At 60.5% G+C, this 46991-nt stretch carries 37 protein-coding genes, 1 tRNA gene and 2 pseudogenes (1 of these 40 running past the window's edge); 12 read left to right on the plus strand and 28 right to left on the minus strand.

What is annotated here, in order from left to right; all coding sequences use genetic code 11:
- Positions 1-752, plus strand: partial view of a phosphoenolpyruvate carboxykinase gene (locus tag AC07OT_RS23335; protein WP_495109144.1) — the 3' portion only. 790 nt of this gene lie to the left of the window's left edge; only the last 752 of its 1542 coding nucleotides appear in the window; its start codon lies off the left edge, out of view; the stop codon is at positions 750-752.
- A 127-nt stretch (positions 753-879) separates the two neighbouring features.
- Here the strand turns inward: AC07OT_RS23335 and AC07OT_RS23340 are convergent, their stop codons facing one another.
- From AC07OT_RS23340 to AC07OT_RS23355, 4 genes are all read right to left on the minus strand, one after another.
- A complete protein-coding gene (locus tag AC07OT_RS23340) occupies positions 880-1236 on the minus strand; it encodes a DUF1493 family protein (protein WP_027605145.1) in 357 nt (118 codons plus the stop codon).
- A 277-nt stretch (positions 1237-1513) separates the two neighbouring features.
- On the minus strand, positions 1514-1984 hold the full coding sequence (locus AC07OT_RS23345) for a hypothetical protein (RefSeq protein WP_495109145.1): 471 nt from the start codon (positions 1982-1984) through the stop codon (positions 1514-1516).
- A gap of 264 nt (positions 1985-2248) precedes the next feature.
- Complete coding sequence (locus AC07OT_RS23350) at positions 2249-2848, minus strand: putative adenosine monophosphate-protein transferase Fic (RefSeq protein ID WP_495109146.1); 600 nt, start codon at positions 2846-2848, stop codon at positions 2249-2251.
- Complete coding sequence (locus AC07OT_RS23355; protein ID WP_003236014.1) at positions 2848-3018, minus strand: YhfG family protein; 171 nt, start codon at positions 3016-3018, stop codon at positions 2848-2850. Before AC07OT_RS23355 ends, AC07OT_RS23350 begins: the two co-directional genes overlap by 1 nt.
- Before the next feature lie 176 nt (positions 3019-3194).
- Between AC07OT_RS23355 and AC07OT_RS23360 the strand changes: the two genes are divergently transcribed.
- The 3 genes from AC07OT_RS23360 to AC07OT_RS23370 all read left to right on the plus strand — a co-directional run bounded on the left by AC07OT_RS23360 (position 3195) and on the right by AC07OT_RS23370 (position 7049).
- Positions 3195-4370, plus strand: coding sequence for a tetratricopeptide repeat protein (locus AC07OT_RS23360; RefSeq protein ID WP_065925808.1), 1176 nt, complete (start codon positions 3195-3197; stop codon positions 4368-4370).
- Positions 4371-4656: 286 nt separating this feature from the next.
- The gene (locus AC07OT_RS23365; protein WP_495109147.1) at positions 4657-6594 is read left to right on the plus strand and encodes a RecQ family ATP-dependent DNA helicase; all 1938 of its coding nucleotides are present in this window, start codon (positions 4657-4659) and stop codon (positions 6592-6594) included.
- 23 nt (positions 6595-6617) lie between these two features.
- Positions 6618-7049 carry an acyl-CoA thioesterase gene (locus tag AC07OT_RS23370; RefSeq protein ID WP_495109148.1) on the plus strand — a complete coding sequence of 144 codons (432 nt, stop codon included), beginning with the start codon at positions 6618-6620 and terminating at the stop codon, positions 7047-7049.
- Positions 7050-7200: 151 nt separating this feature from the next.
- On the opposite strand, the gene AC07OT_RS23375 is transcribed toward AC07OT_RS23370, so the two are convergent.
- The 4 genes from AC07OT_RS23375 to AC07OT_RS23390 form a co-directional block, all read right to left on the minus strand.
- Positions 7201-7674, minus strand: a complete 474-nt coding sequence (locus tag AC07OT_RS23375; RefSeq protein ID WP_053140314.1) for a glycine zipper domain-containing protein — start codon at positions 7672-7674, stop codon at positions 7201-7203.
- Positions 7675-7879: 205 nt separating this feature from the next.
- A complete protein-coding gene (locus tag AC07OT_RS23380) occupies positions 7880-10228 on the minus strand; it encodes an FdhF/YdeP family oxidoreductase (protein ID WP_027605139.1) in 2349 nt (782 codons plus the stop codon).
- Positions 10225-11064, minus strand: coding sequence for a formate dehydrogenase accessory sulfurtransferase FdhD (fdhD, locus tag AC07OT_RS23385; protein WP_495109149.1), 840 nt, complete (start codon positions 11062-11064; stop codon positions 10225-10227). Before fdhD ends, AC07OT_RS23380 begins: the two co-directional genes overlap by 4 nt.
- 97 nt (positions 11065-11161) lie before the next feature.
- Positions 11162-12049, minus strand: a complete 888-nt coding sequence (locus AC07OT_RS23390) for a LysR family transcriptional regulator (RefSeq protein WP_048725293.1) — start codon at positions 12047-12049, stop codon at positions 11162-11164.
- 132 nt (positions 12050-12181) lie between these two features.
- On the opposite strand from AC07OT_RS23390, the gene lysM reads away from it, so the two are divergent.
- The gene (lysM, locus tag AC07OT_RS23395) at positions 12182-12622 is read left to right on the plus strand and encodes a peptidoglycan-binding protein LysM (RefSeq protein WP_027605136.1); all 441 of its coding nucleotides are present in this window, start codon (positions 12182-12184) and stop codon (positions 12620-12622) included.
- Positions 12623-12668: 46 nt separating this feature from the next.
- On the opposite strand, the gene yrfG is transcribed toward lysM, so the two are convergent.
- A complete protein-coding gene (gene yrfG, locus AC07OT_RS23400; protein ID WP_495109150.1) occupies positions 12669-13331 on the minus strand; it encodes a GMP/IMP nucleotidase in 663 nt (220 codons plus the stop codon).
- Between the two features lie 87 nt (positions 13332-13418).
- On the opposite strand from yrfG, the gene nudE reads away from it, so the two are divergent.
- On the plus strand, positions 13419-13985 hold the full coding sequence (gene nudE, locus AC07OT_RS23405; RefSeq protein ID WP_065941117.1) for an ADP compounds hydrolase NudE: 567 nt from the start codon (positions 13419-13421) through the stop codon (positions 13983-13985).
- On the plus strand, positions 13982-14818 hold the full coding sequence (cysQ, locus tag AC07OT_RS23410; RefSeq protein ID WP_141156485.1) for a 3'(2'),5'-bisphosphate nucleotidase CysQ: 837 nt from the start codon (positions 13982-13984) through the stop codon (positions 14816-14818). The genes nudE and cysQ overlap by 4 nt, the downstream gene beginning before the upstream one ends.
- Positions 14819-14883: 65 nt before the next feature.
- On the opposite strand, the gene AC07OT_RS23415 is transcribed toward cysQ, so the two are convergent.
- From AC07OT_RS23415 to rfbB, 7 genes are read right to left on the minus strand one after another with little or no spacing between them, the layout of a single operon-like run.
- On the minus strand, positions 14884-15339 hold the full coding sequence (locus AC07OT_RS23415) for a YiiD C-terminal domain-containing protein (protein WP_115487870.1): 456 nt from the start codon (positions 15337-15339) through the stop codon (positions 14884-14886).
- Positions 15340-15365: 26 nt separating this feature from the next.
- Positions 15366-16742, minus strand: coding sequence for a sigma-54-dependent transcriptional regulator (locus AC07OT_RS23420; protein ID WP_495109151.1), 1377 nt, complete (start codon positions 16740-16742; stop codon positions 15366-15368).
- Complete coding sequence (locus AC07OT_RS23425; protein WP_065941119.1) at positions 16739-18547, minus strand: sensor histidine kinase; 1809 nt, start codon at positions 18545-18547, stop codon at positions 16739-16741. Before AC07OT_RS23425 ends, AC07OT_RS23420 begins: the two co-directional genes overlap by 4 nt.
- 36 nt (positions 18548-18583) lie before the next feature.
- Positions 18584-19453: a dTDP-4-dehydrorhamnose reductase gene (gene rfbD / locus AC07OT_RS23430; protein WP_495109152.1), complete on the minus strand. Its 870-nt coding sequence runs from the start codon at positions 19451-19453 to the stop codon at positions 18584-18586.
- Positions 19450-19995, minus strand: a complete 546-nt coding sequence (rfbC, locus tag AC07OT_RS23435) for a dTDP-4-dehydrorhamnose 3,5-epimerase (RefSeq protein WP_495109153.1) — start codon at positions 19993-19995, stop codon at positions 19450-19452. The genes rfbD and rfbC overlap by 4 nt, the downstream gene beginning before the upstream one ends.
- Positions 19992-20867 carry a glucose-1-phosphate thymidylyltransferase RfbA gene (gene rfbA / locus AC07OT_RS23440; protein ID WP_141156489.1) on the minus strand — a complete coding sequence of 292 codons (876 nt, stop codon included), beginning with the start codon at positions 20865-20867 and terminating at the stop codon, positions 19992-19994. Before rfbA ends, rfbC begins: the two co-directional genes overlap by 4 nt.
- Positions 20864-21946 carry a dTDP-glucose 4,6-dehydratase gene (gene rfbB / locus AC07OT_RS23445; protein ID WP_495109154.1) on the minus strand — a complete coding sequence of 361 codons (1083 nt, stop codon included), beginning with the start codon at positions 21944-21946 and terminating at the stop codon, positions 20864-20866. Before rfbB ends, rfbA begins: the two co-directional genes overlap by 4 nt.
- A gap of 146 nt (positions 21947-22092) precedes the next feature.
- Here rfbB and AC07OT_RS23450 point away from each other — a divergent pair, with 146 nt between their 5' ends.
- The 3 genes from AC07OT_RS23450 to AC07OT_RS23460 all read left to right on the plus strand — a co-directional run bounded on the left by AC07OT_RS23450 (position 22093) and on the right by AC07OT_RS23460 (position 26671).
- Positions 22093-24993: an aminotransferase gene (locus AC07OT_RS23450; RefSeq protein ID WP_495109155.1), complete on the plus strand. Its 2901-nt coding sequence runs from the start codon at positions 22093-22095 to the stop codon at positions 24991-24993.
- 121 nt (positions 24994-25114) lie between these two features.
- The gene (gene aguA, locus AC07OT_RS23455) at positions 25115-26221 is read left to right on the plus strand and encodes an agmatine deiminase (protein ID WP_495102917.1); all 1107 of its coding nucleotides are present in this window, start codon (positions 25115-25117) and stop codon (positions 26219-26221) included.
- Positions 26222-26455: 234 nt separating this feature from the next.
- Entirely contained in the window at positions 26456-26671 is a 216-nt protein-coding gene (locus AC07OT_RS23460) for a hypothetical protein (protein WP_115487877.1), read from the plus strand.
- 71 nt (positions 26672-26742) lie between these two features.
- Here the strand turns inward: AC07OT_RS23460 and AC07OT_RS23465 are convergent.
- Positions 26743-28814: pseudogene (locus tag AC07OT_RS23465) on the minus strand (TonB-dependent receptor).
- Positions 28815-29224: 410 nt separating this feature from the next.
- Here AC07OT_RS23465 and AC07OT_RS23470 point away from each other — a divergent pair.
- The gene (locus AC07OT_RS23470) at positions 29225-30517 is read left to right on the plus strand and encodes an OprD family porin (protein ID WP_495109156.1); all 1293 of its coding nucleotides are present in this window, start codon (positions 29225-29227) and stop codon (positions 30515-30517) included.
- 73 nt (positions 30518-30590) lie between these two features.
- On the opposite strand, the gene AC07OT_RS23475 is transcribed toward AC07OT_RS23470, so the two are convergent.
- The 11 genes and pseudogenes from AC07OT_RS23475 to AC07OT_RS23525 all read right to left on the minus strand — a co-directional run bounded on the left by AC07OT_RS23475 (position 30591) and on the right by AC07OT_RS23525 (position 44476).
- Positions 30591-32720 (minus strand): M48 family metallopeptidase, encoded by a 2130-nt coding sequence (locus AC07OT_RS23475; protein WP_495109157.1) that lies wholly within the window; start codon positions 32718-32720, stop codon positions 30591-30593.
- Between the two features lie 204 nt (positions 32721-32924).
- Positions 32925-33092, minus strand: a pseudogene (locus tag AC07OT_RS23480) (DUF3077 domain-containing protein); the annotation flags it as partial.
- A gap of 55 nt (positions 33093-33147) precedes the next feature.
- On the minus strand, positions 33148-34305 hold the full coding sequence (locus AC07OT_RS23485; protein ID WP_495109158.1) for an AAA family ATPase: 1158 nt from the start codon (positions 34303-34305) through the stop codon (positions 33148-33150).
- Positions 34306-34635: 330 nt separating this feature from the next.
- The gene (locus tag AC07OT_RS23490) at positions 34636-37059 is read right to left on the minus strand and encodes a TonB-dependent siderophore receptor (protein WP_495109159.1); all 2424 of its coding nucleotides are present in this window, start codon (positions 37057-37059) and stop codon (positions 34636-34638) included.
- A 98-nt stretch (positions 37060-37157) separates the two neighbouring features.
- Positions 37158-38120, minus strand: a complete 963-nt coding sequence (locus AC07OT_RS23495) for a FecR domain-containing protein (protein ID WP_495109160.1) — start codon at positions 38118-38120, stop codon at positions 37158-37160.
- The gene (locus AC07OT_RS23500; protein WP_065941133.1) at positions 38117-38623 is read right to left on the minus strand and encodes a sigma-70 family RNA polymerase sigma factor; all 507 of its coding nucleotides are present in this window, start codon (positions 38621-38623) and stop codon (positions 38117-38119) included. The genes AC07OT_RS23495 and AC07OT_RS23500 overlap by 4 nt, the downstream gene beginning before the upstream one ends.
- Before the next feature lie 286 nt (positions 38624-38909).
- Positions 38910-39182, minus strand: coding sequence for a CopG family ribbon-helix-helix protein (locus AC07OT_RS23505; RefSeq protein WP_495109161.1), 273 nt, complete (start codon positions 39180-39182; stop codon positions 38910-38912).
- A gap of 179 nt (positions 39183-39361) precedes the next feature.
- A tRNA-Thr gene (locus tag AC07OT_RS23510) sits at positions 39362-39437 on the minus strand.
- Positions 39438-39558: 121 nt separating this feature from the next.
- Positions 39559-40935 (minus strand): HlyD family type I secretion periplasmic adaptor subunit, encoded by a 1377-nt coding sequence (locus AC07OT_RS23515; protein ID WP_495102929.1) that lies wholly within the window; start codon positions 40933-40935, stop codon positions 39559-39561.
- A complete protein-coding gene (locus AC07OT_RS23520) occupies positions 40925-43078 on the minus strand; it encodes a type I secretion system permease/ATPase (protein WP_065941139.1) in 2154 nt (717 codons plus the stop codon). The genes AC07OT_RS23515 and AC07OT_RS23520 overlap by 11 nt, the downstream gene beginning before the upstream one ends.
- A gap of 45 nt (positions 43079-43123) precedes the next feature.
- Positions 43124-44476, minus strand: a complete 1353-nt coding sequence (locus AC07OT_RS23525; protein ID WP_495109162.1) for a TolC family outer membrane protein — start codon at positions 44474-44476, stop codon at positions 43124-43126.
- Positions 44477-44823: 347 nt separating this feature from the next.
- Here AC07OT_RS23525 and AC07OT_RS23530 point away from each other — a divergent pair.
- On the plus strand, positions 44824-46991 hold a 2168-nt coding region (locus tag AC07OT_RS23530; protein WP_495109163.1), incomplete at its 3' end, for a retention module-containing protein.

Genomic DNA, 46991 nt, shown 5'->3' on the forward strand with positions numbered 1-46991 from the left:
TGTCCGAGAAGAACGAACCGGTTATCTGGAAAGCCATCAAGCACGGCGCTGTGTTGGAAAACGTCGTGATCGACGAGGCCAAGCACGCCGACTATGCCGACGTCAGCCTGACCCAGAACAGCCGCGCCGCCTACCCGCTGGAGCACGTTGCCAAGCGTTCCGAGAAGAACCTGGGCGGCGAGCCAAACGCGGTGATCTTCCTGACCTGCGACCTGACCGGCGTACTGCCGCCCGTGTCCATCCTCAGCGAAGAACAAGCGGCCTACCACTTCCTGTCCGGCTACACCGCACTGGTGGGCTCGACCGAAATGGGTTCCGGCAGCGGCATCAAGTCGACCTTCTCCACCTGCTTCGGCGCACCCTTCTTCCCACGCCCGGCCGGCGAATACGCAGAGCTGCTGATCAAGCGCATCCGCGGCTTCGGCTCCAAGGTCTACCTGGTCAACACCGGCTGGACCGGCGGCGGCTACGGCGTTGGCAAGCGCTTCAACATCCCGACCACGCGCGGCGTGATCGCGGCGATCCAGAGCGGCGCGTTGATCGGTGCTGAAACCGAACACCTCGACACCATCAACCTCGACGTGCCATTGGCTGTACCGGGCGTTGAGACCGGCCTGTTGAACCCACGTAACACCTGGGCTGATAAGGCTGCTTACGATGAAGCGGCGAGGGCCCTGGCTGGTCTGTTCATCGAGAACTTCAAGAAGTTTGAAGTGAGCGATGCGATCAAGGCTGCGGGTCCGAAGTTGTAAGACTCGGTCGCTGTTAAAAAGCCGCCCCTAGTGGGCGGCTTTTTTGTGCGCGAAGGGTTAGTCGACAATACGCAGAATCATTGCCCCTCCACCTTTGAGTTGCGGTGTGCCTGGAACTGATCTTCGTTCAGCTCAGGTTTTCCAGCGTCTGGGTGTCCCAGCTGTGAGTCTTGATGGCCAGGTAGAGCATGCCGATGGTCAACGGGACCTTGTCGCCATGCCCCTTGCCCCGACGCTTGAGGAACACGTCAAAGACCGGTGGGTTGAAGTAACGATAAGTGTCGTAGTCGCCGAGGTCGAGGGCGAACTCCTGCTCCAGCGCTTCCATGAGCTGCTTGGCTTCACTGCCGTCACAGCCCAGGTCGAAATTGAGTGAGGTTTGCAGGCGGATGGTCTTGTGTTTCGGCAGGCCGATTTCTTCGTGCAGCAGTTGCAGGAGTTGCTGCATCACGGGGTCTTCGGGGAAGTTGGGGGCGAGGTTCATGGTGGGGGCACGCAGGAGTGGATGAAGGGGCTGGTTGCGTTGGAGGCGGTATTTGTTTCGAGTGATGAAGAGCGCCAAGCCTATCAAAAATACAAAGACAGGTAGGAGGGGCATTCTGAGGATCACCGCTACGTAGGGTAGTAGGAACGTCAAAATAAGGCCTGTTGTAAGAAATGTGACTGCGAAGTGCTTTCTGAGCATTGGGTCTGTGATTTGGTAGTGCAGCATCAAATAGATAAGGAGAAAGGAAGCGGACTGAAGGTAAAGGGCCATGTCACTAAGACCCGTCCGAGTAGACATGCATTGAGCGTGTTGACCGCTGAGGCCCTATGCCTCCTCTCACACTGGCATCCAGACCGATGATGATGTCTCCAGCGTGATATCTACGAAGCTTGCCGGAAATCGTATCTCCAGCGAAGCCGGCGGTTACGGTTGAAATGGCAATCCCCGGTGCTTTAACCGCTCCGGAGATTATTTGTTTGATGAGCACGTTTTGGTCGTTTAACCGATCAGCCTGATTCCGTCCCAAAGGATGGGAAATCGCGACCGCCATTTCCCATGGCAAGTCTCTGGCCAGCATTTTTTCGTACAGCTTACGTATCTGATCGCGCACTTGTCGCGCTGCCGTTTTTGTTTCAAGCAGGCATAGATTGGCCAAAGCATGCCGATTGTCAGGCACAACAGTGAAGCGATTCACTGTGAAGATGACGCCATAGTGGCCGATGTGTTGAGCCCTTTCGATGTTCACAGGTTTCTGCCGAGAAAGTTGAGACCGCGCTATTTTCATTCAGCTACGGGTAACTTCTGTAGAGGGTCAAGCGGGTGTTTGGAGCAGTTTGGGAAGGGGATGTCGCGGTGTTTGGAGGTTTCCTACAATGGTTTCCGGCATTTGTGGCTTGGCAGTGCTTGTAGGGGCGAGATTGCTCGCGAAAAACTCAAGGGCGCTCTGTTTCTTCTGGTCCATCGCCTCGCCGTTGATCAAGATCATTTCCACGCAGAGCGCGGGGAACAATCACTGCCCTGCAGGCCTGCTGACACACCGCTCAAAAATCGCCTCCAACCCCCGATAGTCACACGCCACCGCATCAATATTCGCCGGTATCCATGCCGCGTGTTTGACCAGCCACCAGTTCACTGAAAACCCCGCATTGACGATGATCTGTTCGAACAAAATCCGCTGCGCCCGGCCGTTGCCCTCGCGGAAGGGGTGGATGACGTTGAGGTCGCCATAGGCTTGGGCAATCCTGCTTATCAACTCGGTTTGGCTGGCACCGACAAACCAGTTTGCCTCTTCCATCTGCCGGATGATCTTCGCGGCTTCCGGGGGGATGCGCTCCGGGGTGCAGAACAGGGTGTCGCCTTTCTGGATATTCACGCTGCGCAACTCACCGGCCCAGTCGTAGATGTCACCGAACAGCGTGCGGTGGATGTGTTGCAGGCGGTCGAGGTCGTAGGGCGGGGGGAAGAGGGGGAGGCTGCCTACGGCGATTTCGGATAATTCCCGCTCGGCCTGGTGCAGGCGGGCTTCGTCGAGCAAATCGAGGCGGTTGCGCAGGACGCTGCTACCGGGATAGCAGTACGGATCCTGGCCCACCCCGTATTTGTCGAGCATCAGCGCGGGGTGTTGCGGTACTTGGCAAGGACGGCTTCGCGGGTCGGCAAGGGTTTGTCGACGTCGGCCGGCTGGGTGTCGAACCCTTCCAGGCGCAGGCTGGCCAGGTAATTGGAACGGCGGATCTTGTGGTAATGATCCTGTTTTTGCTCAAACGTCAGTTCGCTCATCGCAGCGTACTCCTGGGTAGCAAGGTTTGATTGTAGCGCAATGCTTCAATGGGCAGGCGGGATAAAAACCACGTCACATTTTGTATAAAAAGTCCGCCGACACCCGGAATTCAGCGTATGTTTCACCGCAAAATCTTGCAGGGCGATTTCCGCCCGAGACTTAAAGGGAGTTAGGCATGGGTTTGCTTCGTGTTGCTTCGGCGATGTCATTGTGTGCGGTGGCTTTTTCGGTCCAGGCCGGGCAGTTGCCGATCGAAGTGCTCAGTGCGGTGGTCAAGGACCAGAAAATCGCCGATGCCGAAGTGCTGCTGCAACGTAACGGCGCACAGAACGTGGTGGGCCGCACCAACGCCCAGGGCCAAGTGACGCTGACCAGTGAGGCTGCCGATGATGCGAGCAACCTGCTGATCATCAAGAAGCCTGGTTACTCCAACCTGGTGGTGAAGTGCCCCTGCGCGGGCATGACCTACGCCATCAGCCCGGTGATGGAAAACCTCGATGGCCTGCGCGTGGTGCTGACCTGGGGCAAGACGCCGAGTGACCTCGATTCCCACATGATTTTCCCCGGCAATAACATCTACTTCGAAAACCAGAAGGGTACCGATGCCGAGTTGGATGTGGATGACACCGACAGCTACGGCCCGGAAACCATCACCCTGCAGAAAAAACACTACGGCGAAAGCTACGTTTATGCCGTGCATGACTACAGCAATGGCGGCAACCCAGGCTCGCGCCAGTTATCCGACAGCGAAGCCAAGGTGTTCGTGTACATGGGCCAATCGCTGGTGCGTACCTACTACGTGCCCAAGAACCGCAGCGGCAACCTGTGGACGGTGTTCCGCATGACCGGCAGCGGCGACTTCCAGGACATCAACACTTTCAGTGGCGTGACCGTGAATGCGGCGAATGTGCTGAATGAAGTCAAGCCGCTGCTGGATGACAGCGTGGCGGTCACCGCCGTCACCGTCAGTTCTTCCGTACAAACCGATGCGAAGCGTCTGAACCTGCAGGGTGAAGCGGCCTACCAGGCCGGTAAGCTGGACCAGGCCATCGACCTGTTCCGTCAGGCTATCGAGCTGGACAATGGGTTCGGCAAGGCCTACGGCAACCTCGGCCTGGCGTATCAGAAAGCCGGTAACACTGCCGAGTCGATCTGGGCCAATCGCAAGGCTATTGCCCTCGCCACTGGTGCCAATGCTGCCACCGTACGTGCCGGTGCCTATTACAACATTGCGCGGATCTACGAAGCGGCGGGGCAGTTCCCGGATGCATTGCGTCACTACCAGTTGGCCAAGGAGCAGAAGGCCAACCCGGTGTATGACACGGCGATTGAGCGGGTGCAGAACCGCTGATTCAGCTGTAGCGCAGGTCTGAAAATGCGGGAGGGGGTTTGCTCCCGATAGCAGTGGGTCAGTCAGTTATTGGTAACTGATCCATTGCCATCGGGGGCAAGCCCCCTCCCACATTTGGATCTGTGTCTTTCTTGCAATCTCCTCAGTTTATTCCCGATTCGGCCCTAGGCCGTCCCCCACCCTGTGTATCATCCTGTCTCTTTTTTCCATGCGACCTTTCTCGATTCGCTGAACGTGCTGGGCTACGTTTTTAAGCCACCTTCAGCGGTCAATGGAGTGACAGCCTATGCACGACACCCTCCAGCAGGTCTTTGGTTATCCACAGTTTCGTTTGGGCCAGGAAGAAACGGTCAGCGCCGTACTGGCAGGTCGTTCGGCTGCGGCCATTTTTCCTACGGGGTCGGGCAAGTCCCTGTGTTATCAGCTGTCGGCGGTGTTGCTGCCGCACCTGACGCTGGTGGTGTCGCCATTGTTGGCATTGATGCAGGACCAGTTGGGCTTCCTGCAACGCCACGGTATTTCGGCGGGCAGTATCGATTCGGCGCAAAGCCGCGAGGACGCCAATGACGTGATGGCGCGCGCGCGGTCGGGCGAGCTGAAAATCCTGATGATTTCCGTGGAGCGCTTGAAGAACGAGCGTTTTCGCCACTTCCTGCAAAGTGTGCAGATCTCGCTGCTGGTGGTGGATGAGGCGCACTGTATTTCCGAGTGGGGCCACAACTTCCGCCCGGATTATTTGAAGCTGCCGGACTACCAGCGCCAGTTCAAGATCCCACAAGCGCTGCTGCTGACGGCTACGGCCACGCCCAAGGTGATTGCCGACATGCAGGCCAAGTTCGCCATTGCGCCGGACGACGTGGTCACCACGGGCTTCTACCGGCCCAACCTCAACCTGTTGGTGGAGCCGGTCGCCGGCGCGGACAAGCGTCGTCGCCTGGTGCAGTGGATGAGCGAGCGGGCCAACCAGCCCAGCATCGTCTACGTCACCTTGCAGAAAACCGCCGAGCAGATTGCCGAGCACCTGAACCGCAACGGTATCCAGGCCGAGGCGTATCACGCCGGCTTGCCCCACGACAGGCGTGAAGGCATCCAGCAGCGCTTCATGGGCGGGCGCTCCAATTGCATCGTCGCCACCATCGCGTTTGGCATGGGCATCGACAAGAGCGATATCCGCAATGTCGTGCATTTTGACCTGCCCAAATCCATCGAGAACTACAGCCAGGAAATCGGCCGCGCGGGGCGTGATGGGCTGCCCTCGGACTGCCTGGTGCTGGCCAACCGTGACAGCCTCAATGTGCTGGAAAACTTCGTGTACGGCGATACGCCGGAGCAGGACGGTATTCGGCGGGTGCTGGAAGAGTTGCAGGCAGCGCGCAGTGAAGGGCAGTGGGAGTTCCTGCTGAGGTCGCTGTCGGACCACAGCAACATCCGCGAACTGCCACTGAAGACACTGCTGGTGCAATTGGAGCTCAAGGGCGTGATCGCGCCGCGCTACGCGTTTTATGCCGAATACCGCTTCAAGTACCTGGTCGAGCCCGAGGCTCTGCTGGCGCGTTTTTCCGGCGAGCGCCAGCAGTTTGTCGCGGCGATCATCCAGGTGTGCAAGCGCGCGAAAACCTGGGCGACCGTGGATTTCGACGCGCTTTACCAGCAACACAATGCCGAACGCGGCCGGGTGGTGAAGGCCCTGGATTACTTCCAGGAGCAAGGCCTGATCGAGTTGGAAAGCAAGCAGATGACGGAGGTCTACAGCCTGCTGGATACCGAGTTTGATCTACAGGTGTTGAGCGCCGAGTTATACACAGGCTTCAAGCAGCACGAGGTGACGGAGGTGGCACGGATCCACGCCATGCTCGATCTGTTCGCCACCGAACATTGCCTGGGGCAGCGCCTGGCGCGTTACTTTGGTGATGAAAATGCACCGCAACGCTGCGGGCACTGCTCTGTGTGCCACGGCCATGTCGCGCATTTGCCGGCGCCGCCGAGCCTGCCGCCGCTTGTGGATAAAAACTTCATGGGACTGTGCGGTGATTTTATCCACAGGCATCATGAGCACACCGGACAGTTGCCGGGCGCTGAGCGGCTGACACGGTTCCTGGGGGGGATCAGCGTGCCGTTGTTTACCAAGTTGAAGGCGCGGGGCATTCCCGGTTTTGCTGCGCTGGAAGACTACCCTTACGCCGACGTGCGTGAGTGGGCCCAAGCCCATTTGAAGGACCTGTAACCCTACTTTCATGAGACGTGCCCATGCCTGACTCAATGCCGCAACGCGCTAATTACCGTCACTTCCAGCCGATCATCACGCGCTGGCACGACAACGATGTGTACGGCCATGTGAACAATGTCACCTACTACAGCTTCTTCGACACGGCGGTGAATACCTACCTGATCGAACAGGGTGGGTTGGATATTCATGACGGTGAGGTGGTGGGGTTTGTGGTGAGTTCGGCGTGCGATTACTTCGCGTCGATTGCCTTTCCCGACCGCCTGGACATCGGCCTGCGGGTGGGCAAGCTGGGCAACAGCTCCGTGCAGTACGAATTGGCGGTATTCAAGGCAGGCGAAGAGGAGGCCTGTGCGGCGGGGCGCTTTGTGCATGTGTTCGTGGATCGGGGGACGAACCAGCCGGTGACGATTCCGGGGATGTTGCGCGAGGCGTTGCAGCGGTTGGTTGTCTGACTTCGGCGTTGCAGGCACCACGGAACCCAATGTGGGAGGGGGCTTGCTCCCGATAGCGATGGGTCAGCCAGTACACGGGTGGCTGACACTCTGCTATCGGGAGCAAGCCCCCTCCCACATTGATTTTGCAGTGTTCTTTAGCGCTTAGCGCTTAGCGGTGACGGTAGTGATGCTTGTTCTTGCGATGCCCGTAGGCATGGCCGCGGCCGCGGTGGTCGTCGCGGTCATAACGGCGGTTATCACGACTACGACGATCATCGTCATCGCTCTTGTTGCCCATGTAGTTGCCCAGCGCACCGCCCGCGCCACCGCCGGCCGCTGAACCGATCAGTGCCCCGGTGCTGCCGCCGACACTGCGGCCCACCACGTTGCCGCCGGCTGCGCCCAGTGCGCCGCCAATGGCTGCTTCGCCGCGGCTGCGCTTGTCTGCGCCGACCGCGCTACCGCCTGCGCCGCCCAGGGCCGCGCCGATGGTCGAACCGGTGTTGCCGCCCAACTGCTGGCCGACAACCGAGCCTAGAACCCCGCCCAATGCGCCGCCCACACCGGCTTCGGTGGTGCCACCGGCCATGGCTGCGCCACTGACCAGGCCAAGGGACAACAAGAGAATCGAGGAGAACTTCATAGAGAGACCTCAAGAGGATGACGGCGCGATCCTGAGGCTGTATTGACATGGTTACAATAGAAATCCGACCAGTAACACGAGTTGTACACAATTCTCTAAGTTACTGTTTTAGCTAGGGAACTTAAGTGGTTTTTGCGAGTCTTTAGCTACTTCGGAACGGCCGCTTTTATGCAAAAGCGGCCTTTTTTGTGCCCGAAATGATCAGTCAGGCGGAACGCGCCATGATCAGCCCATTGTCACTGGCAGCTTCCAAACGTATCGCCACGAACTTCGACGTCGGTGTATGGCTGCCATCCCCGGTGCTTTCCAGCGGCACCAACGGGTTCACTTCCGGGTAGTAAGCCGCAGCCTGCCCTGCCGGAATATCAAACGCCAGCAAGGTGAAGCCCTTCACCCGACGCTCGCGGCCGTCTTCCCACAACGACACGATGTCGGCTTTCTGCCCCGGCTTGAAGCCCAGGCGGATGATGTCGGCTTCGTTGACGAACAGCACGTCACGCTGGCCTTTGACCCCGCGATAGCGGTCGTCCAGGCCATAAATGGTGGTGTTGTACTGATCGTGGGAGCGCATCGATTGCATGATCAGATCCGGCACGTGGCCCGTGGCGTGGGTGCGCTCGTGGATCAGGTCCTTGGGCAGGATGTTCGGGCGGAAGTTGGCACGGCCCGAAGGCGTGTTCCAGCGCCGAGCACCTGCGGAGTTGCCCAGGTAGAAACCACCGGGGTGTTTCAGGCGTTCGTTGAAGTCCTTGAAGCCTGGGATGGTATCGGCGATCAGGTCGCGGATGCGGCTGTAGTCGGCCACCAACCAGTTCCAGTCCACCGGTTTGCTGCCCAGGGTTGCGGCGGCGATGCCGGCGAGGATGGCCGGTTCCGATTTCATCAACTTCGACAGCGGCTGCAGTTGGCCGTTGGAGTCGTGGACCATGCTGAACGAGTCTTCCACCGTCACCGCTTGCGGGCCTTCGGCCTGGATGTCGATGTCGGTGCGGCCCAGGCACGGCAGGATCAGCGCGTCCTTGCCGTGCATCAGGTGGCTGCGGTTGAGCTTGGTGCTGATCTGCACGGTCAGGTCGCAATTGCGCAGTGCTTCAAAGGTGCGCGGGCTGTCCGGCGTGGCTTGGGCGAAGTTGCCACCCAGGCCGATAAACACCTTGGAGCGACCTTCAAGCATGGCGTGGATCGCTTCCACCACGTTGTGCCCGTTGGTGCGCGGCACCTGGAACTGGAAGCGTCGCTCCAGGGCGTCGAGGAACGCCACCGGAGGGCGTTCGTTGATGCCCATGGTGCGGTCGCCCTGCACGTTGCTGTGGCCACGCACCGGGCACAGACCGGCGCCGGGGCGGCCGATGTTGCCGCGCAGCAGCATCAGGTTGGCGATTTCCTGGATGGTCGGCACCGAGTGGCGGTGCTGGGTAATACCCATTGCCCAGCACATGATCACGTTCTTGCCCTTGGCGTACATGCGCGCCGCTTGCTCGATCTCGACCAGGGTCAGGCCGGACTGTTCGACGATTTCATCCCACGAGGTATCGTCGATCTGGCCCAGGTAATCCAGCACGTTGGCCGTATGTTCATTGAGGAAGTCGTGATCGAACACGGCTTCCTTGCCTTCGGCCTGAGCCTGGCGCTCCCACAGCAGCAGGAACTTGGCCATGCCGCGCAGGATCGCCATGTCGCCACCGAGCGCCGGGCGGAAGTATGCGGTGTTGGTCGGCTTGTCGCCGTTGGTGAGCATTTCCAGCGGATGCTGCGGATGCTGGAAGCGTTCCAGGCCGCGCTCCTTGAGGGGGTTGATGCACACCACCTGGGCACCGCGTTTGACCGCTTCACGCAGCGGTTCGAGCATGCGTGGGTGGTTGGTGCCGGGGTTCTGGCCCCAGACGAAAATCGCATCGGCATGTTCGAAGTCATCAAAGGTCACGGTGCCTTTGCCGACCCCCACGCTCTGAGCCAGGGCCACGCCGCTGGCCTCGTGGCACATGTTCGAGCAATCCGGGAAGTTGTTGGTGCCGTAGGCGCGCACAAACAGCTGGTACAGGTACGCCGCTTCGTTGCTGGCGCGGCCCGACGTGTAGAACTCAGCCATGTCCGGGCTGGGCAGGGCGTTGAGGTGCTTACCGACCAGGTCGAAGGCCGCTTCCCAACTGATGGGGGTATAGCGGTCGGTCTCGGCGTCGTAGCGCATGGGCTCGGTGAGGCGGCCCTGGTACTCGAGCCAATAGTCGCTTTGCTCCAGCAGCGCGGTGACGCTGTGCTTGGCGAAAAACGCTGCGTCAACGCGGCGCTTGGTGGCTTCCCAGTTGACCGCCTTGGCACCGTTCTCGCAGAACTTGACCATGCCGCTTTCCGGCGAGTCGCCCCAGGCGCAGCCCGGGCAGTCGAAGCCGCCGTTCTGGTTGGTCTTGAGCATCATGCGCAGGTTTTTCAGCGCGTTGTCGCTGGTCAACCAGGCCTGTGCCACGCTGATCAGCGCGCCCCAGCCGCCAGCCGGGCCCTTGTAAGGCTTGTAGCGCGGGGTTGGGGTTTGGTCGGCTTGATGATGATTGCTCACGGCTGGTTCTCCATCGCAGGGCTGTAGACCCGCGGCGCACTTTTCTGCGGCAGGTGGATGAGATTGAGGTGATGCCGGCGAGCCCATTGCAGGGCCAGGCCGGTGGGCGACGACAGGCTGACCAGGGTCTGGATGCCCGCGCGCAGGACTTTCTGGATCAATTCGAGGCTGCAACGGCTGGTGACAATCGCCAGCCCTCCGTCGGTGGGGACCCGTTGGCGGATCAGCGCACCGATCAACTTGTCGAGGGCGTTGTGCCGGCCGATGTCTTCACGGCCCATCAGCAATTCGCCCTGGTTATTCATGAACACGGCCGCATGCACCGCGCCGCTGTACTGGCCCAGGGGCTGGAACGCACTGATGCGCTGGCGCAGGCCGTCAAGCCATTCGGCAGGCGGCAAGGGCGCGCCGGGCAGCACTTGGAGGTCCGGCAGCGCCTGCTCCAGCGCTTCCACTCCGCACAGGCCGCAGCCGCTGGTACCTGCCAGCTGGCGGCGCTGCTGCTTGAGGTTCCAGAACGCACGGCTGGAGATCTGCACCTGAGCGTATTGGGCCGAACCCGAACCGCTGAGTTTGAGATCATAAATATCGCTGACGTCGGCGATAATGCCGCTGCCGATGCTGAACCCGACAATAAAGTCTTCAAGGTCCGTCGGGGTGACCAGCATGACGGCCTGGCTGATGTCGTTATAGGCAATCGCCAACGCTACTTCTTCGGCCAAGGCGGTGCTGGCGACTTCAGTGTGCTCAAGGTTGCAAAACTGGTAGCTCTGGCTGGCGACGGGCGCGGACGTTTCCGGAGCAGGCGCCGCGCAGACTGGGCGCTTGGCGTTCATGGGGCAGTACCACCGGCGGATTGATCAGTGTTTAGACTAGGCGCGACAAAGCGTCGCGTCTAATTGCCAGTACTGATCTACCGATAGATGACGTCGATCAAGACTCTGTTTGCGATTTCTGAAACAGCGCGAAACACGCCTCTGCCAATGCCGAACGCGGCGCGCTGCGCCGCATGATCAGGCCCAGGCGCGCCAGGGTGTGGGCGTCTTCGATGGGTTGCAGGCGCAAATGTTCGGTAAGGGCATCCAGACCGCCGTCCAGCGGCATGACGGCGCAGCAGAGTCCGCCATGCACAGCTTGTAACAACTGATGGACGGCGTCGGTTTGTAACAGCGGCTGCGGGTGCAGGCCCCGGCTGTGGAAGTTGTGGTCGATGGACTGACGGAAGTGCATGCCACTGGTGAGCATGCCCAGGGGCAGTTCGATCAAGGCCTCCCAGCTCAGCGGCTTGTCGCCAAAACTGAAATAGCGCTGGTCGTAGAGCAGGCCCATGCGGGTTTCGCCGAGGGCGAGGGAATCGAAGCGCTCGTTGTCCAGGCGGTCGAGGTAGGACACGCCCAGGTCCAGGCGATTGCTCGCCAACTGTTCGAGGATCTGCTCGGAGCTGAGGGCCGACAGCTCAAAGCGCAGGCTCGGATGCTCCTTGTGCAGTTGTTGCATCAACGCCAGCGGATCAAAGCTCGACAACGGCACCACGCCCAGGCGCAACGTACCTACCAGGTTGCCACGACAGGCGGCGGCTTCGGCCTGCAAGCCGTCATAGGCCGCCAGCACCGTGCGTGCCCAGGCCAGCACGCGCTCGCCGGGGGCGGTGAACCCTTCGAAACGCTGGCCGCGATTGACCAGCGGCAAGTCCAGCTCTTCTTCAAGGCTGCGCAGGCGCATCGACAGGGTTGGTTGGGTGATGTGGCAACGCGCCGCGGCCTGGCCGAAGTGACGGGTCTCGTCGAGGGCGATGAGGAATTTCAGCTGCTTGATGTCCATCTTCGCTCCAGGGCTTATTCCAATGGCGGGGGGATTCTAGCGCGTTTGCGTCTTTGGTCGGGCTGGAACCCAAGTCTGCCGGACTGGTCTAGTCTTGGGCATCTGGAAATCAACTACCAAGGAGAGCGCACTATGAGCATTTTCAGCTTTATCAAAGAAGCCGGCGAAAAGATTGTCGACCTGTTGACGCCGGGTAACGCCAACGCGAGTGAGCAGTTGAAGGAACACGTAGCGAAGGTGGGTCTGGGGAATCCGAATGTACAGACCACGGTGGATGGCGACAAAGTGACCGTGACCGGTGAAGTCGCCACCCAGGAAGAGAAAGAGAAGATTCTGCTGGCGCTGGGTAACATTCAAGGCGTGGCCAGTGTGGATGACCAGATCACCGTAACCGGCCCGGCAGTGGCCGCCGCCCGTTTCGTCGTGGTGAAAAAGGGTGACACCCTCAGCGCGATTTCCCTGACGGTGTACGGCAACGCCAACCTGTACAACAAGATCTTCGAGGCCAACAAGCCGCTGTTGTCCCATCCAGACAAGATTTACCCAGGGCAGACGCTGCGTATTCCTGAGTAATACACGGGCGAAAAGGTGGGAGGGGGCTTGCTCCCTCCCACAGGGTTCAGAGCCCGACAATGAGATCGCGGTAGTCACCGACTGCTGCAAATTCAGCCGTGTCCTTTGGCCCCTTTTTGCTGTCCGGCTCTTTCACCGCCAGCAAATTCCCCACGCCAAACACCTGGGCACTGCGCAGGATCGGCAGGGTGTCGTCGATAAACAGGCTGCGAGCCGGATCGAACTGGATGTCAGCCTGCAAGGCATCCCAGAACTGCGGGTTTTCCTTGGCGAAGCCGTAGTCGTGGGAGCTGATCAATCGCTCGAAGTACGGCGCCAGTTCAATGCGCTCCAATTTCAACGACAGCGAATCACGATGGGCGTTGGTGATCAGGATCACGCGCTTGCCTGCCCGTTTGATCGCCGCCAGGAAGGTGTCGGCATCCGGGCGCAGGGCGATCAGGTGGGCGGTTTCCAGCTTGAGTTCGCGCACCGGGATGTTCAGTTCCGCACTCCAGAAATCCAGGCAATACCATTGCAACTGTCCGGCGTTACGCTCGAACAGAGGCTGCAACTCCATCTCGGCCATGGCTCGGCTCACCCCGTGCAGCTCGGCGTAACGCTGGGGCAGGTGTTCCATCCAGAAATGGTTGTCGTAATGCAGGTCGAGCAGGGTGCCGTCCATGTCCAGCAGGACGGTGTCGATGGCGTGCCAGGGCAAAGAGGGCATGGTGCGGTCTCATGTAAGTAAAGATATCCGACACAGACAATCGGAAAAGCCACGGTATAGTAACCCGATCACGCCAAGGAGCCGCTTATGCGCCAGAAACCCACCGTCCTCGCCCGCGAAATAGTCGCCAGTAGCCGTTTGTTCCGCGTGGAGGAAGTGCAATTGCGCTTTTCCAATGGCGTTGAACGGACCTACGAGCGCCTGGTGGGCCGCGGTGCCGGCTACGGCGCAGTGATGATCGTGGCGATGATCGACGAAGATCATGCGTTGTTGGTTGAGGAGTACTGCGGCGGCACCGATGAGTATGAGCTGTCATTGCCCAAGGGCCTGATCGAACCCGGCGAAGACGTGCTGGCGGCGGCAGACCGTGAACTCAAGGAAGAAGCCGGCTACGGCGCACGGCAGTTGGAACACATTACCGAGCTGTCGTTGTCTCCTGGCTACATGAGCCAGAAAATCCAGGTGGTGCTCGCCACCCAACTCTATGAAGAACGCCTGGAAGGCGATGAGCCCGAGCCGATGCGTGTGGACCGGGTCAACCTGCGCGAGCTGTCGCAGCTTGCGCAAAACGAGCAATTCAGCGAAGGCCGCGCCCTGGCGGCGTTATACCTGGTACGAGATTTGTTGATTCAGCGTGGAGCGTTTACCCCATGAGCGAACTGTTTTTAGGCCACCCGTTTATCGCCCCTGTGATCGAACTGGCCCGCCAGGCGGGTGAAGTGATCCTGCCGTACTGGCGCGCCGATGTGGCGGTGACCTCCAAGGCCGATGATTCGCCGGTCACGGCGGCCGACCTGGCCGCCCACCATCTGATTCTCGCGGGCCTTACCGCACTGGACCCGAGCATCCCGGTGCTGTCCGAAGAAGACGCCGACATCGACCAGAACGTACGTGCCGGCTGGCAGCGCTGGTGGTTGGTGGACCCGCTGGATGGCACCAAGGAATTTATCGCCGGCAGCGAAGAATTCACCGTCAATATTGCCCTGGTCGAACAGGGCCGCGTGGTGTTCGGCGTGGTGTCCATGCCCACCAGTGGCCGTTGCTACTTCGGTGGTGCCGGCCTGGGGGCGTGGCGTTCCGACGTGAACGAAGCGCCCAGGCAGATCCAGGTGCGCGAGGCGCCGGCAGTGGGTGAGGCGTTCACCGTGGTCGCCAGCCGCCGGCATACCAGCCCCGAGCAAGAGCGCCTGCTGGACGGTTTGAGCGAAGGGTTGGGTGAGTTGAAGCTGGCGAATATCGGCAGTTCGTTGAAGTTCTGCCTGTTGGCCGAGGGCAGTGCCGATTGCTACCCGCGCCTGGCGCCGACTTCGCAGTGGGATACGGCGGCGGCCCAGGGTGTATTGGAAGGGGCGGGCGGCGAGGTGCTGGAGTTGAGTGGCGAGCCGTTCAGCTATCCGGCGCGGGCGTCGTTGCTGAATCCGTTTTTCCTGGCGTTGCCGGCGAAGGCGGCGTGGCGTGAGCGGTTGCTGACCTTGGCCCGCTCTTAATACCTCAGCCGATCTGAATGTGGGAGGGAGCAAGCCCCCTCCCATATTTTTTTGTGTATTGGCTTCTAGCGGTGCAAGACGTATTGGCCGGTGAACGTAACGGCCCGCTCTTCACTGCCCTCATTCACGATCCAGGTGTCCAACGCCAGCCGCGCCCGGCCATAGCGCCTGTAGGTCGCCAAAAAGCGCTTCCACACCTTCTCCTCCGGCGCCGCGCAAATGGCGGTCGCGTCTTGCGTCACCGGCAGCGGATAACTGATCTGCCCTTCCTGAATCACGATATGCCCGTCTTCAATCCCTTCCTCGCGCAGTTGCAGGTGCATCCAGCCCCAACCCGCCAGCACCGCACCGCAATAGAGGCTGCCGCCGAACATGGTGCTCTTGTGGTTGATATTGGCGTGCAAGGGCAGGTGCAGCCGCAGTTGCCCGTCTTGCCAGTCGAGTACCTTGAGGCCCATTTCGCGGGTCAGGGGGATGTCGTGGTGGAGGATGGATTCCAGGTAACGGCTGTCGCGGCTCATGGCGGCCTCTTGGTGGGTGGGGAGGGTCATTCGTCGTCAGTGCTTGGGTTGGCGAAGTTCAGGCCGTGCTTGCGCAGTTTGTCGTGCAGGGTCTTGCGCGGTACGCCGAGGGCTTCTGCGAGGCTGCGCATGGAGCTGTGGGGGCGGGTCAGTTCGGCGGCGATCAGGCTTTTTTCGAACTGCTCGACCTGTTCGCTCAAGCCGCCCGGCGTGGAAGTCAGCACGCCGCTGGCGGGGTTGTCCGGGGTGCTGTCCAGCGCCAGCTCCAGGCCCAACGCAAAGCGCTCGGCAGCGTTCTGCAATTCGCGCACATTACCCGGCCAGCTATGACGCAACAGCAGGGCACGCTGGCCCGGTTGCAGCTCATGCAACGGCAGGCCATGGCGGCTGCTGGCTTCGTCGGCGAAGTGCTGGAACAGCATCAGCGCATCTTCACCGCGCTCGCGCAGTGGCGGAATACGCAACGGCGCGACGTTGAGGCGATAGTACAAGTCGGCGCGGAAGCGGCCCTGGTCGGCGGCCTGGCGCAGGTCTTCCTTGGTGGCGGCGATGATGCGGATATCCAGCGGGATCAGCTGGTTGCCGCCGAGGCGCTCCACCACACGCTCCTGTAACAGACGCAGCAGCTTGACCTGTACGTCCAGGCTCATGCTTTCGATTTCATCGAGGAACAAGGTGCCGCCGTTGGCGAATTCGAATTTGCCGATGCGCCGCTTCTGCGCGCCGGTAAAGGCGCCGGGCTCATGGCCGAACAGCTCGCTCTCCACCACCGACTCGGCCAACGCCCCGGCATTGATCGCCACAAACGGCCCGCTGCGCCGGCTCGACAGGTCGTGCAGCGCGCGGGCCACCACTTCCTTGCCGGCGCCGGTTTCGCCGAGGATCAGCACATCTGCGCGGGTTGCGGCCAGGGCGCCGATCTGCTCGCGCAGGCGCAGCATCTGTGGCGAGTGCCCCACCAGGCGGGTGCTCAGTTGTTGGCGGTCGCTCAGGGCCAGGCGCAGGCTGCGGTTGTCGAGCACCAGCCGGCGCAGGGCCAGGGCGCGGCGCACGCTGTCGAGCAGGGCGTCGCTGGCGAAGGGTTTCTCGAGGAAGTCATAGGCACCCGCGCGCATGGCCTGCACCGCCAGCGGCACGTCGCCGTGGCCGGTGATCAGCAGCACCGGCAGGTCCGGATCCTGGCCGTGCAGCTCGGCCAGCAGCTCCAGGCCGTCCATGCCGGGCATGCGGATGTCGCTGACCACCACGCCCGGCCAATCCCGCGACAGGCGCACGGTGAGGCCGGTGGCTTCGCCCAGGGTCAGGACGTTCAGCCCGGCCAGGTCCAGGGTCTGGCACAGGGCCTGACGCAAGTGCGGATCATCGTCGATCAGCACCACCTGAATCTGGTTATCGATACTCATACACTGCGGTCCTCGGACGGTTGCAGACTGACGCCCGGCGAGCCGGCACGCAATTTCAAGGTTAACAGCGCGCCACCTTCCTTGTGGTTGGCAAACAGCAGTTCGCCGCCAAAGGCACGCATCAGGGTGTCACAGATCGCCAGGCCCAGGCCCAAGCCCTGAGTGCGGGTCTTGGTGGTGTAGAACGGTTCGCTGGCGCGGCCCAGGGCTTCCATGCAAAAGCCCGGGCCGTTGTCGCGAATGTACAGGTTGACGCCCTGGGCGGTGGTTTCGGCACTCAGCCACAGTTTGCGCGGCGGGCCTTTTTCGGTCAGGGCGTCGAGGGCGTTGGCCAGCAGGTTGCCCAGCACCTGGCGCAGGCGGGTTTCGCCGGCCTGCACCCACAGCGTCGCTTCCGGCAAATCGCGGATCAGTTCCACTTCCATCGAGCGCCGCCGCTTGGCCAGGAGTGCCAGGGCGTCGTCGAGGGCAGGTTGCAGGGCCACGCTCTCCGGCGCGTGCCGGTCGCGCCGGGCGAAGGCGCGCAGGTGGGCGATGATCGAGGCCATGCGCCCGGTCAGTTCGCTGATCAGCTTGAGATTGCCCCGGGCATCGCTGGTGCGCTCGTGGTCGAGCAGGATCTCGGCGTTTTCCGCATAGCTGCGAATCGCCGCCAGGGGTTGGTTGAGTTCGTGGCTGATACTCGCCGACATGGTGCCCAGCGCTGACAGCTTGCCGGCCTGCACCAGGTCATCCTGGGCGCGCACCAGTTCCTGCTGGGCGTGTTCGCGCTCCAGCACTTCCTGTTTGAGGCGCCGGTTGAGGCCTTCCAGATCGCTGGTACGTTCGACCACGCGCATCTCCAGCTCGCGGCGGGCCTTGGCTTCGAAGGCGATGCGTTCCAGGTAGTGGCGGCGGCGTTGCATCAACAGGCCCAGCAGCAGCATCAACACCAGCAACGTGGCGCCGCCCACGGCGACCACCGTGCGCACCGGGCGGCTGATCAAGGATTGCGGTGCCAGGATCTCCACATTCCAGCCGGTCTCGGCAATGGCGGTGGATTGGCGCAGCCATGCGCTGCTGCTCAGGCTCAAGGGTTGCGGGTCGCGCGTGGGGTAGGGCTGGATGGCGATGATGGCCTGGCGTTCCTCGGCGGTCAGCGGCCGGGTGGCACGGAAGCGCCATTGCGGGCGCGACGTGAGGATCACCACGCCGTTGTGGTCGGTGACCAGCAGTTGTTCCGGGGTATTGCCCCACAGGCTTTCGGTGTGGTCCAAGTCGACCTTGACCACCAGTACGCCGATGATCGTGTCGCCATCGCGCACGGCGGCGGCGAAGAAATAGCCGCGCTTGGCCGAGGTGGTGCCCAGCCCGAAAAACCGCCCCAGGCGCCCGGCCATGGCTTCGCTGAAATAGGGCCGGAACGAGAAGTTGCGCCCGACAAAACTGTCCTGCTTGTCCCAATTGGACGCGGCGAGGGTCTTGCCGGTGGTGTCCATCAAATACATCACTTCCACCCCGGCCTGGGCGGCGACGTCCTTGAGCAGCAGGTTGGCGTTGACCAGGTTGGTGCTGACCTGCGGCGCGCCCAGTGCCGTGCGCAAGGCCGGCAAGTCGCCGAGGATCTGCGGCAGCACTTCATAGCGATGCAGGGTGCCCAGCAGGTTGGCGACGTACAGGTCGAGGGTCTGGCGGTTTTGCCCGGCCAGCTCGCTGCGATAGTAACGCTCGGCCAAGTGCTCCAGCGGCCACAGCAGCGGCGCCAGGCACAGGGCCAACAGGGCGAGGCTGCGCCAGCGGGGTCTTCGCGGAAGGGGTGGAGTCATGGGAGTCGTGCGCCTGTGGGTACAGGCGCATTATGCCTAGTGCTGCCCGGCAAGACACTCGCGCAATGCGTCTTGCCACAAGGGCTGACTGACGTGCCATTGCTGGCGCAGGTGGCTGCAATCGAGGCGTGAGTTCAGCGGGCGCCGGGCAGGCGTCGGGTAGGCGCTGGACGGGATCGCCTCCAGTTCGGCACACGCGCGGCCACTGGCGCGCAGGTGATCGCCGATCGCCTGGGCAAAGCCGAACCACGAGGTTTCACCTTCGGCGGTCAGGTGGTAGATGCCCCATTCCCCGGCCTTGCCCGCCTGCCAGCGTTCGATCAGGGCGCGCGTACTGGCGGCAATGGTCCCGGCCCACGTCGGCGCGCCGATCTGGTCGGCGACGATGCGCAGGTGGGGTTTTTCTTGCAGCAGGCGCTGCATGGTCAGCAGGAAGTTCTTGCCGTGGTTGGAGTAGACCCAGCTGGTACGCAGGATCAGGTGCTGGCCTCCCACTGTGGCAATCGCCTGTTCACCCGCCAGTTTGCTCTGGCCGTAGACGCCCAAGGGGTTGGGCGTGTCTGCTTCGGTGTAGGGCCCAGGCTTGCTGCCGTCGAACACGTAGTCGGTGGAGTAGTGGATCAACGGGATGCCCAGGGTCTTGGCTTCCTCGGCGAGAATCCCGGGGGCGGTGGCGTTGATGGCGAAGGCGAGGTCCGGTTCGCTTTCGGCCTGATCCACAGCCGTGTGGGCGGCGGCGTTGATGATCAGGTCGGGGCGGTGTGCGCGTACCTGCTGGCGGATGCGCTTGGCGTCGGCCAGATCGAGGTGCTCGCGGCCGAGTACAATCAGTTCGCCCAGGCCCTGAAGCTGCGTTTGCAGCGCCTGGGAGACTTGGCCATGTTGGCCGGTGATCAGGATTTTCATGGGAATAGATCGGCGTCCATCAGCAGCTTTCCAGCCTGGTCCTTGGCGGACAGTTGCGGCGGTTCGCTCAGTTGCCAGTCGATGGCCAACGTCGGGTCGTTCCACAGGATGCTGCGTTCCGCACTGGGCTGGTAGTAGTCGGTGGTCTTGTACAAGAACTCGGCGGAGTCGCTCAACACCACAAAGCCATGGGCGAACCCTTCCGGCACCCACAACTGGCGATGGTTCTGTGCCGACAGACGCACGCCCACCCATCGCCCGAAATTCGGCGAACTGCGGCGGATGTCCACGGCCACGTCCAACACTTCACCGGCGGTAACCCGTACCAGTTTGCCCTGGGTGTGTTCCAGTTGGTAATGCAGGCCCCGCAGCACGCCTTTTTGCGAGCGCGAGTGGTTGTCCTGGACAAACTCGCGCTTGAGCCCGGTGGCCGCTGCAAAGGCGCGAGCATTGAAGCTTTCGTAGAAAAAACCACGCTCGTCACCGAACACCTTGGGTTCGATGATCAGTACGCCGGGGAGTGAGGTGTCAACGAGGTTCATCGGTTGTCTCCCGCCAACGTGTACAGGTATTGACCGTAGCCGGTCTTGCCGAAGTATTTGGCGCGTTCGAGCAGATGGTCGCGGTCGATCCAGCCGTTGCCGTAGGCGATTTCTTCGAGGCACGCCACTTTGAGGCCCTGACGATGTTCGATGGTCTGCACGTACTGTGAGGCTTCCAGCAGGCTGTCGTGGGTGCCGGTGTCGAGCCAGGCAAAGCCACGGCCGAAGCGCTCGACGTGAAGGTCTCCACGCTTTAGATAGGCGTTATTGATGTCGGTGATTTCCAGCTCGCCGCGGGCTGAGGGTTTGACGGCTTTAGCGATGTTGATCACGTCGTTGTCGTAGAAATACAGTCCGGTGACGGCATAGCTTGATTTGGGCGTGGTCGGTTTTTCTTCGATGGACAGGGCGCGGCCTTCGCTGTCGAAGTCGATCACGCCGAAGCGCTGCGGATCCTTGACCCAATAGCCAAATACCGTGGCGCCTTTGCCGCGCTTGACCGCTGCATGCAACTGCTCGCTGAAACGCTGGCCGTGGAAAATGTTGTCGCCCAGGATCAGGCAAACGGGGTTGTTGCCGATGAACTGTTCGCCAATCAGAAAAGCTTGTGCCAAGCCGTCCGGCTGCGGTTGTTCGGCGTAGCTGAAGCTGACGCCAAACTGGCTGCCATCGCCCAGCAGGTTGCGGTATTGCGGTAAGTCCGCCGGGGTGGAAATCACCAGGATCTCTTTGATGCCTGCCAGCATCAGCACCGAGATCGGGTAGTAGATCATCGGCTTGTCATACACCGGTAACAGCTGTTTGGACACTCCCAGGGTGATGGGGTGCAGGCGAGTGCCGGAGCCACCGGCCAATACGATTCCTTTCATCATGCGATCAGATCCCTCGTGTCGGTATTGCCCAATCGTTCACCCTGATAACTGCCGTCCTGGACCCTGCGGCACCATTCCAGGTTATCGAGGTACCACTGCACGGTTTTGCGCAGCCCGGTTTCAAAGGTTTCTTCGGGTACCCAGCCCAGTTCGCGTTCGATCTTGCCTGCATCGATTGCGTAGCGTTGGTCGTGGCCTGGGCGATCCTTAACGAACGTGATCAGGTCGGTGTATTGCTCCACTCCGTGGGGATGTTGCGGTGCCAATTCCTCCAGCAGGGTGCAGATGCTGCGTACTACGTCAATATTCTTCTGTTCGTTGTGGCCGCCGATGTTGTAGGTCTCGCCGACCACGCCGTGTGTCACGACGTTGAGCAGTGCCCGGGCATGGTCTTCGACAAACAACCAGTCGCGCACTTGCAAGCCATCACCATAGACCGGCAATGGTTTGCCCGCGAGGGCATTGAGGATAACCAGCGGGATCAACTTCTCGGGGAAGTGGAAGGGCCCGTAGTTGTTGGAGCAGTTGGTCAGCAGCACGGGCAGGCCGTACGTGCGGTGCCAGGCGCGGACCAGGTGGTCGGACGCGGCTTTGCTGGCCGAGTAGGGCGAGCTGGGCGCGTAGGGCGTGGTTTCGGTGAACAAGTCGTCCACGCCGTGGAGGTCGCCGTAGACTTCGTCGGTGGAAATATGGTGGAAGCGAAATCCACGCTTTTCTGGCTCGGCGAGTGTTTGCCAATAGCCGCGGGCGGCCTCCAGCAGGCTGTAGGTGCCGACGATATTGGTCTGGATAAAATCCGACGGGCCGTCAATCGAACGGTCTACGTGGGACTCGGCGGCCAGGTGCATGATCGCGTGGGGTTCAAAGCGTGCGAGCACGGCGCTGACGGTGGCCTGATCGATAATATCGGCCTGAACGAATTCATAACGGCTATTGGACGCGATGCTGGTCAGCGATTCCAGGTTGCCGGCGTAGGTGAGCTTGTCGAGGTTGAGCACTTCGTGCTCAGTATGCTGAATCAAGTGACGTATCAAAGCAGAACCGATAAAACCGGCGCCACCGGTAATGAGAATGCGCATGTCGGGGGCCCTTTCCTTAGACGAACGTTTAGCGAGTGCAGCATAGCCTGTGTTGGCGTGACGGGCAGGACGGCATGTGTACGGGGGTTGCGTAATCCCCCTGAAAAGTGGCGATATACACCTCTAAAAATTCGAGGTCATCCCCCATGCTGCTCGCCACGTTGATCCATCGCGCCAGTCTACCCTGCCCGCAAGTAGGCCCCGACCAGGCAGCGCAATTGCTCGAGCAGCACTACGGCCTAACGGGCACCCTGCAATCACTGGGCAGCCAGCAAGACCTCAATTACAAAATCGACAGTGCCCGCGGTCGGTTTGTTCTGAAAATCTGCCGGGGCGACTATGCGGCGATTGAGCTGCAGGCCCAGCACGCGGCCCTCGACACCCTGCAGGGCGTGCGGGTGCCCAAGGTCATCAAGGCCCTGAGCGGTGAAGAGCTGCTGAGCGTGACGGTCGATGGCCAGCCCCTGCACGTGCGGCTATTGGACTATATCGACGGCCAGCCGTTGACCCATCTGCCGCATTTGGGACGCGACGTGATCGCAGGCTTCGGCGACCTGTGCGGGCGCATGAGCCGCGCGCTTGCTGATTTCTCGCACCCAGGGCTGGACCGCACCCTGCAATGGGACCCGCGCCATGCCCGGGAACTGATCACTCATCTGTTGGCCACCCTGGAAAACCTGCCCCACCGCGCCGCGCTGGAACAGGTGGCCGAGCAGGTTGAGCAGCGTATTCGCCCCCTGGCCGACCGCCTGCCCTGGCAAGCGGTGCACATGGACATCACCGATGACAACGTGGTGTGGCAGCGCGATGCGCAACGGCACTGGCAACTGCAAGGCGTCATCGATTTCGGCGACCTGGTGCACACCTGGCGGGTTGCCGACCTGTCGGTGACCTGCGCGGCCCTGTTGCACCATGCCGAGGGCGACCCGTTTGCCATCCTGCCTGCGGTCAGGGCCTGCCATGCCGTGACCCCGTTGCAACGCGAGGAATTGCAGGCGTTGTGGCCACTGATCGTCGCCCGTGCGGCAGTGTTGGTACTAAGCAGCGAACAGCAGCAACGCCTGGATCCGGACAACACTTACCTGTTGAAAAACGCCGAACACGAGTGGGAAATTTTCCATGTGGCGACGTCGGTGCCGTTTGAACTGATGGAGGCTGCGATTCTCGGCAGTGTCGGTGAGACGCTGCCGTCGATTGCCAGCCAGGACTTCGCGCCGTTGTTACCGGGCCTGGTGGGGCGTGAGTTCGCGCTGATCGACCTGGGTGTGCTCAGCCCGCATTTCGAAGCCGGCAACTGGGAACTGCCCGGCATTGATCGGCAACTGCTGGATCAGGCGGCGGCCGTGCATGGGCTGGCGGCAAGTCGTTATGGCCAATATCGGCTGTCGCGTACCTGCCCGGACAGTGCCACCGAACCGCAGACTTTCCCCCTCCACGTAGAGCTGCATCTGCCCCACGGCACGGTGTTGGAGGCGCCTTTTGCCGGAACGCTGCATCAGGACGCCGATGGCCTTGTGAGCGTGCAAGGTGTGGAGCTGAGCGTGCGGTTGTGGGGCGTGGACACCCGGTTGAAGCACGGTTCATTGCTGGTGGAAGGGCAGGTTCTCGGTGAGGTCCATGGGCCGCTGACCGTGCAACTGTGCCGTGCCGACCTCGAACCGCCGCTGTTTTGTACACCGTCCCGGGCCTTGGCCTGGCAAGCCTTGTGCCCCTCGCCTGCGGGGTTACTGGGGCTGGCCTGCGATGCCGAACCGGAACTCGACCCCCACGCCCTGCTGGCCCGGCGTGACGCCAGTTTCGCCCGCTCGCAGAAGCACTATTACGTCGACCCGCCACGCATCGAGCGCGGCTGGCGCAACCACCTGATCGATATGCAGGGCCGCTCCTACCTGGACATGCTCAATAACGTCGCCGTGCTGGGTCACGGTCACCCGCGCATGGCGGCGGTGGCGGCGCGGCAATGGTCGCTGCTCAATACCAACTCGCGGTTTCACTATGCCGCCATTGCCGAATTTTCCGAGCGCTTGCTGGCGCTGGCGCCGGCGGGCATGGATCGGGTGTTCCTGGTCAACAGCGGCACCGAGGCCAACGACCTGGCCATCCGCCTGGCCTGGGCCTACAGCGGTGGGCGCGACATGCTCAGTGTGCTGGAGGCCTATCACGGCTGGTCGGTGGCGGCGGATGCGGTGTCCACCTCCATTGCCGACAACCCCCAGGCCCTGAGCAGCCGCCCGGAGTGGGTCCACCCGGTCACTGCGCCGAACACCTATCGCGGTGAGTTCCGCGGGCAGGACAGTGCGCCGGACTACGTACGAAGCGTGGAACACAACCTGGCGAAAATCGCTGCGAGCAAGCGCCAACTGGCCGGGTTTATCTGTGAGCCGGTGTACGGCAACGCCGGTGGTATCTCCTTGCCGCCGGGTTACTTGCAGCAGGTGTACGGGTTGGTGCGGGCCCAGGGTGGCGTGTGCATCGCCGATGAAGTGCAGGTGGGCTACGGCCGCATGGGGCATTTCTTCTGGGGCTTCGAAGAGCAGGGTGTGGTGCCCGACATCATCACCATGGCCAAGGGCATGGGCAATGGTCAGCCACTTGGCGCGGTGATCACCCGTCGTGAGATCGCCGAAGCATTGGAGGCCGAGGGGTATTTCTTCTCATCGTCGGGGGGCAGCCCGGTGAGTTGCCGGATCGGCATGGCGGTGTTGGATGTGATGGAAGAAGAAAAACTGTGGGAAAAAGCCCAGGTGGTCGGCGGGCATTTCAAGGCGCGGCTGGAAGCACTGATTGACCGTCATCCCCTGGTAGGCGCGGTTCACGGTTCCGGTTTCTATCTGGGCCTGGAGCTGGTGCGTGACCGGCAAACCCTGGAGCCCGCCACCGAAGAGACCACCCTGTTGTGTGATCGCTTGCGGGAGCTGGGGATTTTCATGCAGCCGACTGGCGATTATTTGAACATCCTCAAGATCAAGCCGCCGATGGTGACCTCCAAACGTAGCGTGGACTTCTTTGTCGACATGCTGTCGAAGGTGCTGGATGAGCAACTGTAAATAATCGATTGTTATCGATTATTGGCTGTCACATTTTTCATCCAGGTTGTTTGTTCGCTTTTAAAGCCGATTTTTATCCGTTATAAAGTCGGCCTTTACCCCATTCGGAGTCCTGATCGCCATGACCACCCTGCACAGCACCCCCCGCGCCGATGGCTTCCACATGCCCGCCGAATGGGCGCCACAGACCCAAACCTGGATGGTGTGGCCCGAGCGCCCGGACAACTGGCGCCTGGGCGGCAAGCCCGCGCAGGCCGCTCACGTGGCGGTGGCCAAGGCCATCGCACGTTTTGAGCCGGTGACCGTGGCGGTTTCTGCCGGCCAGTACGAAAACGCCCGCGCCCGCCTGGACGTGCCGAATATCCGTGTGGTGGAAATGTCCAGCGATGACGCCTGGGTGCGCGATACCGGCCCGACGTTCGTGATCAACGACCGTGGCGAAGTACGCGGCGTGAACTGGGATTTCAACGCCTGGGGCGGTTTTGACGGTGGCCTGTACTCGCCGTGGAACCGCGACTCGCAGGTGGGCGGCAAGATCCTCGAAATCGAGCGCGCGCCGCGTTATCGCACAGAGGGCTTCGTGCTGGAAGGCGGCTCGATCCACGTCGACGGCGAAGGTACCCTGATCACCACCGAGGAATGCCTGCTCAATCGCAACCGTAATCCGCACCTCGACCGTGCCGAAATCGAAGCGGTGCTCAGCGCCAACCTGGCTGTGGATAAGATCATCTGGCTGCCGGACGGCCTGTTCAACGACGAAACCGACGGCCATGTGGATAACTTCTGCTGCTACGTGCGTCCGGGCGAAGTGTTGCTGGCCTGGACCGACGACCCGCAAGACCCGAACTACGCGCGTTGCCACGCCGCCATGGCCGTCCTGCAAAGCAGCACCGACGCCCAGGGGCGCTCGTTCACAGTGCATAAAATGCCGATCCCGGGGCCGTTGTATGCCACTGAGGAAGAGTGCGCAGGGGTCGACCCGGTGGACGGCACACAGGAACGCAATCCGACCGTGCGGTTGGCGGGTTCCTACGTCAACTTCCTGATCGTCAACGGCGGCATCATCGCGCCAAGTTTCGACGACCCGTTGGACGCTGAAGCCAAGGCTATCCTGCAGGACCTGTTCCCGCAGCACGAAGTGGTGATGGTGCCGGGCCGTGAACTGTTACTGGGTGGCGGTAATATCCATTGCCTGACCCAACAACAGCCGGCCCCGCATAAAAACTGAGTGCAGTTGTAACAACGCCTTTCCGGCAACCGGGCGTCCCTCGGTTTCGGCCTCTACAGCAAGCCCACGGCCCAGCACGGTCGTGGGCTTTTTTGTGTCCGCCCACCTGTAGATACGCGACATTGGCATAGCTCTTGTATCGGTGTTGCTCCAGTGGCCCAGGGTGATGACCGCACAGTTCTGTCATAAACCTTGAGTAAGTTAGCCGCTCACGCAGCAGGAGAGAGCGCTGAAATGAACGCCAATATCAACCCGATGTACACGCGCACCTTCCACCCTTCGCGGGTTGACGGTGACGCGATCCATGCGCTGGGGCTCTGGTTGAAGGAAAACGGCTCGCGACAAGTCAGGCAGCAGCCGGATTTGCGCAGTGTGATGAGTGAACGCTACCCGGTGGGGTTGTTCAGCGAGGCTGAAATGCACGCGTTGTGCGAGTTGATGAGTAACTAACGAAATAGCCTTGGCTTCATCGCAGCTGCCTCGCTTGCGCTCGGCAGCTGCGATAAGAAGGGGGTTTACGTTTAGAAGCTATAAGTGCCCGTCACCACCAGGTTACGCGGCTCGCCCGGCTGAATCTGCGCCACACTGGTCGCCGATTCGTAGTAGGTCTTGTCGGCGATGTTGTTCAGCGCCGCGCGCACATCCCATTCTTTCTGCCGGAACCCGACCAATGCATCCCAACTGCCATAACCCGGCAGCACCACGGTGTTGAGGCTGTCGGCGTAGCGGTCGCCGACCAGGGTCAAACCGGTTTCCGCGTACCAGCCCATCTCCGGTTTCCAGGTGACAAACAGGCTTGCATTGCGCTTGGCCACGTCGCTGACGCGCTTGCCTTCAAAGCCGTTGTTGTCCTTCTCGACCTTGGCATCCTGCAGGCCGACACCACCGCGTACAGACCAGTTGCCGACGATCTTGCCGGTGGCCGTCAGCTCCACGCCGCGGGAGCGCTGCAGGCCGCTGAGCAGGGTAATGGTGCGGTCCAGCGGGTCGCTGGTGCGGCGGTTGTAGAGTTCCAGTTCGTACACCGCCAGGGTGGTGCTCAGGCGGTCGTCGAGCCAGTCGCTTTTCACGCCGATCTCTTTTTGCCTGGTCAGCTCGGGGCTCAGGTCGTTGACGCTGCCGGCGGCGTTCGGGGTGATGCCGATCAGGCCGCCACCGGCCGGTGAGAAGGTCTTGCTCCAGGAGGCATAGAACGAGTGGTGTTCCAGGGGCGTCCACACCAGGCCAAAGCGCGGGCTGGTGCTGTGGCTTTTGACGTCTTGTCGGGTATTGAGCAGTTTGTTTTTGGTGTCCACTTCGAAACGGTCGTAACGCAGGCCGGCCAGTACTTGCCATTGATCGTTCAGGCGCAGTTGGTCTTGCACATACAGGGCGCGGCTTTCGACTTCGGTGTGGTTGTTACTCGATACGCTCATGCGCCCGGTGTGGCTCAGGTGACGGTTGGGCTGGTTGAGGTCCAGGGTTGGCACGGCCGAGGCGGGGCGCTGTACAGCTTTGGATCGCGGCGCTGGCTGCCCAGCTCCACGCCGGTGAGCAGGCGGTGTTCGAGGCCGAAGGTGCTGAAGCCTCCTTCCAGCTCGACGTTGTTGAAGACGTTGAGGGTGGTCAGGTCTTGCTTCCAGCGTTGGCGCGTCACCCGATTGGTCGCGGCGCTATAGCCGGTCTGGTAGGTGTTGTCGAAATCGCTGTCGAGCTTGAACACGCCGAGGGTCTGGCGCAGTTGCCAGTTATCGTTGAGTTCGTAGGCCAGCTTGGAGCGCAGGGACTGGGACTTGTCGTCGATGTAATCGCGGCTGTCGCCGTAGGTGGTGCTGCGACTGACGTCGGCGGGGCGGCCGTTGACGCCGGGGATGCCGCGATCCGGCGTGCGGTTGTAGCGGCTGTATTCGTATTGCACCAGCCAGTTCAGATCCGGTGTGAGCTGCCAGCTCATGGACGGTGCGAACAGTTGGCGATTGCCGCTGACGTCGTCGCGGAAGCTGTTGTTGTCCTGGTTGCCCATGTTCAGGCGCAGGCTGATGTTGTCGGTGGGGTCGGTGCTCAGGTCGGCATACACACTGCGCAAATCGTTGCTGCCGCCCTGGGCCTCGATGCTCGACTTATGCCCGGCCGTTGGCAGTTTGCTCACGCGGTTGACGATCCCGCCCTGGCCGCCTCGCCCGTAAAGCACGGCTGCCGGGCCTTTGAGCACTTCGATGCGCTCGATGTTGTGCAGGTCGCGTACGTACTGGCTGTCGTCACGAATGCCATCGAGGTAGAAGTCGTTGCTCGCGTCGAAGCCACGGATACGCAAACTGTCGAAGCGCGTGTCGGCGCCGCTGCTGACGTTGGGGATGCCGCTCAAGGCCTGGCCCAGGTCGTTGATGCCGTAGGAACGCAGGCTTTCGGTCTTCACCGAGTCGATGGCCTGGGGCACATACCGTACCGGTGTGGCGGTGCGGGTCGCGGTGCTGGTTTCCTTGACGCGCGGGTCGTCTTCGTCAGCTTCGGCGCTGATCGAGGTTTCGGGCAAGGTGGTGGCGGCACAGGCAAAACCGGCAGACAGCAGAACAGAAAGCCCAAGGGTCATGGGCGTCAGGCGAAGGGCAGGCATGGTGGAATGCATCCAAAAGGTTTGGCAGGAAAAAGCGCGCTAATGGTAATGCTTTGCATTTGCGTGCGTTATCCATTACCAAACGTATCGGCTTTGAAATATGTTACGAGATGTGTTTCCTGGGTCGTTGAAGACGGAATTTGGTCGTTTTCAGAAAGGCCGTAGGCCTTTGCTTAGAATTATTTCGCCTAAATACAGACGATTCACGAAATTGACACATAGTTCAACGCGCGACTAGGATTGCGCCCAACGCCTGTGGCTAACCGCCATGACTCATCCAATAAGAAAAGGCCCGCGGCATGTTCAGTCGTCCGCGGGCCTTCTTTTTTCGGAAAAAGTCGACACCAGAAAAGCGACATGGAGCCTGGTGTCATCGCGCGTACTCAACCCGTAATAAGGAATACAAAAAAATGTTGAAGCAACGGATGAGTCTGATCGCTCTGGGGATTTTGAGCGCATCGACAGCAATGGCAAACGACCAGGAGCAATCCAAGGGTTTCGTTGAAGACAGCCACCTGAACATCGCAGCCCGTAACGCCTACATCAGCCGCGACTACAAAAACGGCAAGCAAGACAAAGCCGAATGGGGCCAAGGCTTCATCGGCAAGTTCGAGTCCGGCTTCACCCAAGGCACCGTTGGTGTGGGTGTGGATGTGATTGGCCAATATGCGATTCGTCTGGACGGTGGTAAAGGTCGCAGCGGCGCTGGCGGCATTAACTTCTTCAAGCAAGGTGACAGCGGCGCAGCAGCTGACGACTTGGCCAAAGGCGGCGCGGCGGTGAAGTTCCGCGTATCGAACACCGTGCTCAAGTACGGCGAGCAAATGCCTGCCGTTCCTGTATTGCAATACGACAACTCTCGTCTGTTGTCGGAAACCTACACCGGTACCTCGATCGTTTCCAAAGAGATCGAAGGTCTGCAACTGGATGCAGGTCGCTTCACCAAGGAAGCCCAAAAAGGTGCTGAAGGCACCGACAGCGGCAACCTGAAGAACATCAGCTACCTGGGCGGCAGCTACAAGTTCACCGAAAATCTGTCGGCTGCGCTGTACGCTTCCGACATGGAAGACGTGCTGAAGAAGCAATACGTCAACGTCAACTACGTACTGGCCCTGCCAGAGAAACAGTCGCTGACCTTTGACTTCAACGGCTACAAAACCAAGCTGGACAGGAGCTTCGCCGAGCAACGCGGTAATGGCGACGCGCGCGACAACAAAATTTGGAGCCTGGGCGCTACATGGGCTGTTGGTGCGCACAGCTTCACCTTGGCCCATCAGCGCAGTACCGGCGATACCGGTTACCTGTATGGCGGCTACCGTGACAATACCGCGGACACTGGCATCGGCGACGGTGGCAACACCATCCTGCTGGCCAACTCCTACTGGTCCGACTTCAACGGCAAGGACGAGCGCTCCTGGCAAGCCGGCTACGGCCTGGACTTCAGCACCTTCGGCGTGCCTGGCCTGACCTACAACGTGGCCTACGTGCGCGGTACCAACATTGACGACGGTTCCAACCGTGGCAATGGCACCGAGCGCGAGATCTTCAACCAGTTTAAATACGTCGTCCAAAGCGGCCCGGCCAAAGACCTGAGCCTGCGTGCTCGTGCCTCGTGGTTGCGCGTTTCCAACAACGCCAGCAACTACAACGTTGGCGGTAACGAAATCCGTCTGTTCGCCGACTACCCGATCAACGTTTTCTAAGTGATCGCATGTCGCGCCTGATTCCAGGCGATAAAAAACCCCGACTGGTTCGGGGTTTTTTTATGGGCGGGCATCAGTCCTCGCGGCTCTGCAAAATCTTGCGCGCCAACGCTGCATTCTTGTAGTCGAGCATCAAGGACAACCCCTCATAGGGTTCGATCTTTTTATTGTCGATACACAGCTGTGCCATCAGCAGCAGCACCTGGCGTTTCTTCTTGTTGACCCGCACGCCGGGTACGCCGAACGCGGTCTTGCGCATTACGGGTAACGGCGCCTCGGGCGTCAGTTGAACGGTTACCCAGATGCCCTGGACAAACTGCAACGTGATCTCCTCGATATGTTCGATGGGCAGCGGTTGCGCCAGGTTATTGAACACAAAATGCTCCGGTGTCAGGCGCAACGCGGTCTGCGGCGCGCGCTTGAATCGACGGATGCCCAGCCACAGCAGGCCCAGCCCGATGAGGCCCAGGCACGCGCCCGCACCGGCTGCCGACAGCGGTGTACCTTTCAAACGCTCCGGGGCGAGCCAGACTCGACTCAGAATAAACAGGGCCGCCAGTACAAAGGGCAGGCCCGACACCGCCATCAGTACCCCGCGCCACTGGCCGCCTTCATGCAGGCTGCGCTCACCCTCGGCCGAAGCGGCCAAGGTTTCCAGCAGCTGGGTGTGCGCGCTGTTCTCCGACACCGCCACGTCCATCACGTCGCGAGACAGCTCCTCGCGTAATGCCTGGTGTGCGCTGAAATAGGCATCCATCTGCGCATTCGCTACGTCGCGATCCACCACGCGGGTGGCGCCGCGCAGGGTATCGTCCAGTGGCACGTGCAGCGCCTGCAGGCGTTCGCCATTTGAGGGGTGGGAGTCGGTGGGATGGGGTTGGTGAATTTCCAGGGCTTCGGCTGATGGTTGCAGTTCACACTCACGCAAGCGCGCGAACACGGCGTCGGGCAGGTCTGTAGCCGTACCTGCCTCACACAACGCCAACAGTGCATCCTCAACGTGCGGCTGCAACACCGACACCCGCAACAACGCCGAAGCTGCCGCCGCAGCTCCCACCAACTGCGCGCCGGCAGCGTCCGCCAGCAATTCGCGCTCGCGGCTCCAGTGGTTAACCGCGTGATCGAAACGCTGCATGAAAAACACCCCGAACAGCAACGACGGGCGCATCAGCCAGCCTTGGATCAAATCGCTGGCCAGCAGGGTTTGCAGCAGCGCCTCCAGGCTGCGATTGACCCCATCGTAGATCGGCAAAAAGCGCAGGCTGTATTCCGTGTCCTGCCCCGCAAAATGCGCCAGCTCGTGGCCGATCACCGCGCTGATTTCTTCACGGCTCAGCAGGCCCAGATACAGCAACGGCACATGCAAGGTGCGCCCCTGCTGCGAAGTGTTCGCCGGTTGCACAGTGGCCGCGCTGGACGTCACGTAAAAGCCCTGGGCCAGGCTCACCACGATGTGGTCCGGTGGCAGCGCGCCGAGCCTCTCCGCCAATTCGTCCACATGGCGCCACAACCCGGGAGCCTGCACGGGCGTCACCACCTGGCCGAACATCTCCAGCGGCTCAGGCTTGAACATCCCCAGCATAGGGCGCAGCTGTCTGAGCAACTGCCAGATCGAATACACACAAAACGTCGCTATCACCCCCAGCACCGCCATCAGCTTGACTTCGCCACTGCCCAGCCGGCCGATATGCCACATCCCCAAGCCTTCGAAACTCAACGCCAACGCGACGGCCGCCGCCACCGCCACCACATGGCCCACCAGCACGTAGGGCAACAGGCGGCTGCCCAGGGAGAACACCTGCAACAACCTCTCCCGTGATTGCCGGGCCCGCCGCCCGGCCCAGTACGTACCTGCCAATGCCGCCGCACCAATCAACGCCGCCAACAGACCCAAGCCCATCACCCACGGCGCCAGGACCCGCATCGCACGGTTCACGCGGTGGGCGATGGGCAGTTCGGCTTCGATTTTTTCCAGGCGCGAGAGGGCCGTTTGCACGCTGATTTTTTCATCGACCAGGGCGACCATCGCTGTCGGCTCCTTCGCCGCCAGCGCCTGGAGTTGCTGTTTAGCGATAGTCACCGTGACGTGGTAATCGGCCACCGCAGTGGTGGTTTCGTCCGCACGCTGACGCTCCCAGCCACCGAGGGCGGCCAGCAACAGCGGGAAAACGATGAGGAGACAGATCAGTTTCAGGGCGTTCATGGGAGTCCGTTCACGACGCAGGGGTGTTCAGGTTTATACCGAAAAAAACGCCTCTGGGTATCTACACCACTCTCAAATGCGGGCACACCACTCTGTGGTGAGCGGGCTTGCCCCGCGCCGGGCTGCGCAGCAGCCCCAATAAAGACACTGAGATTTTTCTGTTAAAACTAAGCGCCTGGTTTTGGGGCCGCTTCACAGCCCTACTTACAGCCCGGTATTCCCAGGCGACTCCAACACCTTCACCACATCATCAATCACCGCCTTGCTCATCTCCTGCAAATAATGCGACGCCCAGGCATGACGGTCCGTCTCCTTTGTCATCGCTGCATCTTCGGCGAGCAGCTTGGCAACGTGGGGCAAGTCGGAAACGTGAGCGGACCTACAAAGTCCAAGCATGTGACTAAGGTGGAAAATTTATTGCTTGTCCCTACCGCCCCTCAATCAACGCCCGCTCCTCCAACCAAATCTCCTGAACAAACTGATCCGTAATCGCATAAATCCCATGCCCTCGCCGCATGATGATGTTCTCCGCCACCAGCGCAATCACCACGGGTTGAATCTCTTCAACCCGCACTTCGCGACCTACCGTCTTTGAATATTCCGCTGCTGCATCGGTAGAGAAAATCCCCCGAGCATCGCCTTCCGTAGCCGCGATCTTGTTGAAAATCGCCTGAGCCAGGCTGCCCAGTTGTTCGACTTTTTCAAGCTCAATACTTGCCGCCGCTGAGCGTAAGGTGCTGGCAATCACGGGGAAGAAAAGATCAGGATCACCGCCCTGTTGCAGTAGCTGACGCAATGCCTTGAGCATTTCCTCGGGTCGATTGCCCAGGGTATTGAAGGCTTCGACAGCGGCTTCAAGTGAGGGGAGCTTTTCCTTCTTCACCGTCATTGCCAGTCGGTTGAGCAGGAATTCAACGTAGTCACCCTTCAGCAGTGGATACGCGGCCGATGTCGCGCCGGAAAACGCTTGGTTGCGTTTGGCGGTCAGCTCGCTTACCTGGGCTCTGTGGGAGCCTGTGCCGATAAAAAGGAAGTAGCACGGCGTATTCGGGCGCGGGTTGATTGCATCACGAGCAGCCTTGAGGGCCAGGAGCAGTTGGTTGCCATCGTCGGAGGAAATGGCATGTTGCACCTCGTCGATGATCAGCACGAGATCAGTCTTCGCTTGGTCGACGACCTCTGCGAGTGCTTGCGCCAATGTGGGGCCGTCGGCGTTGCCGATGCTGTCGAGTTTGAAACCGAACTTGAATCCTGCTGCGCCCAGATCGACATTGCTGACTCGCTTGAGCGTTTCCAGGATTGAAGAGCCCGGCGTTTGCAGTTCTTTCAGGGTCTTGTGGATGGCGTTGTGCACGAGCGTTGCCGGGTTGGCCAGCGTGTTGCTCCAGAGGTCGACATAAATCACCAATGCGCCTGCTGCTTCCAGGGCGGGGATGAGGTCGTTGCGCAGGAAGGTTGTTTTACCTGTACGGCGCAGGCCAGACAGAAAAAGACCCGAGCGTAGACCTTCATCTAATACGCCTGGATTGAGAAGCTGGTTTGCCTTCGATTCAGCCAGTTCAGGGCGCTGAAATATGCTGCTCATGCAATTGTCCCTTTTTATGGATACGCCATAATTATTGCCAATACATAATTTGGCATAAAGGATGAAATCCGGAGCTTTGGCGCGAAAAGAGGTGATTCAACAGGAGGCGAGGTGAGGCGTGGAGGGGATGATCGAGGATGAATAAACGTTGTCGATCATCCCTTCCGTAGAGAATAGACAGGAATCCGCCAAAAGCTGCCGTGGCAGCAGGCTGCCGAAAGCAGTCCGCTGTCAACGCCCTCTATCGGCCGACGCTGTTGAAATATCGAGTACGAAAGCGGTTTTGTCTGGCAATTGCGCTACGTGCCGATCCGGTCGCCAAGGTGGTGCTTACCAGTTGTAACTCACCGACCCGGTCACATTTCGGCGATACCCGTATTTGCAGCTGTCGCCGGTGTAACCACACTGGGAGACATAGGTTTCGTCGGTCAGGTTGGACGCATTGAGCGCCAGCTTCGCCCCTGCATAGGATGAAGACAGCTTGCCCAGGTCGTAGCTCAGGCTGGCGTCAAACAGCGTGTAGTGGGGGATGCCTTCGCTGTTTTGCGAGTCGATATAGCTCTTGCCGACATAGCGTACTCCTCCCCCTATCGCCAAGCCCGATAGCGCGCCGCCCTGAATGGTGTATTGCGACCAGAGCGAGGCCAGTTGTTCAGGGGTATTGCCAGGTTGATTGCCTTTCTCATCGGCCGTAGTGCTGCGGGTAATTTCAAGGTGTGAATAGCTGTAGTTGGCCATCAACTCCAGCGCATCGGACACCTGCGCCTTGCTTTCCAGTTCGATACCGCGCGACTGGATTTCTCCGGTCGCCACCGAGAAACGATTGTTGGCAGGATCGGCAGTCAGTACGTTTTGCCGCGTCAGGTCGAACAGCGAGACGGTCACGTAGCTGTCACTGCCCTTGGGCTGGAATTTGATCCCGACTTCGTACTGGCGGCCGGTTTCGGGTTCGAAGGCACTGCCGTCACGCGCCACCGCCGTGATGTTAGGGAAAAACGACTCCGAATAGCTCGCGTAGGGCGCCAGGCCGTTGTCCGCCAGGTACATCACACCGGTCCGCCACGTGAAGGCGTGATCGCGCTGCTTGAGGTCTGCCGCCGTGTCGGTGGCGTAATGGACCGTCTTCGAGCGTGCCCAGTCTTGGCGACCGCCCAGGTTAAAGACCCAATGTTCGTCGAATTTGAGCTGTTCCGAGAGATACACACCCGCCTGGTCTAGCTGACGACGCTGGTTGATGTCGTAAAAGGCGTCCAGGTCGCTGTAATCCTGGTGATAGACCGGCGCATACACATCCAGCGGATCAACCACGTTGCCACCCCCCAACTGGTTGGTACTGGCGTGTTGCAAATCGATACCGACCAGCGTTGTATGTTCGAAACGGCCGGCGTTCCACTGGGCCTGGAAGTGGTTATCGAGCAGCGCATTCTTCACTTTTTCGTGGCCCAGATATCCGAAGCGGCCCACGGTGCGTTGGTCGTCATCCAGGCCGTACTGGTAAATCGTGCGCTGTTCCTGATAGGAGCGGCTGTAACGGGCGTTCTGGCGGAATGTCCAGATATCATTGAGGTGATGTTCAAACTGATACCCCAGTGACCACTGTTCTACATCGTACTTGTCGAAGTCAGGGTCGCCGACAAAACGATCCGTAGCGATCCGTCCGTAACGCGAGCTGTCGAGGGTGCCGACCCGTGGCAACGCGTAGTAGCCCAGCACATTGCGGTCTTTTTGAAAGGACGCCAGCACCGTCAGCGAGGTGTCGTCCGAGGGGCGCCAACTGATTGCCGGGGCGATGAATTGACGGTCATCACGGGCGTAGTCGATTTGCGTACCGCTGTCTCGCCACAGCCCGGTGAGGCGATAAGTCAAGACGCCGTCCTCGCTAAGCGGCCCGCCGAAGTCCGCAGCCAATTGCTTGCGATCAAAACTGCCTGCCTGCGCCACCAGTTCATGCAGCGGCTCATCGGTGGGACGCTTGCTGATCACGTTGACCATGCCGCCCGGTGAGCTTTGACCGTAGAGCACCGACGATGGCCCGCGCAGCACTTCCACGCGCTCCAGCCCATAGACTTCACCCACGGCACGGCTCTGGTTGGCAAAGCTGTACTGGCGCAGGCCATCGCGATAGATACCACCGCCAGTCGTCGCGTCAAAGCCACGAATACTAATCGTGTCGCGCCGGGTATCGACACCGTTGGCTTCACCATTGACCCCCGCCGTGTAGCGCAGCACCTGCCCGATGCTTTGTGGCTGCTGGGCATCGATCTGCTTACGGGTGACCACGCTGATCGATTGCGGCGTTTCCATGATCGACGTATCGGTCTTGTTGGCACTCATGGTCCGGCTGGCGACCAGGCCATCGTTGCGGCCCAACGAGGTGTCGTATGCGGTGCCACTGATCGCAGTCGGCGCTAACTCCAGCACGTCGCCGTTGCTCGGTACCAGCAGCAGGCTACCGTCGTCCTGGCGCTCATAGGTCAGCCCCGAGCCGAGCAAGAGCTGCGTCAGGCCGGCCTCAGTACTGAAATCGCCTTGCAGCCCCTGGGTTTTCTTGCCGGCCGTCAGCGTTGAGCTGCCCGCCATGGTAATCCCCGCCTGTGCGCCGAAACGTGACAGCGCAGAATCCAGAGGGCCAGCGTCGATGCTGTAATGCTGCGAACTACCTGCGGCAAAGACTGGAAGGCTGCAAAGCGGTTGCACGCTGAGCAACAACAGTCCAAGCGTACGGGCACGCAGGGCGCGGGAAGGTGAAGTCATACGGGGCTCCTAAGGGGTCAAGACCCACCTCTGGCGGGTGGGTGATCCCTATAGGCCAAGCGAGTACGAAAAAACTATCGTGCAGCGGAAAAAATATTTCAGGCGGGCACGATCGAGACCCAATACCGCGTCATGCGCTCGATACGCACCGGCAGCGTGCGCGCTACCAGGGTCAAGGCTGCGTCGGTGTCATCCAGCGAAAAACTGCCCGTGAGGCGTAACCCTGAGACCTGCTCGTGACAACGTAAAACACCGGGACGATAACGCGAGAGTTCCGCCACCAAGGCATCCAGGCGCAGGCGATCCGCCGGCAGAATCCCGCGCAGCCAGGCCTGGGCGACCAGCAGGTCGGGGCGGCTCGGTACGCCGATACCCAGGCGGTCCACCCGTGCCTGCCATCCGGCCTCAAGTGAAGAGGACGTTGGCTGGCCGCGTGAGTGCACCTGCACCTGGCCGCCCATGACGGTGACCTGCGTGCCCTGCCGGTCATGGCGCACTTGCAACTGCGCATCGCGGCTCTGCAGGATCGCGTCCGGCGTGATCAACTGCAGCGGGCGCGATTCTGTTCGCACATTCAAGGCCAGCTCGCCCTCTATCATCTGGATGCGCCGCACCTGGTCATTAAAATCCAGGTTCACCGCACTGGCCGTGTTCAGCCATAGCGAGCTGCCATCCACCAGGGTCCACTGGCGACGCTCGCCTGTTCCTGTGCGGTGGCTCGCCAGCGCGGCGCGCACTGGCGTGGACCCCGCGCCTTGCCAGGCAACTGTGCCAACAGCACCTAGGACCAACAGACGCTTGAGTAACTGCCGACGTTTCTGCATGTCCGGCCCAGCCGACGCCAGTGCCCTGCGCGCGGTGGCGTCGCGCAAAAGATTCGCTCCGGGCTGCTGCAACAGCGGCAAGCTGGCGACACGTTGCCAGGCCTGCTCATGCTCATCGCTCGCCTCGCGCCAACACTGCAATGCTTCCAGATCAGGCGCACTCATAAGCCCGGACTGCGTCCTGACCAGCCAATCAATGGCGATATCGCGCACCTGCGGATTAATCTCGGCCCTCATTCGAAACGGCTCGCATAGCACACACTGAATGCCTTGCCCATGGCCCGTTGCACTTGAGCCACAGTCAAACCCAACTGCGCAGCGATCTGCGGGTACGTCAGGCCGTCGAGCTGGGACATGAAGAAAATCTGCCGTATGCGCTCAGAGAGCCCAATCAACAGCGAGTCGAGCTGCAACAAGGTTTCGATCACCAAATATCGGTCCTCGGGTGACGATTCCCCCCCTTCGGGCCGAGCAGCCAACGCTTCAAGATAAGCCCGCTCGATCTCCTGGCGGCGCCAGCGATTGACCAGCAGTCCATTGGCAATCGCCGCGAGAAACGCCATGGGCTGGCGCAACTCGCGCACCTGCTGAGGGGCGCGCAGCACACGGATGAACGTGTCGTGGGCCAGATCCTCGGCATCGGCACTGTGCCCCAACCGCCGGTTCAGCCAGCCCTGCAGCCAGCCGTGATGATTCTCGTACAACTGTTCGACGGACGATGTTGGGCTGGCATCCTGCATGTGAGACTCGCACTGCGTGAATGATAATGCTTCTCATCTTATTGGTCGGGCGGATGGTTGTACAGTGTTTACACATGTTTGATGCGGGGGAGTTCTCCGTCCATATTCCTGACGGCCTTTGAATTACCCTGGCCGGGTTTGTTTTCTTGCAGTTGCCGATATTCATTCAAACGCCAAACAGCACAAAGCCCCGAGTTATGGGGCTTTGTGCTGTGGTGATGAGTCTGGACCACTGACTTGCAATCAGTTGGTCAATTACCTGGGCGCTTCGCGGTCACCTGGCAAGCTATAGGTCGTTCGATACGCATACGTGGTCATAATCAGCTCCCGGCAATCGGGTACTGGAGACGCTTTCCCTGCATGAGGGAAACGCTCCAGCATTAGCATCTGCAATGCCTTCCTGCACGGCTTTGAAATGCCAGGATTCATCAGCCAAGTAGCGGCTCAAAGCGCGCTGCAGGTGGTATTGACGATCTCGGTCGGTCGCCTGCGCCAGTTGATCCAACTCGCTGGCACGTTCGGGCTCTACTTGGAAAGACAGAGCGGGATAGGCTGCCATAACGTTGCTCCATACATTTTTGTATACGCTGTGTACACGGCATGCAGACGCTATGCTTCGGCTGGTAGTCGGCCAATAACGGTTTGTCGGTTTGGGGAAGGATTTACAGGCGAGCGACTGGGTTGTATTAACCCAGAAACAACAAAGCCCTCACATTTCTGTGAGGGCTTTGTTTTGTATGGTGCCGGCACCAGGAGTCGAACCCGGGACCTACTGATTACAAGTCAGTTGCTCTACCAACTGAGCTATACCGGCGTGTTAGGGCGACGATTATAGCGACTGCCAAGGTTCTGTAAACCCCTGAAATCTGACTATTTTTGCGAAAACCCAAGTTTTCGCACATCTCCCCGCATTTCTCCGTGCCGCCAGCAAAAAATCAACGCTCGTGCATCGCCTCTGCGCGGGATTTGATGATCGGCTTGAGCAGGTAGCTCAGGATGCTTTTCTTGCCCGTGATGATGTCCACGGAGGCAACCATGCCCGGGATGATCAGCAACGGTTTCTCATCGGTGCCCAGGTGGCTGCGGTCGGTGCGCAACTTGATGACGTAGAAGGTGTTTTTCTTTTCTTCGTCCATCACGGTGTCGGCACCGATTGTCTCGAGTTTGCCTTTGAGGCCACCGTAGATGGTGTAGTCGTAGGCGGTGAATTTGATCATGGCTTCCTGGCCGGGGTGCAGGAAGGCGATGTCTTGTGGGCGGATCTTCGCTTCCACCAGCAGGGTGTCGTCCAGTGGCACCACTTCGGCCATGTCGCTGCCGGGCTGGATCACGCCGCCGACGGTGTTGACCAGCATCTGCTTGACGATGCCGCGCACGGGCGAGGTGACCATGGTGCGGCTGACGCGGTCTTCCAAGCCTTTGGAGGTGGCCTGGGCCTTGCTCAGGTTGGTGCGGGCTTCGTTCAGTTGAGCCAGGGCTTCGCTGCGAAACTTGCCGCGGGTCTCGTCGATTTTGCGCTGCACTTCGTTGATGGCGGCCTGGGCGCGGGGGATGGCCAGGGTTGTGCCGTCGAGCATGCCGCGGGTTTCGACCTCGGAGCGTTTGAGGCGCAGCACTTCTACCGGCGAGATCGCGCCTTGCTGTACCAGTGGTTCGGACATGCCGATTTCCTGGCGCAGCAGGTTCAGGCTATTGCGGTATTGGTCCTGCTTGGAGCTGAACTCACGTAGCTCCTGCTGGCGTTGCAGCAGCTGCTGTTGCAGCCCGCCAATTTCGTCTGCCAGCTGCTGGCGGCGGCTGAGGTACAGCGACTCTTCGTTCGAGGCCTGGTTGGGCACGGCTTTACGTGCGGCATCGGTGATGTTCAGCGGTCGATTGTCGACCTCGGCGCTGAGGCGTTCCACGCGCAGTTCCATGGCCACGCGGTCGGCTTCGGTTTCGCCGACGTTGGAGGCAAATCGCGTATCGTCCAGGCGCACCAGCGGCGCGCCGGCTTCGACGATCTGCCCTTCATGCACGTAGATCTGCGCGACGATGCCGCCTTCCAGGTTCTGGATCTTCTGGATGCGCGACGAGGGGATCGCCTTGCCTTCGCCCTTGGTCACTTCGTCGATGATCGCGAAGTGGGCCCAGAGCAGGAGGAACACGAAGAAGCCGATCACGCCCCAGATGGTCAGGCGCACGATGCGGGGTGCGTCGTCGATCAGGGCCTTTTCGACCTCGGGCAGTGGCTGGTCATCTAGGGAATCGCGGCCCTTGAAATAGCGGAAGATGACGTCCTTCAAACGGCCTGCGCCGGACTTAAGCAACACTGATCTGCCCCTTTTTCAGCGCTTCCATAACGGCCGCCTTTGGACCGTCTGCGAGGATCTGGCCACGGTCGATCACCAACAGGCGGTCGACCAGGCTCAACAGCGAAGCGCGGTGGGTGACGAGAATCACCGTCTTGTTTTCGATAACCGACTGCAGGCGCTGTTTCAAGCGCTCTTCACCGGTGTTGTCCATGGCGCTGGTGGGTTCGTCCAGCAGCAGAATCGGCGGGTTCAGCAACAGCGCACGCGCCAGGGCGACGTTCTGGCGCTGGCCGCCGGAGAGGTTTTGCCCGCGCTCGCCCACTTGAAGTTCGTAACCTTGCGGGTGCAGCCTGGCGAATTCATGCACGCCGGCGAGTTCTGCGGCTTGCAGCACCATCTCATCGTCCACGTAGCGCGCCCCTGAGACCAGGTTGTCACGCAAGGTGCCGGCCAGCAGTTGGATGTCCTGGGCAACGTAGCCGATGTTGTGGCGCAATTCGCTGACGTCGATCTGGCGGATGTCCACGCCATCCACCAGCAACGAGCCGGAGTCCGGCTGGTACAGGCCGACCAGCAGCTTGGCCAGTGAGCTTTTGCCCGAGCCGCTGCGGCCGATGATGCCGATTTTCTCGCCGGGACGAACATTCAGGTTGATGCCGCGCAGGGCCAGGGTTTGCTGGTTCGGGTAGGTGAAGTCAACCTCGCGGAACGTCATCGCACCTTGCAGCGATTTGCGGCTGAGCGGGCGCTCGTCGAAGTTGCGTTCCTGGGGGAGCTCCATCATCTGGTCCACCGAGACCATCGTCACCTTGGCTTGCTGGTAGCGGGTGAGCAGGCCCGACAGCTGGGCCAACGGGCCAAGCGCGCGGCCGCTGAGCATGTAGCACGCCACCAGGCCACCCATGCTGAGGGTGCCGTCGATGATCTGGTACACACCGAAGATGATCATCGCCACGCCCGCCACTTGCTGGATCAGCAATGTGATGTTCATCGCCAGGCCGGACAAGACCTTGACCCGCAGTTCCAGGCGGCTGAGGGTGCCAATGGTCTGTTCCCACTGGTATTGACGTTCGCTTTCGGCGTTGTTGACCTTTACCGCATCCAGCCCGGCGAGGGTTTCGATCAGGCTCGACTGCCGTTCGGCACCCAGGGCCATGGTGCGCTCGAGTGTCGCGGTCAGGGGTTTTTGCAGGAAATGGCCGATACCCAGGGCCAGCGGGAAGGCGACGATGGGAATCCACACCAGGTGGCCGCCCAGCAGCGCGATCACCGCGAGGATGATCAGGGTAAAAGGCAAATCGATCAGGCTGGTGAGGGTCAGGGAGGTGAGGAAGTCGCGCATCCCCTGAAACTCGTGGATGTTGGAGGCGTAGCTGCCGACGCGCGCCGGGCGCATTTTCATCGACATGCCCACGATGCGCTCGAACAGCGTCGCGGAAATGATCAGGTCGGTTTTCTTGCCCGCAAGGTCCAGGCACAGGCTGCGCATGCTCTTGAGCAACAAGTCGAACAGGTAGGCGCCGCAAATACCGATAGCCAGCACCCACAGGGTGGCGGTGGCCTGGTTCGGCACCACGCGGTCGTACACGTTCATCACAAACAGCGGTGCGGCCAGGGCGATCAGGTTGATCACCAGGCTCGCGGCGATGGCGTCGGCGTAGAGCCAGCGCGAACGTTTGAGCGTGTCCTTGAACCACGAGCGTGCGCGCGGGATCAGCGTGCCGCTGGTGATATCAAATTTATGCTGCGGTTGGGCGAAGAACACCCGGCCGCTGTAATCCTGGCTCAACACCTCACGGGTGACCTGGACTTCGCCGCCGTCACTTTCGCTGAGCAACAGGCGGGCGGTATCGCCTTCCCATCCCAACAGCACCGCACTGCGCCCTTCCTTTAACAGCAGCAAGGCCGGTAATGCGATGGACGGGATCTGCTCCAGCTTGCGCTGCAGCAAACGCCCCTGCAAACCTGCCCGTGCAGCTGCACGCGGCAGCAGGTCGGGGCTCAGGCGCTGCCCGGCCAAGGGCAGGCCGGTGGTCAGCATGGCCCGGCTGGCAGGCTTGTAATGCAGTGAGCAGAGAGCCAACAACCCATCCAGCAACGGGTCGTCATGCTGAGTGCGCGGGTCATGGTTGAGTTGCGCCAAACCTATTTCAGAATCCAAGCTGACTCTCTCTTAAACGGTTGTGTGGTCCAACGCCGTCAAGAATCAGTTCATCCCTGGCAGGTTTACCGACGGTTTAATATCGTTCTGCACAACTGATGCCATCGGGGCAACCACACCCTGACTTCTCAGCAGTTGGCCCATGTCGGCCTTGATTCGATACTGGGTGTAGATATAGAGGCTCTTGATCTGTGCCAAACGCTGCTGAGCGGTGAACAGTTCGTTTTCGCTGTCGAGCAAGTCGAGCAGTGTACGCTCACCCAGGCTGAACTGCTGCTGGTAAGAGGTGCGCACTTTGGTGCTGCGGTCGACGTACTGTTGCGCGATCGGCACCTGCTGGCTGGCATTGTTGTAGGCGTTCCACGCCAGGCCGAGTTCTTCGTTCAACTGACGCAGGGCGTTGTTGCGAATATCCAGCGCCTGAGTGGCCTGGGAGGCCTTGGACTGCAGGCTGGCCTTGTCGCTGCCGCCGTTGTAGAGGTTGAACTGCATGTTCAGCATGGCGGAGTAGCCATTGTCATGGCCTTCTTCACCGCCGATGTTGTTGTTGGCCGAGCGTTGCAGCACCGCATCGAAGCGCGGGTAGAAGGTCGACTTGGCGGCTTCGTACTGCTTTTCGGCAGCCGCGATGTCTGACTCGGCAGAACGCAACACCGGGCTGTCCGCGATCATCTCACGGCGTGCCTGATCCAGGCTGGCCGGCAGGGCGGTCACAATACCCATCGGCCTTTCCAACTGGTCCGGCTCTTTGCCGACCACGCTCAGGAAATTGGTGTTTGCGTCCGCCAGGTTGGTCTGCTCGGTGATCAGGTTGTTTTGCGCCTGAGCCAGGCGGGCTTCGGCCTGGTCCATGTCCGCCATCCTGCCCACGCCGCGGCTGGTACGCAGTTTGATCTGGTCAAAAATGCGTTCGTGGCTTTTCAGGTTGTCTTCTGCCAATTGCACCATCTCGCGACGGGTCAGGACATCCAGATAAACCTGGGCGACCGTCAGTGCGGTGCGCTCGGACGTATTGAGCAGCGCATACCCACGGGAGTTGGCGGTGGCTTGTTGGCGGCCGACTTCATTAATGGTGCCAAAGCCCTGGAACAAATTTTGTTGCAGGCGGATGGTCGATTCGCCGCGGTTCAGGGTTTTCCAATCATGGCTGTTGCTGGCGGCGCGGGTCGAGGTGTTGTCGGAGCTTTCACGGCCATAACCGCCCAACACGTCGACTTTAGGCAGATAACCGCCCTGGGCCTCTCTGACCTGGTAGTCAGCGGCGATGCGCGCATTGATAGCTGCCTGGATCTCCGGGTGGTTTTCCACAGCGCTTTGCATTGCCTCGGGCAGGGTCTGCGCCTGAACGAAACTGGCGGCTAAAGCAAAAGGCATAGCTTTAAAAAGTTGCAAACGCATTTTGGTGTTTCCCCGGGGATTGGTTGCCTGAAAAACCGCAACAAAATTGGAATATTGCATTGGAGTGGCAACTCGAAACGCCCGTTTTTCTTGGGTGCCGAAGGGCGTAAACAGAAAGTCGCGAGGCCGCTTAAATATCAATGTGACATTACTGGGCGGATTGTTTAGGATGACGCCCAATAGGTCAATACCTTGACGGAAAAGTAATTTGATGAACCAAACAACAAATTATTGACGCCAAAATAACCACGCAAAATGTAAGTACTCCAGCTATCGATCGGCAAAGAGAAAGAAGCCGGTCTCCATGATGGATACCATTGAACGGTAATACACGGAGAGTCTTTTTTATGAGCAGCGTTGCGGTCGTCAAAAGCATTGTCGGTCAGGTGTTTGCGGTTTCCCCTGAAGGGATTCGTCGTCTGCTTGTAGAAGGGGATCGCTTGTTCGCTGGGGAGCAGATCGACACCGGCCCGGCAGGCGCCGTGTCTCTGGAACTGGCCGACGGCCGTATTCTCGATCTGGGCCGTGACAGTCAGTGGAGCGCGAACGCTCCTGACTCGGTGACCGACCTCAGCGCCGCCACTGCTCAAGCCGCACCGTCTGTTGCTGAACTCCAGCAAGCCATCGCTGCCGGCGCCGACCCGACCCAAGACCTCGAAGCCACTGCCGCCGGCCAAACCGCTGCTGGTTCAGACGGCGGTTCCGTAGGCGGCGGTCACAGCTTTGTTGTGCTGGACGCCACGGCTGGCGTGGTTGACCCCACCATCGGCTACCCGACGACCGGCTTGAATGCCGCTGATGCGGTGAACACTGTTCTCACTGGCGCCGACAATAATGGCGTCGACCCACGCAACGTCACCATCACCCTGACTGCCACGCCAACCATCACCGAAGCCGGTGGTGTTGTGGCCTATACGGTGTTTATCACCCAGGCGCCGACCAGCGACCTCACCGTGACCTTGTCCAACGGCCTCGCTGTCGTGATCGCCGCCGGCCAGACCTCGGGTGTGCTGAACGTCACGTTTGCCGGTAATGACACGCCTTACCTGGATGCTTCGTCGATTTCCGCGACCATCGCCGGTACCTCCGGCGGCGGCAACCTGATCATCACCACCGACCCGACGCCGGCGGTGACGCAGATCAACGACACCATCGACACCACCACCGTCACCCTGACTGCGACTGCATCGGTGGATGAGGGCGGCAAGATCGTCTACACCGCGACGGTGACCAACGCGGCGCAGACCGACGTTGTCATCAAGCTGTCCAACGACCAGACCATTACCATCGAAGCCGGTAAAACCACCGGTACGGTCAGTGTCGACACACCTGCCAACCTGGCGGATGGCAAAGACCTTACCGTCAGCGCCACCATTACGAGTGCCACCGGTGGTAATTACGAGAACCTGGCGATCAATCCTGCGCCGGCCACTTCCACTGTTGTTGCTGTGGATGATCCCAGCGTCTTGGTTGCCGATACCAACACGATCGTCGAAGATAACGTCGCTACCGGCAACGTGCTGAGCAATGACAGCGACATTGATAACGTGTTGACTGTCGCGACCTTCAACGTGGCGGGTACCACCTACAACGCGGGCCAGACCGCCATCATTGCAGGCGTGGGCAGCATCACGATTGGTGCCGATGGTGCGTATGCGTTTACGCCGGTCAAGGATTACAGCGGCGAAGTGCCGCAGATTGGCTACACCACCAATACCGGCTCGAGCAGCACGTTGACGGTGACGATTACACCGGTCAACGACGCGCCCGTCATCAGTATTGCGCCGCAAACCCTCGATGAGAACGCCGCTACAGCGGGTACCGTCGCTGGTACTTTCACCGCGACCGATGCAGAAACACCACGCGAAGGGTTGACTGTTTCCTTCACGGGTAACAGCAACGCGGATGGCTACTACGCCATCGTTGATAACAACGTCGTGCTGACTCAGAAGGGCGCGGATTTTGTTAACGCCGGCAATCAACTGCCGAAGATTGACCTGACCGTCACTGACCCTGAAGGTCTGAACTCCAACGGCACTGGCCAGCCGATCGTTACTCTGCACAACGATGTGCCGGTCATCAGCGTTTCCCCAGAAACCATTGATGAGAACTCCGCCACAGCGGGCACCGTCGCTGGCCGCTTCATTGCGACCGACGAAGAAACCCCACGCGAAGGTTTGACTGTTTCCTTTACGGGCAGCAGCAATGCCGACGGCTACTACGCCATCGTCGATAACAACGTCGTGCTGACTCAGAAGGGCGCTGACTTCGTTAACGCTGGCAATCAACTGCCGAAGATCGATTTGACCGTCACTGATCCTGAAGGCCTGAATTCCAACGGCACCGGTCAACCGACCGTTACTCTTCACAATGACGTGCCAGTGATCAGCGTCGCGCCAGAAACCATCGATGAGAACTCCGCTACGGCGGGCACCGTTGCTGGCCGCTTCACCGCTACGGACGAAGAAACCCCACGCGAAGGCCTGACTGTTTCCTTCACCGGCAACAGCAATGC

This window comes from Pseudomonas sp. GW821-FHT09C10, from assembly GCF_059418085.1.

Excerpts from the sequence above, each read along its gene's own strand:
- lysM (WP_027605136.1), top strand. The coding sequence starts at position 12,182 with ATGAGCATTTTCAGCTTTATCAAAGAAGCCGGCGAAAAGATTGTCGAC.
- cysQ (WP_141156485.1), top strand. The coding sequence starts at position 13,982 with ATGAGCGAACTGTTTTTAGGCCACCCGTTTATCGCCCCTGTGATCGAA.
- AC07OT_RS23365 (WP_495109147.1), top strand. The coding sequence starts at position 4,657 with ATGCACGACACCCTCCAGCAGGTCTTTGGTTATCCACAGTTTCGTTTG.
- AC07OT_RS23355 (WP_003236014.1), bottom strand. The coding sequence starts at position 3,018 with ATGAGCGAACTGACGTTTGAGCAAAAACAGGATCATTACCACAAGATC.
- AC07OT_RS23375 (WP_053140314.1), bottom strand. The coding sequence starts at position 7,674 with ATGAAGTTCTCCTCGATTCTCTTGTTGTCCCTTGGCCTGGTCAGTGGC.
- AC07OT_RS23470 (WP_495109156.1), top strand. The coding sequence starts at position 29,225 with ATGTTGAAGCAACGGATGAGTCTGATCGCTCTGGGGATTTTGAGCGCA.
- AC07OT_RS23415 (WP_115487870.1), bottom strand. The coding sequence starts at position 15,339 with ATGAGCCGCGACAGCCGTTACCTGGAATCCATCCTCCACCACGACATC.
- AC07OT_RS23490 (WP_495109159.1), bottom strand. The coding sequence starts at position 37,059 with ATGACTTCACCTTCCCGCGCCCTGCGTGCCCGTACGCTTGGACTGTTG.
- fdhD (WP_495109149.1), bottom strand. The coding sequence starts at position 11,064 with ATGAACGCCAAGCGCCCAGTCTGCGCGGCGCCTGCTCCGGAAACGTCC.
- AC07OT_RS23495 (WP_495109160.1), bottom strand. The coding sequence starts at position 38,120 with ATGAGGGCCGAGATTAATCCGCAGGTGCGCGATATCGCCATTGATTGG.
- AC07OT_RS23390 (WP_048725293.1), bottom strand. The coding sequence starts at position 12,049 with ATGGACATCAAGCAGCTGAAATTCCTCATCGCCCTCGACGAGACCCGT.
- rfbA (WP_141156489.1), bottom strand. The coding sequence starts at position 20,867 with ATGATGAAAGGAATCGTATTGGCCGGTGGCTCCGGCACTCGCCTGCAC.
- AC07OT_RS23340 (WP_027605145.1), bottom strand. The coding sequence starts at position 1,236 with ATGAACCTCGCCCCCAACTTCCCCGAAGACCCCGTGATGCAGCAACTC.
- AC07OT_RS23460 (WP_115487877.1), top strand. The coding sequence starts at position 26,456 with ATGAACGCCAATATCAACCCGATGTACACGCGCACCTTCCACCCTTCG.
- AC07OT_RS23525 (WP_495109162.1), bottom strand. The coding sequence starts at position 44,476 with ATGCGTTTGCAACTTTTTAAAGCTATGCCTTTTGCTTTAGCCGCCAGT.
- aguA (WP_495102917.1), top strand. The coding sequence starts at position 25,115 with ATGACCACCCTGCACAGCACCCCCCGCGCCGATGGCTTCCACATGCCC.
- nudE (WP_065941117.1), top strand. The coding sequence starts at position 13,419 with ATGCGCCAGAAACCCACCGTCCTCGCCCGCGAAATAGTCGCCAGTAGC.
- AC07OT_RS23485 (WP_495109158.1), bottom strand. The coding sequence starts at position 34,305 with ATGAGCAGCATATTTCAGCGCCCTGAACTGGCTGAATCGAAGGCAAAC.
- rfbD (WP_495109152.1), bottom strand. The coding sequence starts at position 19,453 with ATGAAAATCCTGATCACCGGCCAACATGGCCAAGTCTCCCAGGCGCTG.
- yrfG (WP_495109150.1), bottom strand. The coding sequence starts at position 13,331 with ATGCCCTCTTTGCCCTGGCACGCCATCGACACCGTCCTGCTGGACATG.
- AC07OT_RS23370 (WP_495109148.1), top strand. The coding sequence starts at position 6,618 with ATGCCTGACTCAATGCCGCAACGCGCTAATTACCGTCACTTCCAGCCG.
- AC07OT_RS23500 (WP_065941133.1), bottom strand. The coding sequence starts at position 38,623 with ATGCAGGATGCCAGCCCAACATCGTCCGTCGAACAGTTGTACGAGAAT.
- AC07OT_RS23475 (WP_495109157.1), bottom strand. The coding sequence starts at position 32,720 with ATGAACGCCCTGAAACTGATCTGTCTCCTCATCGTTTTCCCGCTGTTG.
- AC07OT_RS23360 (WP_065925808.1), top strand. The coding sequence starts at position 3,195 with ATGGGTTTGCTTCGTGTTGCTTCGGCGATGTCATTGTGTGCGGTGGCT.
- AC07OT_RS23420 (WP_495109151.1), bottom strand. The coding sequence starts at position 16,742 with ATGAGTATCGATAACCAGATTCAGGTGGTGCTGATCGACGATGATCCG.
- AC07OT_RS23450 (WP_495109155.1), top strand. The coding sequence starts at position 22,093 with ATGCTGCTCGCCACGTTGATCCATCGCGCCAGTCTACCCTGCCCGCAA.
- AC07OT_RS23505 (WP_495109161.1), bottom strand. The coding sequence starts at position 39,182 with ATGGCAGCCTATCCCGCTCTGTCTTTCCAAGTAGAGCCCGAACGTGCC.
- AC07OT_RS23350 (WP_495109146.1), bottom strand. The coding sequence starts at position 2,848 with ATGCTCGACAAATACGGGGTGGGCCAGGATCCGTACTGCTATCCCGGT.
- rfbC (WP_495109153.1), bottom strand. The coding sequence starts at position 19,995 with ATGAACCTCGTTGACACCTCACTCCCCGGCGTACTGATCATCGAACCC.
- AC07OT_RS23425 (WP_065941119.1), bottom strand. The coding sequence starts at position 18,547 with ATGACTCCACCCCTTCCGCGAAGACCCCGCTGGCGCAGCCTCGCCCTG.
- rfbB (WP_495109154.1), bottom strand. The coding sequence starts at position 21,946 with ATGCGCATTCTCATTACCGGTGGCGCCGGTTTTATCGGTTCTGCTTTG.